This window comes from Azospirillum sp. RU38E (genome assembly GCF_900188385.1).
Classification (GTDB): Bacteria; Pseudomonadota; Alphaproteobacteria; order Azospirillales; family Azospirillaceae; genus Niveispirillum.
Genome location: NZ_FZOI01000001.1, coordinates 344,591 through 400,988, shown reverse-complemented (window position 1 = coordinate 400,988; position 56,398 = coordinate 344,591). Strand labels below are relative to the sequence as shown.

The window sequence follows — 56,398 nt, the reverse complement described above, 5'->3', positions numbered from 1 at the left end:
GGCACGGCGACCCAGTTCCGCATAATTGCCCAGCCGCGCGCGGGTTTCTTCATCCGCCCGGTTGGCGCCGGGGGCGGTGCGGTCCTTGGCACCGATGAACAGCACCGTGGGTGGGCGCAGCCGCACCAGCTCATGCACCACCGGCTGGGTGAAGATCATTTCCGATGTCTGCGCCTGGTTCCAGGCCACCTGCTGCTTGCCCGGCCCATTATAAAGCCCCGCTGCCATCTGTACCCAGCGGTCATAATCGGGCTTCCAGTTGCCATTATAATAGAAGCGCAGCTGATAGGCCTTGATGCTGTCGGCGCTGGTTTTCAGCTCATTTTCATAGAGGCTGTCGATACTGGCATAGGGTACCCCCTCGAACTGCCAGTCCTCCAGCCCGATCGGGTTGACCAGCAACAGCTTTTGTACGCTATCGGGGCCATCGGGGAAGGTCAGGGCATAGCGGATGGCCAGCATCCCGCCCATGGAATGGCCCATGATGATGGGCTTTGTCACCCCCAGGGAGCGCAGCAGATCGCGCGTGTTGGTCGCCAGTTGCGCCAGGGAGAACTGATAGCGCACCGGCTTGGAAGAGGTGCAGAACCCCACCTGATCGGGGGCAATGACGCGGTAACCCGCCCCGGTCAGCACGCCGATGGTGGCTTCCCAGGTGGCAGCACAGAAATTCTTGCCATGCAGCAGCACCACCACCTTGCCATTGGCCGGGCCGGTGGGGGCCACATCCATATAACCCATGGACAGATCCTGCCCCTGGCTGGCGAAGGTATAATGCTTCAACGGGTAAGGATAATCGAACCCTTCCAACTGCACGCCATAGACCGGGGCAGCGGACGATTGGCCCAGCGCCGCCGGGGCGGCAAAACCGGTCAGCAGGGCGGCGGTGAGGACGGGAATGGTCAGGCGGCGCATCTCTTCCCCCGATGGGATCAGGCCAGCAGGTCGTGATGGGTCGGGTGCCGGCGCATCCAGGCGAAGGCATAGCCGCAGATGGGGCGTATCTTCGCCCCTTCAAGCCGGGCCGCCTCCATGATTTCTTCCATCAGCTTGCCCGCCGCCCCGGTGCCGCGCAGGGCGGGCGGGGCCTCCACATGCAAAATCTCGATCAGATCGGGGCCGCGCCGGTAATTGGCAAAGGCCACCTGCCCGTCAACGGCCAGTTCAAACCGGGACGCATCGCGCTTGTCGGTGAAGCTCATGGGGGTTCTCCTTGTGATCAGAGGCGGAAAGCGGCGGTGAGATGTGCTTCGGCGGAAGAGGTTTCGGCCACCGTCCCCCCCGGTGCAGGCCCATCGGGGCTAACGTCTCCTCTTGGAATAAAGTGCCTTCCCCGCGAAAGCGGGGATCCAGGGGCCGCAAGAACCACACTTCGGTGCCCTTGGCCCTGGACCCCCGCTTTCGCGGGGGAGGCAGGGAGAGGGCAAGGGACGACGTTTGCCCCTTTGGGCCTTTCGCCGGGGTAACGGAAAAAGCAGTGGCCGGTCATACATCCCTAAACCGCCCCCAACACACCCAACGTCAGCGCCATCACCACACTATAACGCGCCAGCTTTCCCAAAGTGACCAGCATCACAAACAGGGGAAAACGCACGCCCAGGCTGCCGGCCGCGACCGTCAGCGGATCGCCGATGATGGGCGCCCAGGAAAACAGCAACGTCCAGGCACCATAGCGGCGGAACAGTTCCTCCCCCCGCGCCAGTTGGACGGCCGTGACGGGGAACCAGCGCCGCCCGACCAGATGGCGCATCCCCCGGCCCAGCCAGAAATTCACCACCGACCCCAGCACATTGCCCAGCGTCGCCACCGCCAGCAGCAGCCAGGGCGGATGCGCCCCCTGTACCGCCAGGGCGACCAGCGCCGCCTCTGACCCGCCGGGGAGCAGGGTCGCGGCGGTAAAGCAGAGGCCGAACAGGCCGATCAGGGCAGGATCAACCAAGATTTCCAACATCAAAGCCGGTTTGCCCCCTTCACGGCGGGCGCGGGCAGGCTACACTGGCGGCCGGCCGGAAGCCCGTTCAATTCCATTCCCAAGGACCGATCCATGCGCAAAACCGCCCTTCATGCATTCGCCCTGGCCGGCCTGCTGGCCCTGCCCCTGCTGGGTGCCGGCACGGCCGCCGCCCAGGTGGCAGCCCCCAGCGTTTCCGTCACCGATACAAAAGACCTGCCGCAGCCGCTGCCGCTCCCCTATGACGAGGAAGCCAATGCCGATGCGGAGGTGGCCGCCGCCTTTGCCCGCGCCAAGGCCAATGGCAAGCGGGTGATGCTGAATTTCGGCGGCGACTGGTGCCCGGATTGCCGCGTGCTGGCCGGCATCATGGAACTGCCGGAGGTGAAGAGCTTCCTGGCCGATCATTATGAGCTGGTGAAGGTGGATGTGGGCCGCATGAACAAGAACCTGCAGATCCCGGCAAAGTACGGGGTGGAGAAGCTGCGCGGCGTGCCCACGGTGATGATCATCACCGCCGATGACAAGGTGCTGAACGCCACCAACAGTGCCGAGCTGTCCAGCGCCCGCTCCATGACGCCGCAATCCATCGCCGACTGGCTGGCCAAATATGCCGCCCCGGTGAAAAAGGGCTGAGGCGATGGCCGTGGAACCGATGCTGTTTGCCGGCGGGCTGGTCTTTGACGGGCTGACCGCGCCACGGCCCGGTCTGGGCGTGCTGGTGGGCGATGGGCGCATCGCCGCCATCGCCCCGCTGGCGGAATTTGGCGGCTTTGCCGGCCCACGGGTGGATACAACCGGTGCCACCCTGATGCCGGGGCTGGTGGATGCCCATGTGCATCTGGGGCTGGAGGCGACGGGCGATGTCGTCACCACCCTGCGCCAGCGCAGCGTCGGCGACATGGCCCTGCGGCTGCTGGAAAATGCCCAGGCCACGCTGGCCGGCGGCATCACCGCCATCCGCGATCTGGGCGGGGTGGAATGGCTGGAAGTCTCGGTCCGCGATGCCATCCGCCAGGGCCGCCACCAGGGGCCGACCATCCGCTGCGCCGGCAAGGTGCTGACCATTACCGGCGGCCATGGTTCCTGGATCGGGCTGGAATGCGACGGGCCGACCGATTATATGCGCGGCGTGCGGCTGAATGTGAAGCACGGGGCCGACTGCATCAAGCTGATGGCCACGGGCGGGGTGCTGACCGGCGGGGTGGACCCGCTGGCGCCGCATCCCAGCACGGAAGAGTTGGCCGCCGCCACCCGCACCGCCCATGATTTCGGTCTGAAGGTGACGGCCCATGCCCAGGGTGCCCGTGGCATTGCCCGCGCGCTGGAAGCCGGGGTGGACAGTATCGAACATGGGTTTGAACTGACCGATGCCATCATCGCCACCATGCTGGAAAACGGCACCTATCTGGTGCCGACCCTGGCGGCGATGATGGCCTTGCTGGCGCTGAAGGACCGGCTGCCCGCCTTTGCGCGGGACAAGGCGGAACGGTTCAGCGGGATGCATTTCGCCAGCTTCAAGCGCTTCGTGGCGGCCGGCGGCAAGGTGGCGCTGGGAACAGATGCCGGCACCCCCGGCAACCAGCATGGGGAGAATGCGCAGGAACTGGCCCATATGGTGGCCCTGGGCATGGACCCGCTGGCGGCCCTGGTGGCCGGTACCAGCAACGCCGCCGACCTGCTGGACTTGCCCGACCATGGCCGCCTGATCAGCGGGGCGGTGGCCGACCTGCTGCTGGTGCCGGGCGACCCGGTGGCGGATATCAGTGCGGCCGCCAACCCGGCCCGGCATCTGGGCATCTGGAAAGGCGGGCTGCCGGTGGCACGGCGGGGCAAGGCGGTGGCTGCCTTCGATCCGGCACCGGCATCGGCGGCAGGGTTCTGATCATCGGGTGCGGGCGCGGTGCCGCCCGCACCCGGCATCACAGCACCCGCCCCAGCGCCTGGTTCACCAGTTCGCCCGCCGCACTGACGGGCTGATCAGCTTCCCGGCGTTCAGAATAGCGATCCACCAGCGTGGCCGCATGGGGGCGCAGCAGCACGGTGAAACGCACCAGCTCTTCCATCACATCGACGATGCGGTCGTAATAGGCGGATGGCTTCATCCGGCCATCGGCATCGAATTCCTGAAACGCCTTGGCGACGCTGGATTGGTTGGGGATGGTGAACATCCGCATCCAGCGACCCAGAAGGCGCAGGCTGTTCACCGCATTGAAGCTCTGCGAGCCGCCGGAAACCTGCATCACCGCCAGCGTGCGGCCCTGCGTCGGCCGAATGGACCCCATGGCCAGCGGCAGATGGTCGATCTGCGCCTTCATGATGCCGGTAATCTGGCCATGGCGTTCGGGGCTGCACCAGACCTGCCCGTCCGACCAGATGGCATGGGCGCGTAGCTCATGCACGGCCGGGTGGTCATCGCCCTTCACCTGATCGGGCAAAGGCAGATCGGACGGATCGAAAATGCGCGTCTCCGCCCCGAAATATTCCAGCAGCCGCGCCGCCTCCTCCACCGCCAGACGGGAGAAGGAGCGGTCACGTAAGGAACCGTACAGCAACAGGATGCGCGGCTTTGGGTCCAGCGGCCCCAACCCCAGGCCCGGCAGACGATGGGCATAGGCGGGATCAAGGGCCGGCAGGTGATCAGGATTGCTCAATTGACGCAGACGGGACATTAAGCCTGCTCCTTATAGCAAGTTGTGATGAGGCAAACTCATCACAACTTCGTACGGCGGCGACTGCCGCCGCGCGGCCCATGCCGCGTGAAGCCAAGCCAACGGATGTTGGCGCCGGCGATTGAGGGCCTTGATCAGAATGATCAAGGCAACGGCGTATTGGTCGGCGCTGTGAGGGGGAACCAGCGGCGGCCCAGCCACAGGGCCAGTTGCACCATCAAGATCAACACCGGCACCTCCACCAGCGGGCCGATGACGGCGGCGAAGGCCACAGGCGAAGCCAGACCGAAGGCGGCAATGGCCACGGCGATGGCCAGTTCGAAATTATTGCCCGCCGCCGTGAAGGCCACGGCGGTGGCACGCGGGTAATCCGCCTCGATCAGCTTGCCGGTGAAGAAGCTGACCAGGAACATGATGAAGAAATAGAGCGTCAGCGGCACGGCAATGGCCAGCGCGTCCAGCGGCAGCCGCACAATATCGGCCCCCTTCAGGCTGAACATGGCGACGATGGTGAATAACAGCGCCGCCAGCGTCAGCGGGGAGATACGCGGCAGGAAGCGGTTTTCATACCAATCTTCCCCCTTGGCGCGGACCAGCACCCGCCGGGTCAGGAAGCCGGCCAGGAAGGGAATGCCCAGATAGATCAGCACCGCCTTTGCAATGGTCTGGAACGACACGTCAATGACGCTGCCCTCCAGCCCCAGCAAGGGCGGCAGGAAGCCCAGAAAGAACCAGGCATAGGCGCTGAAAAACAGGATCTGGAAGATGGAATTGAAGGCCACCAGCCCCGCCACATATTGGTTGGAGCCACAGGCCAACTGGTTCCAGACCAGCACCATGGCGATACAGCGGGCCAGACCGATCAGGATCAGGCCCGTCATGTAATCCGGCCGGTCATGCAGGAAAATCACCGCCAGCGCGAACATCAGGCAGGGGCCGATGATCCAGTTCTGGATCAAGGACAGGGCCAGGATACGCTTGTCGGCGAAGACCTGGGGCAATTCCTCATACCGCACCTTGGCCAGCGGCGGATACATCATCAGCACCAGCCCGATGGCAATCGGGATGTTGGTGGTACCCACCGACAGCCGGTCGAGGGCGGCCGGCACCCCGTCGAACAGGCTGCCCAGCACCAGCCCCAGGGCCATGGCGGCAAAAATCCACACGGTCAGAAAACGGTCCAGAAAGGACAGGCGGCGGGTGGGCATAGCCATGATCAGGGCAGCCTTCGATGAGAAACGGGGGAAAGCGGATCAGCGCAGACGGTGACCGGCCGCATCCACCACGGCCTCCCCATCCTCCTTGGTGAAGGCGGCCTTCTGCGCGGCGGGCAGGATATCCAACACCTGTTCCGACGGGCGGCAGAGGCGCACGCCCAGCGGCGTCACCACGATGGGCCGGTTGATCAGGATGGGATGGGCCTGCATGGCATCCAGCAGGGCATCATCCGACAGGCTGGGATCATCCAGCCCCAGTTCAGCATAGGGCGTGCCCTTTTCCCGCAGCACCGCCCGCACCGGCACGCCCATGCGGGCGATCAGGTCGGCCAGCACCGCCCGGCTGGGCGGCGTCTTCAAATATTCAATCACCGCCGGTTCCACGCCGCTGTTACGGATCATGGCCAGCGTGTTGCGCGACGTGCCGCAGGCAGGGTTGTGATAGATGGTGATGTCGGTCATGACAGGGCTTCCTGCTGGGCCATTTCCACCAAACGCCGCTTCATCGCCAGCCGGTCGAGCGAGGCGAGCGGCAAGTTGACGAAAAGCTGCAGGCGCCGTTCGATCTGGCGGTAAATCTCCGCCGTGAAGGCCGCCTTTTCCGCATCGCTGCCACTGGCCGATGACGGATCGGCGAAGCCCCAATGGGCGGTCATCGGATGACCGGGCCAAATGGGGCAGACTTCCCCGGCGGCGCTGTCGCAGACGGTGAAGATGAAATCCATCTGCGGCGCATCGGCGCCGGCAAACTCGTCCCAGCTTTTCGACCGCAATGTCGAAACATCGTGCCCCAGATGGGCCAGCAGATCATGCACGAAGGGGTTGATGCGGCCCGATGGCTGGCTGCCGGCACTGAATGCCCGAAAGCGGCCCTTGCCAAGCCGGTTCAGAATGCATTCCGCCATCATGCTGCGGGCGGAGTTATGGGTACAGAGGAAGAGGACGTTATAGGGCTGATCACTCATCTCACGCTCCGACAGGGATGGGGTGGGGTGCGTCCGGGCTGCAAGCGGGTGTGCAGACGCCAACCGCCGCCAGCAGCCCTTCCCCGCACAGTTCCGGCCGGCCGCCGCAGCAATCCTGCACCAGGAAGGCCAGCAGGCGACGCGTGCCGTCGAAATCCGGCGCGTAATGGATATGACGCTGCACCCGCCAGGAACGCAGCAAACCCGCCCGTTCCAGCATGGCCAGGTGATGCGACAGGGTGGAAGGCGCGACGCCCAGGCGTTGCGCCACCTCCCCCGCCGTCAACCCATCCGGCCCCACCTGCACCAGCAGGCGGAAAATGCCCAGGCGGGTTTCCTGGGACAGGGCGGCGAAGGCGTCAGTGGCAGCTTTGATTTCCATATTTCAACAATCATCGAAATGAAATAGTGAGTCAAGCCCCGAATCAAAAAACCCCGGCGCCAACGGCACCGGGGTTTTGATCAACGCGGGGGGAAACCCAAGGGGCATGGCCCATGCCCCTTGGAGGCCGGCGACCGCCGGCCCGCCGCACGTGCGGCGTAAGCCAAGGCGGCGGATGCCGCCGCCCGGCGCCTGAGGGAAAATGCAACAATCAACCGGCCAGCGCGTCCTCGGCATCCAGCACGGAGGCGACGGCGTGGATGACGGAGGCAATGCGCACCACGTCCTGCACGTTCTCCTTCGAAGCGCCCTTCTGGATCACTTCGTGCTCGTGGGCGTCGATGCACATGCCGCAGCCATTGACGGCGCTGGCGGCCAGCGACCACAGCTCAAAATCCACCTTGGGCGCGCCGGGATTGGCGATGATGTTCATGCGCAGGCGGGCCGGCATCTTGGAATATTCCTTGTTGGCCGCCAGATGCACGAATCGATAGTAGATATTATTCATGCCCATGATGGCGCCGGCGGCCTTGGCGGCGGTCAGCGTGGTATCATCCAGGTGCTGCTTGGCATCGGCAACGATGGCCTTGGTCACTTCCGCGTTGCGGCTGGCAAAGGCGGCGGCCACGGCCGTGCCCCAGGCCTGCGAGGGCGACAGGGAAGAGGTGTTCAGCACCGAACCCAGGTTCAGCTTCAGATCCTTGGCGTATTCGGGCAGGCGCGACTTCAGCGCATCGATGGACATGATTGTCATCTCCTTGGGAAATGGTCACAACAATCCTGGTGCGGGCGCAATCGGGCGGCCGGGACACGGGGATCAGGCGATGTGATGATAACCGATAACAGGGGTGCCGCCACCAGACCCGGAAGGAAATCGACAGGTCGGGGCGCAACAGGATACCGGTCAAAGGGGGTGGATGGGCGCCATGGGCATGAGGGATGCCGGCGCCCATCCGTCGTCAGAAAATGGCCCTTAAATGGGGGATCAGGCCACCTTCAGAACGTCCTCGCCCTTCTGCCAGTTGCAGGGGCACAGCTCGTCGGTCTGCAGGGCGTCCAGGGTGCGCAGCACTTCCTGAACATTGCGGCCGACGGACAGGTCATGCACGGAGGCGAAGCGGATGATGCCTTCCGGATCGACGATGAAGGTGGCGCGCAGCGCAACGCCTTCGTTCTTGTCCAGCACGCCCAGATCGGCAGACAGCTCGCGCTTCACGTCGGCCAGCATCGGGAACGGCAGATCCTTCAGATCGGCATGGTTCTGGCGCCAGGCCAGGTGCACGAACTCGGTGTCGATGGAAGCGCCCAGCACCTGGGCGTCGCGGTCAGCGAACTCACCGTTCAGCTTGCCGAAAGCGGCGATCTCGGTCGGGCACACGAAGGTGAAGTCCTTCGGCCAGAAGAACACGACCAGCCACTTGCCCTTGTAGGTGTCGTTGTTGATGGTGGTGAAGGCGGACTTGATGTCGGTGGAAACAGTGGCCTTCAGGTCGAAAGCGGGAAACTTATCGCCAACGGTCAACATAATGAACAACTCCACTTTTGTGATTGAGCGGCCGGTGCGCCTGGGCGTCACCGCCAGCCCTTATATGGCCATCGGTGACGGGACGTATATGGGGGCAGTGCAGCAAAAAAAGCTAATCGCAAGTTCCGACTGCGGCCATAGGATGGGCCAATGAACCCGGTGAACATTACCCTGCGCCAATTGCGCTATCTGGTGGCCCTGGCCGACACGCTGCATTTCGGCCGTGCCGCCACCGCCTGCCATATCAGCCAGCCCTCGCTCTCCGCCCAGATTCAGCAGCTGGAGGATATGCTGGGCACGCCCCTGGTGGAACGCACCAAGCACCGTGTGCTGCTGACCCCGGCGGGGGAAGATGCGGTGGAACGGGCGCGGGTGATTCTGGGGCAGGTGGATGATCTGTCGCAGGCCATGCGCGCCTCGGGCCGGCCGCTGTCGGGCGCGCTGCGGCTGGGGGTCATCCCGACCAGCGGGCCCTATCTGCTGCCGCGCGTGCTGCCGCCGCTGCGCGGGGCCTATCCCGACCTGAAGCTGTATCTGCGCGAAGACCTGACGGAGCGGCTGCTGGACCGGCTGCGCGCCGGTGACCTGGATATGGCCCTGCTGGCCCTGCCGGTACTGGAACCGGGGGTGGAGGTGCTGCCGCTTTATGAGGAACCGTTCCTGGTGGCCCTGCCCCGTGGCCATCGGCTGGACAATGCCGATGCCGTCAGCGAAGGGGAACTGCAGGATGAAAGCCTGCTGCTGCTGGAAGACGGGCATTGTTTCCGCGATCAGGCGCTGGATGTCTGCGCCCTGTCCGGCGCTCAGGCCGGCGATGGATTCGCTGCCACCTCCCTGCCCACCTTGGTGGAAATGGTGGCGGGCGGGTTGGGTTTGACCCTGCTGCCGGCCCTGGCCGCCCCGGCATTGGCCAGCAATGGGCAGGTGAGCCTGCGCCCCTTCAAGGCCCCTGCCCCGCACCGCACCATGGCCCTGGTCTGGCGCCGGGGCAGCCCACGCGCCGCCGATATCCGCCGTCTGGCAGACCTGATCGCCCGCCACTTGCCTGAAGGGGCGACAGCGGTGCGTTAAGCAGACGCAACGCCCCATTGACGCCCCCTGCCCCAACCCCTACCGTCTCCGCCATGCACAATTGCAACGCCCCCTTTTCCAGCCGACGCCGCAGCACCTTTGCGCGGGGCTTTGTGCTGGCCAGGCTGGGAAGATAGGGCAGGACCGCCAAAGGGTCCGCAGGCTTCCTTCCCCACGGCACCACAACCAACCCCGCATACCCCCGGTATGCGGGGTTTTCTTTTGCCCTTTTGCAACGGACGAATAGCATGACAGTCAGCCTGCCCACCACAATCCGGACCGCCGGCCCCAACGATGCCGGCGCTATCACCACGCTGGTGCACGATGCCTACAGCAAATGGGTACCCGTCATCGGGCGGGAACCCTTGCCCATGCGGGTGGATTACAAGAGCGCCCTTGCGGAATACCGGTTCGACCTTCTGACAAGGGGCGATCAATTGCTGGGCATCATCGCCACTGTCACCCGTGCCGACCATCTATGGATCGAGAATATTGCTGTCGCCCCGCCGGAACAGGGCAAGGGCCATGGAAGCACTCTGCTGCGTCATGCGGAGGTTTTGGCACGTGCCGCCGGTAAGCCTTACATCCGGTTGCTGACCAATGGTGCCTTTGCCGACAATATCGCGCTGTACAAGCGGCACGGCTTTGTCGTCACGGCGACCGAACCCTTCATGGGGGGCAGCACCATCCACATGGCCCATACCATCGACCCAGCCGGCTGGGCCATGGCCCAACCCGTGGCCCGGCAACTGGATGCCTATAATGCTAAGGATATCGAGCGGTTCATGGAGCCCTGGGCGGTGGATTGCCGCTACTACGCCTTTCCCGACACGCTGCTGGCCAGCGGGGCGGCAGAAATCCGCGCCCGGCATGTGGAGCGGTTTCAGGAACCCGATCTGTTCGGCCGGCTGATCAGCCGGACCGTGGTCGGCAATCTGGTGGCTGACCATGAAACCGTCACCCGCAACTTCCCCGAAGGCAAGGGGGAGGTGGATGTACTGTGCCTTTACGAGGTGGCGGAGGGCAAGATCGTCAAAGCCTGGTTCAAGATGGGGGAAAAACGGATTCTGGCCCCCTGAACCCGGCAAGGGGAAGGCACAAAGCCGGCCATCATGGTGCAGCGCCAGGGGGATGTGTCACCGCAGCACCCTGGCACTGCCCAGCCAGGGCCCGGTCCTTGACCGGGTTTTGCCGCAATCGGGGGCCAGATTACGGTTCATACCTGAACCGGAGTTTGTGCCATGTCGGTCAATACGAAACCCCTTCTGCTCGCCGGACTTGCCGCCCTGCTGGGTGCCTGCGCCGGCCTGTGGGACATGACAGACGGCACCCTGGCCGGCACCCTGGCGATACTGACCATCTCGGCCTTCGCCCTGTCCATGCTGGGGCCGCGCTGGACCTGGATGGTGATATTGGGGCTGGCCGCCGGGGTGCTGGTGGCCAATCTGACCGGCTGGCCCCCCCCCGGCAGCCAGCTGCGGGAGATCGACCGCAGCCTGATCACCGCCGCCGTCGCCGCCCTGCCAGCCGCCCTGGGCGGGCTGCTGGGATTGGGCGCCGCCGGCATCGCGCGGCGACTGGCGGGAAGCTGACCGGCGAAGACGCACCCCGCGCATGGCACCTACGCCGATATGCAATTAATATTGACTCGCAATATGAGCACTCCCTAAACCACTGGCGAAGAGATTTCGCATAAAAGACAGTGGGAAGAGTGACATGCGAGCAGCCTTGCTGATGGCCGGCGCCGCCCTGGTGCCGGCCTTGACGTTTCTGGCCCCCGCCCAGGCGCAACAGGTGGCCGAAGCCAGCCCGGTGGAGGAAATCATCGTCACCGGCCGCGTGCAGCGGCTGTACCGGGTGGAAGAAACCAGCATCGGCAAGATGCCAGCCAATATCCTGGATATCCCTCAGGCCGTGCAGGTCATCAATGAGGAGATGATCCGCGATATGGGGGCCCGCAACGTCATCGACCTTTATCGCAATATCTCCGGCGTCAGCTATTTCACCTATGGCGGCGTCACCTTCCGCGGTTTCCGCCAGGAACAGAATTATTATGACGGGATGCGGGGCGACCCGTTCATCGGCTTCGCCGTGCCGCAGCTGTTCAATATCGAACGGGTGGAAGTGCTGAAGGGCCCGGCCGGGATGCTCTATGGCCCAGCCGCACCCGGTGGCACCATCAACTATGTCACCAAGGGGCCGACCGAGGAATTCCGAGGCGATGTGCGCCTGACAGCCGGCAATTATGGCCGCATCGGCGGGTCGGCGGAACTGTCCGGCCCGGCGGATGCAGCGGGGCGCTTCACCTACCGCGTGGGTGCCTTCTACGAGAAGATGGACAGTTTCCGCATCGGCGCCGGCAGCGACAGCAAGATCGGTGATGCCAGCCTGGGCATTAAACTGACGGATGATATCAAGCTGACCCTGCAGGCCATCCATTTCGATCAGGCCCTGCCGGCCAACCGGCTGCGCGGTATCCCGGTCAGCGATGCCGGCGTCTATCTGGGGCCGATCAGCTGGAACCATAATGAACCGACCGATTATTCCAAGCTGACCTCCAACGTGCTGCAGGCCAAGCTGGATGCGCGGATCACCGACACGATCCGCCTGGATGCCGGCATCCGCTGGTTCAAGGCGGAGGAGCTGCAGAATTACCACGAGCCGCGCGGCACCTATGACAGCAACCGCGATGGCATCCCCGACATGGTGCGGCGGGAATTCCGCGACCAGCGGCGCAAGGGCGATGGGCTGGCGTTGGCCGCCAACCTGATCGCCGATGCCGAAACCGGCAGCATTGGCCACAAGATCCTGTTTGGTGCTGACTGGTACCGGGAGGATTCGCTGCTGCTGAGCCGCATCGCCCCCACCCAGGCTTCACGCGGGCCGGTGCCCGATGCCAGCCTGACCAACCGTGTCTATGGCCTGACCTCTGGCGCCAGCTATGCCGCCTATTTCGCCAACCGCCCCTATACCCCGACCGATACCAGGGCGGAGCGGGAAGGCATCTACCTGCAGGATCAGATCAGCCTGACCGAGCAGTGGGATGTGATCGCCGGTGTGCGCTATGACCATTTCACCGATACCAACCGGGTGAACGGCACCGATTATGCCGACGGGGATTACTCCTGGCGCGCCGGCCTGATCTACAAGCCCGTGGATGATGTGTCGGTCTATGCCAGCTGGTCCACCAGCTTTGAACCGCAATCCGTGGCCAACCAGGACAGCAATGCCGGCGGCCCGTTCGACCCGATCACCGGCAAGCAGGTGGAAGCCGGCGTGAAGACGGCGCTGCTGGGGGGACGCATTCAGGCCAATGGTGCGGTTTACCGCATCGTGCGGGAAAACATGCTGCAGACCGACACGACCAAGCCGCCGGTCAATGGTGTCAACCCGCTTTCCCCCATCGGGGAGGTGACGTCCAAGGGCTTTGAGCTGGACCTGTCCACCGACATCACGCCGGATTGGGTGTTCACCGCCAATTACGGCTATAATGATACCAAGATCACCGGCACCGTGCCGGGGCAGAGCCTGACCAACGCCGTGGGCAACCGCTTTGCCAATGCGCCGCGCAACAAGGTTGGTTTCTGGACCCGGTATCAGGTGCAGGAAATCAACACCGCCTTTGCCTTTGGCGGCGAATATGTCTCCCAGCGGGTCAGCCTGGGGGGACAGACGGTGAAGCCCTATACGATCTTCGATGCCTCCATCATCACCGATCTGGGCTTTGCCGAGGCGATGTTCCGGGTGAAGAATATCTTCAACAAGGAATATGCCGCCTCTGGCTTCACCCTGCATAACGGCCACTTCCCCGGTGAACCGCGCACCTGGTTCATCGAACTGCGCAAGCAGTTCTGATGGGTTGGGGCGGTCCGGCAGCCGGGGGGGCATCCCACTGCCGGACCGCCTTGCAGCCCTGTCATTTGCTTTCAACGCCGCAATCGCCCATAACCGGTACCAATCCTGAACCATCCAAAGCAGCGAAGTACCACCCATGGGATTTAATTGCGGCATCGTCGGCCTGCCCAATGTCGGCAAGTCCACCCTGTTCAACGCGCTGACCAGCACGGCCGCGGCCGAGGCCGCGAATTACCCGTTCTGCACGATTGAGCCGAATGTCGGCCGCGTCGGTGTGCCCGACCCGCGCCTGGACAAGCTGGTGGAAATCGCCAAGTCGCAAAAGACGGTGCCCACCCAGCTGGAATTCGTCGATATTGCCGGCCTGGTGCGTGGCGCGTCGAAGGGTGAAGGGCTGGGCAACCAGTTCCTGGCCAATATCCGTGAAGTGGACGCCATCGTCCATGTGCTGCGCTGCTTTGAAGATGGCGACATCACCCATGTCGAAGGCTCCATCGACCCCGTCCGCGATGCGGAGACGGTGGAGACGGAGCTGATGCTGGCCGACATGGAAAGCCTGGAAAAGCGCCTGCCGCCGTTGCAGAAGAAGGCCAAGGGCGGCGACAAGGACGCCAAGGCCCTGTCCGACCTGATGGAACGCGTGCTGGCCGTGCTGCGGGAGGGCAAGCCCGCCCGCACGGTGGAGGTCTCCAACGAGGAGCGCGATGCCTTCAAGCAGATGGCGCTGCTGACCGGCAAGCCCGTGCTCTATGTCTGCAATGTGGAAGAGGAATCGGCCGGCAGCGGCAATTCACTGTCCGCCAAGGTGGCCGAAATGGCCGCCCGCCAGGGTGCCGGCAGCGTCGTGATCTCCGCCGCGATCGAGGCGGAACTGTCGCAGCTGGCCGAGGCGGACAAGCTGGATTATCTGCAATCGCTGGGGCTGGAAGAGCCGGGCCTGAACCGGCTGATCCGCGCCGGTTACAGCCTGCTGGGCCTGCTGACCTTCTTCACCGTCGGCCCGAAGGAAGCCCGCGCCTGGACCGTGCGCAAGGGTGCCAAGGCCCCGGAAGCCGCCGGCGTCATCCACACGGATTTCGAGCGCGGCTTCATCAAGGCGGAAACCATCGACTATAATTCCTATGTCACCCTGGGCGGCGAAGTCGGCTGTAAGGAAGCCGGCAAGATGCGCATGGAAGGTAAGGAATATCTGGTCCAGGATGGCGACATCTTCCATTTCCGCTTCAATGTCTGATACCGGCCGCTGACAGAGGCGGGATATACCGGCTGGTTGCAGAACCATTCTGCAACCAGCCGGTACAAGTACTTTGGCGATAAGACGATACGCGCTCTTGGTCGCATTGACCGGCGGGTGGGAACGGGGGATAAAATAGCGCTTCAATAAGAATGGAGCCTAATCCCTATGCGTACCCCCGCCCGCATGATGATCACTGCCTTGACCACCGCCCTGGCCCTGACCGCCGGCATCACCGCCGCCCAGGCCGCCGGTGACCCGGCCAAGGGTGAAAAGGTCTTCGCCCGCTGCAAGGTCTGCCACGCGGTGGAGGCCAACGCACCCAAGAAGGTTGGTCCGCCGCTGCACGGCCTGTTCGGCCGTCACACCGCCAGCATTGAAGGCTTTGCCTATTCCGACGCGCTGAAGAAGGCGGATTTTGTCTGGAGCCAGGACAAGCTGGACCAGTGGCTGACCAAGCCGCAGGCCTTCCTGCCCGGCAACAAGATGGCTTTCCCCGGCGTGCCCAACCCGGAAGACCGCGCCGACCTGATCGCCTATCTGGAACAGGCGACCAAGTAAAGGCCGCTTCCGGCAATCGCTTTTGCCCGCCGAAATGCGCGTATCATAATAGGTGGGGGCGGCCAGCCCCCACTTTTATCATTCGATTTGTTGCTTTGCTGCACGCTCCTCCCCATGCTGCCCGCGCCACACCAGCCGGGAGTTGTATGTTGCCCAGAATGAATATCAGGTTCCTTGCCCCCCTGCCCTTGATGGGCCTGTTGCTGGCCGGCTGCGGCGCGTCCGAACCATCGGAAGGGGATATACGCAAGGCGTTTGAACAGCAGGCCCAGGGCGTGAACGGCCTGTTGGGCGGGCTGACCGGCCAGAAGATGGAAATCCTGGATCTGACCAAGCATCAGTGCAAGGAGAGACCGGATTCGACGGCCATCATCTGTTCCTTCACCATCAAGATGAAAATCCCCGTGATCGGGGAAAGTGAACAGACGACGGAGCAGGCCTTCATCAAGGGGGATAAGGGCTGGCAGATCGTCAGCCGCTGATCCCCTGCCCGCAAGTCCCCAAACGCGGTTCCGGTCTCCCAAGCGTTCAGCAGGAAGACGGGAACCGCGATCAGGCCGACCGAGGATCAGCTCAGCTTCACCGCCGTGCCGTTGATGGACACCATCAACATGCCATTTTCCCGGCCCAGCACCTCGTAATCCATATCCACGCCCACCACGGCATCGGCCCCCAGGCGCTGGGCGGCGTCGATCAGGTCGGCCAGCGCATGTTCACGGGCATCGCGCAGCGCTGACTGATAGGCACCGGAACGGCCACCGACAATATCGGTAATGCCGGCAAAGAAATCCTTGAAGACATTGACACCCAGGATCGCCTCACCCGTTACCAGGCCCAGATATTGGCGAACCGGATGGCCCTCGATCTGATCGGTGGTCACAACCAGCATGGTATTTCCCCCCAATGCAACACGCCGGATCGGCGCTCCCTGCACATGGGAAGCGGCCTTTGTGGCCGCAAGGTATCAGGTAACGGAAATCATTCGGAAAACCCACACCTTCCGTTACGTCACCCCCTTCCCTGCGGCACCGAAGCTGCGTAGCGTTGAACTGTCACAAACGGGCGCACCCAAGCAGCCCGGCGCTGGGAGGATATATTGATGAATACCCGTCTGCTGGGCGGCACCGCTCTGGCTGCCCTTCTGTCTTGCGCCATGACGGCCCCCGCATTGGCGCAATCGCTGGATTATTCCTCGCTGCTGGTCTTTGGCGACAGCCTCAGCGATACCGACAATCTGAAGAATCTCAGCCCGGCCTCGCGTCCGGGCGCGCCTTACGTCAATGGCCGCTTCAGCAATGGCCCCGTCTGGGCGGAAACCTATGCCGCCAATACCGGCACCACGCTGAACAGCCGCGCCTATGGCGGTGCCCGCGCCACCCGCACCAGCCCCATCGACCTGACGGCGCAGGTCTCAGCCTATCTGGCGACAAACAGCGCCATCCCGTCGGACCGGCTGGTCGGCATCTGGATCGGCGGCAATGATTACATCGCCGTGCTGACCGAACCGCAGGCCAACCCCAGTGCCGCCGCACAGGCGGCTGTCACCGCCACAGCCACGGCGGTCGCCACCCAGGCCGGACGGTTGCAGGCAGCCGGGGCGAAGAATTTCGTGCTGATGAACCTGCCCCCGCTGGGCAGCATCCCGCTGACCAGCGGCCTGTCGGCCGCCGACAAGGCCTCGGCCAATACCGTTTCCGACCTGCACGCCGCCGCCATTTCCAGTGTCGCGGCCAATTTGCGGGCGCAGGGCGCCAACGCTGCCATTGTCGATGTCAACAGCCTGTTCCGTGACATGCTGGCCCGGCCGGCCGCCTATGGCTTCGCCAATACCACCATCCCCTGCTATGCCCCGGTCGGGGCGAACGGGGCGCTGGTGGCCACGGGCGCCTGCGCCACCAGTGCCGGGACCGCCGGGACCGTCTTCTTCGACGCCCTGCACCCGACCCAGGCGGCCCATGCCGTGGTGGCGCAGTTCGTCGAAGGCACCCTGTCCGCCAATTACGAGGCGCCGGCCGCCAATAATGTCGCCACCGAGCTGGCGCAGCGCCTGTTTGATCTGGCCAACCAGGGCGTCGGCTCCCGCATGGCCGGCGTCCGCACCGGCCAGGGCTCCGTCAATATGACCAGCGCCCAGGCCGGCACTGATGGCCGCTATGGGCTCTATACGTTCGGCGCCTATCTGGATGGTGAGCGCAAGGGCTCCACGGGGCGCTATGGCTATGATTATGATGGGTTCAATGTTGGCATCGGTGCCGATTATCAGGTCGATGATCACGTGGTGGCCGGCCTCGCCTTCTCCTATGGCAAGGCCGACCTGACCACGGATGAGGATTTGGCCCGCATCAATGGCAAGGCCTACAACATCACCACCTATGTGACGGCGGCGGCCGATGCGCTGTGGCTGGATGGCTATATGTCCTTCAGCTTTGACCGCTATGACCTGGACCGGGTGACCAAGTTCAGCCCTTACCCCGTGGCCGGTGGTGATACCAAGGGCACCACTTTCGGCGGCGGCGGCACCGTCGGCTATGCCCCCAATCTGGGTGGCTTCACCGCCGGCCCCTTCCTGGGGCTGCGCTATGCCAAGACCCGGATCGAAGGCTATGCCGAAAATGGCGGCGGCCCGCTGGCCCTGGCCTGGGATGATTGGAATGCCGAAAGCCTGGTCAGCAGCCTGGGCGTACAGCTGAGTGCGGCTGGCCATGCCATCGTGCCGCAACTGCGCATAGCCTATGAACATGAATTCGCCAATGACGGGCGCCTGATCACCGGCCGCTTCGCCAACCGGGAGCTGGTGACGGGTGAGGCCGGGGCCGGCAAGCGCGACCGGCTGGCCGTGGGCCTGCAGGCTGCCGGCATGGCGGCGGATAATGTGATGGTGTCGATTGGCTATGATGGCCGGGTGGAGGGGGGGCGGGCCACCGACCATGCCTTCACGGCGCGGGTGAAGGTTGGATTTTAAGGATTACAACCCCAGGGGCCGCGAGGCCCCTGGACCCCGGACATGAAAAGGGGCCGCGACAGGTGAACGTCGCGGCCCTTTTTCTTTCAGTGCACGGCGAAGGTGCGTTTGGAGGCGCGGCGTACTTCCGCTTCGAACAGTTTCGGGAACAGGCGGTACAGCAGGGCCGCCACGGCGGGCAGCAGCACCACCGCCCCGATCATGTTGGCCAGGAAGATGAAGGTGAGCAACACGCCCATATCCGCCTGGAACTTCAGGTCAGAGAAGGTCCAGGTGGCCGTGCCCACCGCCAGCGTCAGGCCGGTGAACAGAACCGAACTGCCGGTTTCCTGCAAGGTACGGTAATAGGCTTCGGCAAAACTCAAGCCATGCTTCAGATAGCTTTGCAGTCGGTTGAAGATATAAAGCCCATAATCCACGCCGATGCCCACGCCCAGCGCCGCCGCCGGCAGGGTGGAAATCTTCAAGCCGATACCCAGCCAGGTCATCATGGCGTTGCACAGGATCGACACCACGATCAGCGGCAGCACCGTGGCCAGCGAGCCGACCAGAGACCGGAAAGTGATGACGCAGAACAGCACCACGGTGGCGTAAACCAGCAGCAGCATCGGCTTTTCCGCCGACATCACCGCCTCATTCGTGGCGGCCATCACGCCGACATTGCCGGTGGCCAGCTTGAACTGAACGCTGTCGGACGGGTTGGCCTTGTTATAGGCCTCCACCGCATCGACAATGCCCTGGATGGTCGCCGCCTTGTGATCCTTGGTGAACACCATCACCGGCATGACGGAGCAGTTGGAGTTCAGCAACCCGGTGGAGGTTTCAATCGGCGTCACCGTGCGCACCAGCACCTGGCTGTTGCGCGGCAGCACCCGCCAGTTCAGATTGCCTTCGTTCCAGCCGGCATTCACCGTCTTCATGGCGGTGGCCATGGACATGGTTGACTGCACGCCCGGCACATTGGTCATGGCCCAGGTGAAATCATCCACCTGTTTGATGACATTATAGTCGATACAGCCATTCTCATGCGTTTCGGCGATGATCTGGATGATATCCACGCCGATGGCGAACCGGTCGACGATCAACTGAGCATCGCGGTTATAACGGCTGTCGGGCCAGAGTTCCGGCACACCGGCCTCCGTATCGCCGACAATCATGTTTTCCTGCGCCCGCCAGGAAATACCCAGCACCACCAGCCCGATCACCACCATGACAATGGCACCCTTGGGCCGGGCGAACACGGCGAACCAAGCCCATACCTTGTCGAACCGCCCCACCTGACCGGAGACGCGGGCGCGGTACTTGTCGCCCAGCGGCAGGAAGGACAGCACCACCGGCAACACCCAGAGATGGGTGATGATGATGATCAACATGCCGACCGAGGCCGACACCGCCAGTTCCTGGATCATGCGGATCTGGATGATGGCGATGGTGACGAAGGCCAGCGCATCGGTCACCAGGGCCGAGGCGCCGGGGATCAGCAACCGTTCAAAGCTGATGCGTGCCGCCGTGGCGGCATCCGCCCCCTTGCCGATTTCCTGGGTGATGGTGCCGACATTCTGCACCCCGTGCGAAATGGCAATCGCAAACACCAGGAACGGCACCAGAATGGACAGCGGATCAATGCCATAGCCCAGAATCACCAGCAGGCCGAACTGCCAGATCACCGTGCAGAGCGAGATGCCCAGCATGGCAAAGGTCATCATCCAGCTTTTGCCATAGCCATAGACCAGCACAGCCGTGATGACGAAGGCGATGGCGAAGAACATCACCACGCTTTTCGCCCCATCGGCAATATCGCCCATCGCCTTGGCAAAGCCGATAATATGCACCTGGATCTTGCCATCTTCATACTTGGCGCGGATCTCTTCCAGCTGCTTGGCCACCGCCATGTAATCCAGCTTGGCACCGGTGCGCGGGTCGGTTTCCACCAACTGCACGCTGACCAGGGCGGCGGTGAAATCTTCCGCCACCAGCCGGCCGACCTGGCCGGATTTCAGCACATTCTCCCGGACAATCGGCAGCCATTCGGCATTGGGCTGGAATTCCGCCGGGATGACATTGCCGCCGGCAAAGCCATCCTCGACAATTTCGATGAAGCGGACATTGGGGGTGAACAGGCTGGTGACGCTGGCCCGGTCCACGCCGGGCACGAAGAACACGGCATCCGTCACCTGCTTCAGCCGGGTCATGAATTCCGGCGTATAGATATCGCCTTCCTTCACCGACAGGGCCACCAGCACGCGGTTGGCGCCACCGAACTCCTTCATATGCTTGGAAAAAGTTTGCATGTAAGGATGTTCGAGCGGCAAGGTCTTCTCAAACCCCGCATCAACGCGCAGCTTTGCCCCCTGCCAGCCCATGAACAGGGTCAGAAGGGCGAAGATCACCAGCACCAGCCCGCGATGGCGGAAGGTCCAATATTCAAGCCGGGAGGCGAAGGAGGGCGACTGCGACATGGGTGCGGGCCTTCATACGGAATATCGGGTCGGGCGGCCCGGCAAGGGGGCCGCACACAGGATCAGGGGGCGGCCGGCAACGGCCCCGCCTCCCCGAGAAGAATGACACGGCCATCGGCGGCCTGAACGATATCGGCGAGCGCCACACGGTCGGCGCGTTTGGTGGTGGCGAAGCTGCGGCCGCCATCGCGGCTGGTCAACACCGCCCCCTGCACCCCCACCAGCACGATGCTGCCATCGGCCAGCAGCGCCCCGCCCATCAACCCGGCCGTGGTGCCGCTTTCCACCTTCACCCAACTGGCACCACCATCATCCGTGCGGAAGATGTTGCCCTGCAGCCCATAGATCAGGAAGTTCTGCGGCCCCAGGACAAGGGCATCAAAGAAGGAACCATCATAGGGGCTTTCCAGCCGGCGCCAATTCGCCCCGCCATCGGCGGAAAAGAACAGCGTCCCCGCCTCCCCCACCAGCAGGCGGGTTTCCGGGGTCGGCGCCAGGATGGCGTTGAAGTGGAAATCATCCGGGCTGATCTGCCGGGGGGTCCAGCTTTTGCCGCCATCGGCGGTTTCCAGGTAAAGCCCATAGGCACCGACGGCGATACCATGCTGGGCATCGGTGAACAGCACATCCAGCAGGGGCTGTTCCAGCGCCGGGTCGGCCTGCTGCAGGGTCCAGCTTTCACCGCCATCGGCCGTATGCAGGATCACCGCATCATGGCCCACGGCCCAGCCCTGCTTGGCGTCAATGAAGCTCACCCCGGTCAGGGCGGCATTCACCGGCACCGGCACCTGGCGCCAGTTGGCCCCCTGATCATCAGACAGCAGGATGTGGCCGCGTTCCCCCACCGCGACCAGCCTGTCGCCGGCGCGGGTCGCACCCAGCATCAACGAATGGACAGCGAGCGGGGCGATGACGGCCGGCTTCAGCCCGGCCGGCAGGGTTTCCGCAGCAGCAGCCGGCCCGGCAAGGGGAAACAGCAGCAGTGCTGCAAGGGCGACGGAGGAGATGAACCTCATGATTTCCTGTTCGGCAGCAGCAAGAACGGTCGGGTGAGGTCGGGGGCGCCAATCAACGGGAACATGAACGGTTCAGATCACTATCGAACCAATATAGACCCCAGGCACCAGTGACGCCAAAGCCGGCCGGGGGATGGCCCCCGGCCGGCCTTCGTCACGGGACGGCCCTTAGCGGACGCCGGCGCGACGCAGGCTGTCGGGCGAGAAGTCAGTGTCGCTGAACTTGGCGTCGAACTTGTAGGGCGCTTCCTGATTGTCCAGGCCGATGGCCGTGTAGCGACCGGACTGGAGATCATAGAGCGCATCCAGCGTGGACCAGTAGGTCGGCACCGAATAATAGTTGATGCCATGGCTTTCCGCCACGCGCCACATCTGGCCGCGCGCATCCAGATGATCGGCCACCACGATCTGCCAGCTATCCTCGTCGATGTAGAAGCGGCGCTTGGCATAGATGTGGCTGGTCCCGGCCTTCAGCGTAGCTTCCACCACCCAGACGCGGTGCAACTCATACCGGGCCAGATCCTGGTTGATATGGTTCGGCTTGACGATATCGTCGTATTTCACATCCTTGGAATGCAGCTTGTAGGCATTGTACGGCACATACATTTCCTTGCGTCCGACCAGCTTCCAGTCATAGCGGTCGGGCGCGCCGGAGAAGATGTCGAAATTGTCGGTGGTGCGCAGCCCGTCCGACGCCGTGCCGGGATTGTCATAGGCGACATTGGGGGCGCGACGCACACGGCGCTGACCGGGATTGTAAGTCCAGGCCGAGCGCGGTTCCTTCACCTGATTGATGGTTTCATGCACCAGCAGGATTTCGCCGGCCAGACGGGCCGGGCTGGTGACTTCCTGCAGGAAATAGAGCGAGTTGTTGCTGGTGGTGCCGCCGGGGGCGGAATAGAGATATTTCACCTGTTCATGCAGCATGATCAGGGTATAGGAACCGTCGGTCTGCGGGTTCACCTGCCCGACCATGCGTTCCGTCCCTTCCCCGCGATAGCGCAGCAGGTGGTTCCACACCGCCTCCACACCTTCCTTCGGAATGGGGAAGGGCACGCCCTCCTTGGCGCCTTCCACACCATTGCCGCCATCCACCAGCTTGGCGCGGGTAGCGTTGGCAATGGTTTCATCATAGATGCGCTTGGGGTAAGACGCGCTGCGGCGCGTCGGATAGACGTTCATCTTGTAGGAGGGATATTGCTTCAGCAGGGCCTTCAGCCCGTCCGGCAGCTTATCCTCATACTGCGCCATATTGGCGGCCGTGATGGTGAACTTCACCTTGTCATCGGCGTAAGGATCGATCTCGATCGTGCCCGGGGTCCAGCCAGCCGGCGGCTTGGTGATGCCGCCGGTCCATTCCGGGATGGAGCCATCGGCGTTGGCGGCCTTGATGGCCCCCAACGGCGTCAGGGTCTTGCCCAGATCACTGGCGGACTGGGCCAGCACCGGCATCGCCAGCGCCACGGCCATCACACCACCCAGAAGAGCTGTCTTGATAGAGAACATGCGTTTCCTCCTCGATCGCTTTTATCGTTGTCAGACGTCAGAACGAATATTTCACGCTGAAGGACACGAAATCGCGATCGTTGATCAGGTTATAGGCCCCCGCCCCGAAGAAGTTGGAATAGCTGAGATCCAGGGTGATCTGTTCGCGCACCACGGCGCGCAGACCCAGGCTGACCGCCTTGCGATCTTCCACGAAATTGCTGAGCGGTGACGGCGTGGTGCCATTCACATCATGCTGCCAGGAGATGCTGGGATAGAGGTTCACACCGGGGAACGCGTTCAGGTAATCGAAACGCGCCGCAATGCGATAGCCCCAGGAGAAGGGATCAGCGAAACCATCGGTCGCCAGATCGGCCATGCCGCCACGACCCAGGAAGGCGGGGTTGCCGCCGACGAAGGTGCCCGGCCCCTCATAGCGCATCACGCTCTTGGACGGCATGTCCTTGATCCAGGTGCCGCCCACTTCACCGACCAGCACCCACTGGTCGGCCCCGAAGGCGCGTTCGAACGCCTTGGTGGCGGTCATCTGGGCCTGGACGACATCATGTTCCTTCCAGCCCTGGAGACGACGACCGAACCAGTTGGACTGCAGATCCTGGGTGATGGCGGCGGCAGTGCTGCCTTTGATGCCGCCCAGATCCTTCACGACCTGATTGGTATTGAACAGGCCGGCCCCCTGCAGGGCCGCACTGTTGGCGCCGGCCGTCTGGAAGGCGGCACGCGTGCCACCGGGAGAGCCGGCAGCCGCAGCGATGCCGGAGCTGATGGCACCCGCCACCGCCGGGCTGGCCGCCTGAATCTGCTCAAACGTGCGGCCGGTAAAGGCGGCCAGCGCTGGGTTGGAAGCAACCGCCCGCGCCACCGCCGCATCGAAGGAAGCGCTGCCCGCCGTCTGACCCTGGCTGATCAGGCCGATGATGGTGGGGGCGGCCAGGGTGGCCTGCAACAGTTCCACATCATCCAGCGCCAGCGGCTGGTCCTTGCGCAGGCTCACCTCGCCCTGAAGGGAAATGCCGAACAGGTTGGTGTTGAAGCTGCCACCAAACAGCTTGATATCTTCAGGATATTCAGCGCGGTAGCCGCTGAACTCGGTAAAGCGGCTGGTATTGCTGACAAACTGGGTATAGGGCGAGACAAAGCCGCTCAGCACCGGCAGACGGCTGTGATAATTGATGAAATAGGCACCGAATTCCGTGTTGTTCAGCCCTTCGGAGAAGACACGCGCCGCCAGACCATATTGGCCGCTGTCGCTGGGCTCGTCATCATCCAGACGCGGCACCACGGTGCCGAACGGGGTCAGTGACTGTGCGGGCGGACTGCGGAAGCCATTCAGCTTGGGATCGGGATAGAGATTGGTCGGGAAGACGTTGCCACCGGCCACTGCACCCTGGGTCGGGCTATCCTTGAACAGGTAATTGCCGAAGCCGATGAACAGATGATCGCCACCGGGCGAGGCGAAATCATTGGTGGAGAAGAAGGAGCCGGCGGCTTCCGGCTCCGTATTGTCCCATTTGAACTGGTAGAAAGCTTCCACCGAGAAATTCTCATTGAAGGAGAAGTTCACGTCGGCGATCGGCACCGGCAGGAAGCCTTCCTTCAACTCCGTCCCCGGCACGCGCAGGGCCGAGACATTGATCGGGTTGATGGTGTTGATACCGTTCTGGATGAAGGTGCTTTCACCCCAGCTCAGCACCTGGTTGCCCAGGCGGATATCCAGATTGCTGCTCTCCCCCACGGCGAAATTGCCATAGACGAAAGCATCCAGCAGGTCAAAGTCGCGGCCCACCCGCTCCTGCGCCTGGGAAGAGAGATCAAAGCGGCCGGTGCGGCCGAAGCTGCTGCCCGACTTCTTGGCGTTCACCACGTCATAGAAATAGGTGCCGCGCACGAAGGCACCCAGATTGCCGTAATTCAGCTTCAATTCATGGGTGACACGGCCGGCCAGTGACACCAGCCCCTTGCCGTAATTCAGATTGCCATTATCGCCATTAATGGAATGGGCGCGCCCGCCATTGGCCACACCGATCAGATCAGGATCACGATCCTGGACACGGAACAGGGCGCCCAGGGTCAAAGTGGTGTCGAAACTGCCGCTGAGATCGCCCCGGTTGAACGAGACCGCACCGGCACTCCCCACCATCAGCAGCGGGGCCAGCAGGGCCGCCGCACTGGCGCCCGCCAGCATCCGACGATCAAGACGCGCCTTGGGCTTGGATTTCCGTGCCATGATACCTCCTCCCACATATTTTTTCCCCGCCGCTCTGGGCAGGCTCGCCGACACTTCCGGTCGACTGGGGATTTCAGATTCGACTGTTATGGGTGCTATGTGGTGGCGTCAAGGCTTCTATGCAGCCTTTCGGCAAGCCTGATGCGTTTGATCCGGACTTTGGCAAAAAGGACACAAATTTCCAGCCATTTCCAAGGGTTTGCGCAACGATTGAGCAATGAATTCAAACGGACGTTTATTTTGCGGCGGCGAAGAAAACACGCATAAACCTACGCAAGCGCAGCATTGCTGCGCTGCAAATCATTGTGACGTCTTCGTCAAGATTTTACCTATAGGGAAACCTGCGCGGCCGCCGATTCGCGCGAATCGGCGGGTGGAAGGGGCGGGCCGAGAGGGACCGGGATCGGCAGGGGGAAGGCCGTTGGCCCCACCCCGCTCAATGCTGATCAGGCCAGAAACCGGCATCCATGATCAGGTCAAAGGACCAGGGACATTCAGCCGGGAACGTCTTCTCCAGCAGGCCGGTTTCCGCCGCCGCCTGGATCAGGGCGTTGCCATAGGCCTGTTCAATAACGTCCCCCACTTTGGCCTTAAGGCTGGGGTTGTCCTGCAGATGAACAGCAAGGTCACGCCGCTGCACCCGGATTGTCGCCTCCCAGGAAGCGCTTCGCCGCAGGGGCTGGAACTGCCATTTCAGCAGATGCAGGAGCAGGACGACGAGACGGTTTGCCAGCTCGCGCTTCTCGGTCTTCCCCATGCTCTCGATTTCCTCGGCGATATGCTCGATGTCGGCCGCCGCCAGCTTGCCAGCCCGCAGCAAAGCCGCCTGTTCATTGGCCCATGCATAGAAATCCGTCTCATAGAGATTTCCGGTCATGTTGCACCTCCACATATCGAACCCAGGCGGATCATAGCACACCCTCTCAGGCCGTTTTTCCAGCACCATATGGGGTGGGTTATGAGAGGCCGATTCCGGTTCAGCCGGCGGGTGCCGGTTCCACCGCAGTGCGCAGGAAGCGGCTTTCCAGGTCGCCCGGTGGCAACGGGCGGGAGAAGAAATAGCCCTGCATTTCGTCGCAATGGTGGCGGCGCAGGAAATCCAGCTGCTCTTCCGTCTCGATCCCCTCTGCCACCACTTTCAGGCCCAGCTGGCGGCCCATGGCGATGATGGTGGCGGCGATGGCGCCGGTATCGGCGTTGGTCGGCGCCTCATTCACGAAGGAGCGGTCCACCTTCAGCGTGGTGATGGGCAGGCGCCGCAGATAGGAGAGCGAGGAATAGCCGGTGCCGAAATCATCAATGGCGATACGGATGCCGCGGTCGCGCACCTCCGTCAGCGTATCGGCAATATAGGCGAGATTGGACATCATCGCCGTCTCGGTAATCTCAATCTCCAGCAAGGCCGGCGGCACGCCATATTCCTGGCAGAGCGCCATTACCCGTTCACCGAATTGCGGCGTGGCGATCTGGCGGACGGAGACATTCACCGCCACCGGGATGGGGGCAAAGCCCCGGCTCTGCCAGTCGCGGATCTGCGCCAGGGCGGCGCGCATCACCCAATCGCCGATGGGCACGATCAGGCCGGTTTCCTCCGCCACGGGGATGAACTTGCCGGGTGGGATCATGCCGATTTCCGGGTGCTGCCAGCGCAACAGCGCTTCCACGCCCACGGCCTGCATGGTCCCCATATCGATCTTGGGCTGGTAATGCAGGAAGAACTGGCCCTGGTCCAACGCCTCGCGCAGGGAATGTTCCAACGACAGGCGGGCCACCGCCGCCTCGTTCATTTCCGGCGTAAAGAAGCGATAGCCATTGCCGCCCGCTGCCTTGGAGGTGTGCATCGCCGTATCGGCATCGCGCATCAGGGCATGGAAATCCTGCCCGTCACCGGGGAACAGGCTGATACCGATGGAGGTGGTGATGAAAAGCTGCTGGCCATCAATGCCGAACGGGCGCGACAGGCTGACCAGGATGGTTTCCGCCACACGGGCCGCCATCTGCGGATCGGACAGATCCTCCGCCACCACCAGGAATTCGTCGGCGCCGAGGCGCCCCACCGTATCGGTGGCGCGCACGCAGGCGCCCAGCCGCTGGGCCAGGGCACGCAGCAGCTTGTCGCCCGCCTGATGACCCAGACTGTCATTAACCAGCTTGAACCGATCAATATCCAGCAGCAGCACGGCCACCGTGGTGCCCTTGCGCCCGGCATGGGCCAGCGCGTGCTGCAACCGGTCCTGTACCAGGGTGCGGTTGGGCAGACCGGTCAGCGGGTCATGGGTGCTGACATACATCAGCTGTTCTTCAAACCGCTTGCGGTCGCTGACATCGGTCATGGTGCCGGTGAAGCGCAGCGGCTTGCCGGCCTCGTCACGGATGGCCTGGCCGCGCGCCTCAATCCAGACCCAGCTGCCATCGCGGTGGCGCAGCCGATACATGGACAGGTAATCGCCGACATCGCCGCTCAGATAGCGGTCGATATGGGCCTGGGCATTTTCCTTATCGTCGGGATGCAGCAGCCCATCGAACAGCTTATTGGCATAAAGCGCGTCCACCGCGTCATAGCCCAGCATCTCGATGAATTCCGGGCTCCACCAGAAGCTGCCCTTGGCATAGTTATTATCAAACACGCCCGACCGTGTGGCGCGCACGGCCAATTTCAGCCGCTCCTCGCTCTCCCGCAGGGCCTGCTCGGCGCGCTTGCGCTGGGTAATGTCCTGCACCACACAGATGGCGGTGCGGCGGTCACCCAGCCGCATCTGGCTGACGCCGAACGCCATGGCGAAGACCTCGCCACCCTTGCGACGGCCCTGGATTTCGGCCCGGTTGTCGGGCCGCTGTTCCTCATCCCCCCGCCGCAGACAGGCCACCAGGGCCACGGCCACCCGTGTCCAGTCCCGCTCCTCGATCAGGGTGACGAAGGGCTGGCCCAGCGCCTCCTTCTGGGGATAGTCAAACAGGGCCTGCGCGGCGGCATTCATCGTCTCGATCCGCAGATCCTCGTCCAGGGTGATGATGCCGTCGGCCACATTGTCCATGATGCCGGACAGGCGGGCTTCCCGCTCCTTCAGCGCCTGCACGGCGCGGCCCCGTTCCACCAACGACTGGTCGAACTGCGTCAACAGCTCATTCGTCGTCTTGGCCAGCAGGCCCAGCTCATCATCATCATGCCGCGCCGGCACCGTCAGCAGCCGGCCGGCCGGCCGCGCCGGATCGATGGCAGCGATGGCCGACGACATGCGCAGGAACGGCTTGGTGATGGTGGAATAGAACATTACCACCAGAATCAGCGCCAGCGTCACGGTCCAGATGATGCCGGTGCCCAGCACCACGCCGGAGCGGCGGAAAAATTCCTGCGCGATCAGCAGCCGGTCGATGCTGACGCGCAATTCGCCGACATTCTGGTTATGCCGTTCGATGACCAGCGGAATGGAGAAGGTCTTCTCCATCGGCAACAACATCTCTGCCAGCCATTTCAGGTTGCCTTCCGCCTGCGGGCGTTCCATGGCGGCCAGCTGGTTGCCGAAATCTTCATAAATCACCGCGCGATAGACGGGGCGATATTCGAACAGGCCGGTCACCACCCGGTCGGCCAGGGCCTGATCGAAGGAATAGGCGGCCTCCGCCGCCGGTTCGCGCAGGGTGGACAGCACCTGCTGCACCAGCTGGTCGGACTGTTTTTCCATATCCAGCAGGTCGATGCCGATCTGCACCGTGCTCAACACCATGCCCAGCACCAGGGTCAGCAGGGCGGTGTTACGCGCCTGCTTGAAGGACAGGCGCTTGCGCAGGGGGACCCTGGCCGATGCCGTCAAGGCGCTGCCCACCGCATCCAGCGGCGCACGAACGTCAGGTTTGGCAGGCGGTACAGTCGCGGTCATCCAGAACCTTGCATACGTCGTCCCATGGCCCGACACCAGCGATCCGGCGGATCGGCGGCACCCTTGCCATGCGGTAGCCCCATCACGCGAAAGCCGGTCAGGCCCACACGTTTTCGCACGGACGATAATCTGCCTTTGTCGACATAGGTATTACAATCTCTTTGAAAGCCTTGCCGCACCATTTGCGACAGGAAAACGTTAACAATGCGCCCGAAGATGCCATATCTGAGGGGGAGAGCGGCAATGGCGCCAAGGATCGGCAAGGAGTGATCGCCCGTGGCGGACTGGCTGACAAGGATTGAAGAGGGCAGCGCCCGGGTGGTGGATGGGGCGGCACAGGTGGCGGCCCGGCTGGCCGGCGGTACGCTGCGCCTGGGTGTGACCGGGCTGCGCCGGGCCGGCAAAACGGTCTTCATCACCTCAACCTTGAACAACCTGCTGCTGGCCGGGCGGCTGCCCTTTCTGGATGTGCTGGCCCAGGGCCGTTATATCGGCGCCCAGCTGCGGCCGCAGCCCGATGGCGCCATACCCCGCTTTGATTATGAAAACCATCTGGCCGCCTTGACCGGCCCCGCCCCTGCCTGGCCCCAGGCCACCCGCGCCGTCTCCGAAATCCGCATTGCCCTGCGCTATCGGCCGGCTGGGCTGGTGCGCCGCCGGCTGGGCGGGGTGGCAACGCTGAACCTGGACATTATCGATTATCCGGGTGAATGGCTGCTGGACCTGCCGATGCTGCGGCAGGAATTCGGCGACTGGTCGGTCCAGACGCTGGAACTGGCCAGCACCCGGCCCCGGCATGATCTGGCCCGCCCCTGGCTGGAGGCGCTGGATACGATCGACCCGGCCATGGCGGCCGACGAAGCAACCGCCCGCCAGCTGGCCAGCCTTTACACCCAGTTCCTGCGGCAATGCCGGGCCAGCCGCATCGGCCTGTCGCTGTTGCAGCCGGGCCGCTTTCTGGAGCCGGGGGAGATGGAGGGTGCGCCCATCCTGACCTTCTGCCCCCTGCCCCCGGCCCCAGATGGGCGCTGGCGCAACGGCTCCCTGGGGGCGCTGATGCAGGACCGGTTCGAGGGCTATAAGGACAAGGTGATCCGCCGTTTCTTCCGCGACCATTTCGCCCGCATCGACCGGCAGATCGTGCTGGTGGATCTGCTGTCGGCCATCAATGCCGGGGAACCAGGGATGGAGGATTTGCGCCGATCACTGTCGGCCACGCTGGAAAGCTTCCGCCATGGTACGGGCGGCTGGCTGGACTGGCTGGGCGGGGCAAGGGTGGACCGGGTGCTGTTCGCCGCCACCAAGGCCGACCATGTGGCCGCCCCGCAGCACGCCACCCTGACGGGGCTGCTGGAAACGCTGATGGCTGACCGGCTGCGCCATATCCGCTTTGAAGGGGCGGCGGTGAAATCGCTCTCGCTTGCCGCGGTCAAATGCACCGACAATGTGCTGACGGAGCATGAGGGGCGGCAGCTGGCCTGCATCCAGGGCTTCCCGCTGGGCCGGACGGAACCGTTGGTGCTGTTCCCCGGCGAACTGCCGGACAGCCATCTGGGCCTTGGGGATGCGGTGGCGGACCGGTTCCGTTTCACCGATTTCCAGCCACCGCCCGGCCTGGGCCGCGATGGGCGCGGCCTGCCCAATATCCGCTTGGATCAAGCCCTGGAATTCCTGATCGGGGATCGGCTGGCATGAGCAGAACTGAAGATAAGGCCCCACCCGCCTGGGTGCCGCCGATGGAATTCGACCCGGCCAGCGCCCGCCCCCTGCCGGCCGAGCTGGAGCCCGATGCCCCAACATCCCTGGCCGGCGACATCCTGCCCCCGCCCCGTCGCGGCAAGGGGGCGGCCCGGCTGCTGCTGCTGTCGCTGGCGGCCTTGCTGCTGGCAGCACTGGGCTTCGACACGGCCGACCTGATCAACCGGGCGTTCAACTGGTCCCCCTGGGCGGGGAGCGCGCTGGCCGGCCTGCTGGGGCTGGCCGTGGCCAGCCTGGGCTGGCTGACCGGGCGGGAGGCACTGGCCTGGCGGCGGTTGCGCCGGGTGGATGATCTGCGCCAGCGCGCCGCCGCCCTGCTGGCCGGCGGGGCGACGGGGAAGGAAGCCGCTGTTCTGCGCGACGCGGTGGCCGATCTCTATGCCGGCCGCCGCGATCTGGCCCCCGCGCGTCACGCCCTGGCCAGCGCGGTCACCGATGCGCATGATGGGCGGGAGATGCTGGCCCTGACCGACCGCATCCTGCTGACCCCGCTGGACAGTGCCGCCTATCGGCTGGTACTGGCGGCGTCGCGTGATGTGGCGGTCGGCACGGCGCTCAGCCCGGCCGCCCTGCTGGATGTCGCCCTGGTTTTGTGGCGCAACATGAAGCTGGTACGGGAAATCGCCGCCCTCTACGCCGCCCGGCCCGGCCTGTTCGGCTCCGCCCGGCTGGTGCGACGCATGGCGGAAAATGTCGGCGTGGCCGGGATGGTGGAAGGCGGTGACGGGCTGCTGGTGGATGCGCTGGGCGGCACGGTGGCAGCCGCCATCTCTGCCCGGCTTGGCCAAGGGATGGTCAACGGCCTGCTGACAGCGCGCATCGGGCTGGCCGCCATGCATCTCTGTCGCCCCCTGCCCTTTGCCGCCGACCGGCAGCCGGGGCTGAACGATATCCGCAAGGAATTGCTGCGGTTGCCACAGAAGATACTATGATCCTGGTGGCGGGTTTCGGAGGAAAGTGAATGCGTATCCTGTTCCTGGGGGCCGGCGGGGTCGGCGGTTATTTCGGTGGGCGGCTGATGGAGGCGGGGGCCAATGTCAGCTTTCTGGTGCGCCCGCGCCGGCAGGCCCAGCTGATGGAAAACCTGCTGCGGGTGGAAAGCCCGCACGGCAATATCCGCCTGCCGGCCCAGACCATCACCAAGGCGCGCAAGCCCTATGATCTGGTGGTGCTGGCCTGCAAAGCGTTTGATCTGGACGGTGCGATGGAAACCATCCAGCCCGCCATCGGGCCGGAAACGCTGATCCTGCCGCTGCTGAACGGCTTGAACCATATTGATCGGCTGGACGCCACCTTTGGCGCGGAACGGGTGATGGGCGGGCTCTGCCATATCCCCATCACCATGGAGCCGGACGGCACCATCCGCCATCTCTCCAATATCCACCGGCTGATCTTCGGCGCCCGCTCCCCCAACCAGCAGACCATGGTGGACCGGCTGGCGGCCTGCTTTGCCGGCACCTCGGTGGAATGGAGCCAGAGCGACAGCATCATGCTGGATATGTGGGAGAAATTCTTCTTCCTGGCCACGCTGGCCGCCTCCACCTGCCTGATGCGCGGCAGTGTCGGCGATGTGAACAGCCTGCCCGGCGGCACAAGCTTCATGAATGCCATGCTGGACGAGGCCGCCGCCGTCGCTGCCGCCGCCGGCTATGCCCCGCGCGGATCGGTGCTGGAGCGCTATCGCGGGGAACTGACGGATGCCGCCAGCACGATGAATGCCTCCATGGCGCGCGACGTGGCGCGCGGCAACCGGACGGAGGCCGAACATATTATCGGCGATATCGTGCGCCGGGGGCATGCGCACGATATCGCCACCCCGCTGCTGGGCCTGGGGCTGCTGCATCTGCGGGTTTATGAGCGGCAACTGGCCGCCAGGAACGCCCAGTAAGAATCAGGCAATCTTCTGCAAGGCGTCGCGCACGCTGAAGACCGTGCGATTGGCCACCTGGGTGCTGTGGGCGATTTCATCCACACTGTGATGAATCTGCTCCACAGCCCCCGAGGCGCCGCGCATGTTGCTGTTCATCAGCCGCGCCACGGCGCTCTGTTCCTCAACAGCGCTGCTGGTGCCCATGACATAGCCGCGCACCGCCTCAATGGCGCCGCGGATCGCATCCAGCTTGTCGGCCACGTCATCGGCCACGCTTTGCAGGTTGGTGATCTCCGTGCCGATGCGCTGGGTGGCATCACTGGCCTGCCGGGCCAGGCTCTTCACTTCGGCCGCCACAACGGCAAAGCCCCGGCCCGCTTCCCCGGCCCGGGCACTTTCAATGGAGGCATTCAGGGCCAGCATGTTGATCTGACCGGCAATGCCGCTGATCAGCTTAACGATATCATCCATCGATTGGGTGGTGGACAGCAGCCGGCGTGTCGCTTCATCCACCACGGCAGCCTCGGTGAAGGCCTTCTCCGTCGCATCCTTGGACCGGCTCATGCTCTGGGCGATTTCCCGGATGGAGAGGTCCAGCTGCTGCGACCCGGCAGCCACCGCCGCCACGCTGGCAGAGGTCTGCTGCGAAGCGCTGGCGGCGGTGACGGCCTGCTGGTTGGATTGCTCCACCGCCGTCACGATATCGCCCAGATATTTCTGCACGGCGTTCAGCGTCTCTTCCTTGCGCTGGCGCGCTTCCACCTGATCGGTGATGTCGGTGGCGAATTTCACCACCTTCAGCACCCGCCCCTCCCCATCAAGCACGGGATTATAAGTGGCCTGGATATAGACGGTGCGCTTACCCTTCGCCACCCGGCGGAATTCTGCCTGCGCATATTGGCCGGCGCGCAACTGTTCCCAGAATTGCTTATAGGCAGGTAAGGATATCTCTTCCGCTGCCACGAACATGCTGTGATGGCGGCCCTTAACCTCCTCCAGCCGATAGCCCATCGTTTTCAGGAAATTCTCGTTGGCCTCCAGGATGGTCCCGTCGGGGGCAAAGGAGATCACGGCCTGGGAGCGGTGCAGGGCAGTCAACTGCCCCTGCTGGTCCAGGGAACGGTTGCGCACCTCCGTCATGTCGGAGGCCACCTTGACCACGCGGGTCACTTTGCCATGGCGATCCATGACCGGGTTATAGGAACCGTGAATCCAGATTTCGCGGCCGCCCTTGGCGATCCGCTTGATCAGTTCAGCCTCCCGCTTCTGTCCCTTTGCCATCGCCTGCCAGAAGTCACGATAGGTTTCACTGCCGCGCGTCTGTTCATCAACAAGCAGGCTGTGATGCTTACCCTTGATTTCAGCAAGCGTGTAGCCGACCACGGCCAGGAATTTGGGATTGGCATTCAGGATGACGCCTTGCGGCGTGAATTCGATGATCCCCAGCGTTTCACCCACTGCCGCCAACACTGCTGATGCCTCATTTCCCGCCGCGAAGAGCATTGCCGCCCCCTGTTTGTCTAACCCACGGGAAGTGATCAATAGTTTGTCAGGTGAACTTTTAAACTTATGCAAAAGGATATTGACGGTATTTCTGGCAGCGCATTTCCAATAAGGAATTGAACACTATGCATCCATTCGATCAGGGCAAGCGCGATTCAGTTGCCGATAAAGGCTGTAATGTCCTGAAAACAAAAGATTCCTAAAATTTCTTTTCGGAACGCAACGACAGGGGAATTCGCTCCCTATGCTTGAGGGCGCAATTGTATCCGATCAGACACCAATAAAGTTGCCTTTTTGTATCACGGCAGAATAACAGCGTTGCAGCGATCAGCAGGCTGACACCCGCAGCAATGCAGAAACACAAAGGCTGGAAATAATTGAAAAGGTGGCTGGGGGACTAGGATTCGAACCTAGACTGGCGGAGTCAGAGTCCGCTGTCCTACCGTTAGACGATCCCCCATCCGGGGTGTCGGCCTGCGCCGCACCGGATGTAACATCTTCCGTCGCAGGAAGATGGCTGGGGGACTAGGATTCGAACCTAGACTGGCGGAGTCAGAGTCCGCTGTCCTACCGTTAGACGATCCCCCATCCGACCAACGAACCACCATAAATGGCCGCCGTCAGGGTGGGCGGGCTTATAGCACCTGCCGACAAGCCTGGGAAGCCCCTTCGCATCACAGGAACGCATAACAACGATGTTGGTTATGCATCTGTTATATGTACATATACCATCGGTGAGGATGCGGCGGATTTGTTGCAATGGCGGTTTGCGGCCGGGACGTCATCGGTTACGATGAACGGTGTGTAAATCGGCCGCGATGGGCGTGCGGGACGGTCGCATCAGACCGGACGTTGAGAAAAGGACCAGGGTGGCAAGCGTGGAGGCGGGTTTAGCGAGCATGTCTGTCCAACAGACACCGGCGTCGGGAACGGGGGTTACGTCCCCCGCTTCGACGACGACGGCCGCCGCTCATGCCCATCGTGAGGATACGGCCCTCCCTTTTGATGCCGGGCTGGAAAGCCGGCCCCCGGTTCTGGCCGCCCTGGACCTGGGCACCAATAATTGCCGCCTGCTGATCGCCCGCCCGGCGCGGGACGGGTTTCGCGTCATCGATGCCTTTTCCCGCATCGTCCGCCTGGGCGAAGGGCTGACCCGCAGCGACCGGCTGTGCGACGATGCCATGGCCCGCACGGTGCAGGCGCTGAAGGTCTGCCGGTCCAAGATGGAACGGCGCGGCGTCAGCCTGGTGCGCGCTGTGGGCACGGAGGCCTGCCGCCGCGCCGATAATTGTGAGGAGTTCCTGGGCCGGGTAGCCACGGAAACCGGCCTGCGGATCGAGATCATCAGCCCGAAGGAAGAGGCGCGGCTGGCCCTGGCCGGCTGCGCCCCCCTGCTGGACAGCACGCTGCCCCATGCGCTGGTTTTTGATATTGGCGGCGGCTCCACAGAGTTGCTGTGGATCAGGCTGTCGCGCGGCCGGCCGGTGGTGCTGGACCAGATTTCCGTGCCGCTGGGCGTGGTGAACCTGACGGAGACCTATGGCGGGGACCGGGTCTGCCCGCATGATTACCGCCGCATGATGGACCGGGTTGGCTCGGCCTTGAGCGATTTTGACAGCCGCAACAATATTGCCGCTGCCGTGGCCACCCGTCGGGTGCAGATGCTGGGCGCATCCGGCACGGTGACGACGCTGGCCGGCATCCAGATGGGGCTGGCCCGTTACGACCGGTCGCGCGTGGATGGTGCCTGGCTGGACCGGGACAAGGCGCGCAGCATCTCTGAAACCCTGCTGGGGCTGGATTATCTGGGCCGGTCCAGCCAACCCTGTGTCGGCCGTGACCGGGCCGATCTGGTGGTGGCCGGCTGCGCCATCCTGGATGCGATCTGGCGGCAATGGCCGGTGCCGCAACTGCGCATCGCCGACCGGGGCGTGCGGGAAGGCATCTTGTTCGAACTGGCCGCCCACGCCCGCCGCCACCGCTGATCCGGCTGCCGCCGCACCCTGCTAGGCTGGGTTGCGAAGCGCCCCCTTGCCTGCCGGCGCGATCCGGCCGATATGGAACGCTTGTTTTTCGACCGTCCGTTCCCAGGTGTGCGCTGTCATGACCAAGTCCTCCGGCAATATCCCCACCGGCCGTAATCAGGCCGTGCGCGTGAAGACGGCCAAGCGGCGCAGCGTCTCCTCTGCCCGCTGGCTGGAACGGCAGTTGAACGACCCCTATGTGGTGGAAGCCAAGAAGCGCGGCTTCCGCAGCCGCGCCGCCTTCAAGCTGTTGCAGCTGGATGAGAAGTTCGGCCTGCTGAAGCGGGGCCAGCGCATCGTCGATCTGGGCGCCGCCCCCGGCGGCTGGACCCAGGTGGCGGTGGAAAAATCCAAGTCCGACAAGGGCGGCAGCGGCCAGGTGGTGGGGCTTGACCTGCTGGAGATGGAGGCTGTGCCCGGCGCCACCACCTTCCAGATGGATTTCACCAGCCATGAGGCACCGCTGCGCCTGAAGGCGCTGTTGCAGGGGCCGGCCGATGTGGTGATGTCGGACATGGCCGCCAACACCACCGGCCACACCCAGACCGACCATCTGCGCATCATGGGGCTGGCCGAAATGGCCTATCAGTTCGCCACAGAGGTGCTGGCACCGGGCGGGCATTTCGTCTGCAAACTGTTCCAGGGCGGGGCGGAGCGGGAATTGCTGGCGCAGATGAAAAAGGATTTCACCACCGTCCGCCACGCCAAACCGGCCGCCAGCCGGCAGGACAGCAGCGAGACCTATATTGTCGCCATGGGCTTCCGGGGTGGCGAAGCCGCGGCAGAGGAAGACGAGGCGGGCAGGGTCTGACCCCGCTGTACTCTTAAGGATAGATTTACCCTGATTCGGCAGCCGAAAGGTTGCGGAGCCCGCAGGGGATGCTACGTTTATTGCATCCAACCATGATGCGGAACGGACGTTACTGCGACAGCAGGGGCGTTCCCCCCGCCAGCGGACCCCTGCCGATGCCGATGCACCTGAGTGGCGTCAGCCAACCCCAGCTTTCCAGCGACCAGATGATTCAGGCGCGTGTCGTCATTGTCGATGACATGCAGCTGTCGGTCGATCTTCTCACCGCCATCCTGCGCAAGGCGGGGCTGACGCAAATCCGCGCCAGCACCGATCCGCTGGAAGGGCTGGCCATGTGTTGCAGCAACCCGCCCGATCTGGTGCTGCTGGATTATTGTATGCCGGGCCTGGACGGGCCCGGCTTCATCGAAAAAATGCGCGACCATTTGGGGCAAGAAACACCCCCCGTGCTGATCATCACGGCAGAAAATAACGAGGCCTTCCGCCGCCGCGCGCTGGAGACGGGCGCTATCGACTTCCTGCCCAAGCCCTATACCAGCTGGGAACTGCTGGTGCGGGCGCGCAACCTGCTGATCATGCATCTGCTTTACCGCAGCCAGCGCGATCAGGCCCGCGCCCTGGAAACTATGGTGCAGGAACGCACGGCGGAGCTGGAGCGGACGCGGGCGGAAATCATCCACCGCCTGTGCAGCGCCGGGGAATTCCGGGACGAGGATACCGGCCATCATGTCGCCCGCATCGGGCGGATGGCCGGCGCGCTGGCCCGGCTGGCCGACCTGCCGGCCCGGCAGGTGGAAATGATCGCCGCCGCCGCCCCGTTGCATGATATCGGCAAGCTGGGCATCCCGGACCGGGTGCTGTTGAAGCCAGGCCGGCTGGACAGTGATGAATGGGGGGTGATGCGCAGCCATTGCCGCATCGGTGCCCAGATTCTTCACGGCAGCGGGATGGAGTTGCTGGACCTCGCCTCTGAAATCGCCCTGACCCATCATGAAAAATGGGATGGCAGCGGCTATCCCCAGGGGCTGGCGGGGGAGGATATCCCCATTGCCGGCCGGATCGTCGCCATCTGCGATGTGTTCGACGCCCTGCTCTCCCGCCGCCCCTATAAGGAGCCCTGGACGCTGGAAAGGGCGCTGGACTTTGTCGAACGGTCCGCCGGCAGCCATCTGGACCCGGCCCTGGCCCATCTGTTCGTCTCCCAGGCCGCCGAAATGCTGGCCGTCCGGGAGGACGGGTAATACCAATCCGCCGAGGGTTTGACCCTTGGCGGATTGGAGGCCAGCGACCGCTGGCCCGCGCCACGTGGCGCGCAAGCCAAGGGCGCGGATGCGCCCGCCCGGCGCCTGAGGGAACAAAAAATCTCCCTGGATCGGTCACGATCAAGGGAGATTGGTATAAGTTTTTCAGGAATCAGGAAAGCCCAGGGACGGCTCCATCCGTTCGAAGGTCGCATCCATCGCATAGGGGCCCAGCATCGGCAGGCCGACATGGCCGTACAGCACGGAAAGCTGTCCCTCCGCCGCTTCCTCCCCCTGCCCGGCCACGGCCGCCAGATAGAGGGCGGAGGCCAGCCCCGTCCGGTCGGCGCCGGCCTGACAATGGATCAGCACCGGCTTCGGCACCGACCGCAGCAGGGCGATCAATTGCGCGGCGCGGGCATCATCCAGCGGGCGTTTCGCCGACATGGCGAAATCCACATGCTGGATGCCCAGAAGCTGCGCGGTCGTCCGCTCCGCCTCGTACCAGTCTCGGCCGGGATTGGCCCCCCGCAGGTTGACGATGCTGCGAATGCCATAGGCGGCGGCATACGCAGTGATCTGCGCCGGGGAGGGCTGGGCGGAACGGTAAAGTTCCTGCGGGATGACGGTGTGAAAATTGCCCGTCACCTGCAGCCCGCCCAGATAGACCCCCAGGCCCAGCAGCGACGCTACGCCCAGCAGCCCCAGCCGTGCCGGCCAGCCCCGCCGCCGCCAGAGCACCCGATGGCAAGCCTGTGCCCAGCGCATGATGCCGCCTCCGCCCCTTCAGGGGAACCGGGGCCACAATGGCCCTGCCCATAGAGATGACGTCACCCTTGCCCCCACACCAGACCTATCCAAAAGGATAGGGTGGATGAAAAATGATCGTCAGGTCTGATCCTCCGACCCGTCCCCCTGCTGGCGGGAAAACCGGATGGAGGCCACCTCGTCAAACATCTGGGTTTCGCGGTAACGCCGGGCCTGCTTGGCGGCCAGATCGCGCTGTTCCTGCACCTGCTCGAACTTCTTCAGTTCGCGGAAGGCGTCGGCCACCATCTCCTCCGCCTTGGCGATTTCCTGGCGCATCATCGCCTGTGCGTGCTGGAATTGCTCCCGCCGCTGCTTGGCATGGGTCAGGAAGGCGGGCAGCGCGCGGGCCAGGTTCAGGTCGGTGGCAGCCACCGCCCTTTCCTGTTCCACCTGCGCCTCAAAGGCGGCGATATCGGCCAGCAGCCGTTCTTCTGCTCGCTGCAATTCACCCAGATGGCGGCGGCGTTCATCGACGGAGCGCTGGTTCAGCCGGATGATCGGCTTCAGATCCTTCATCCGGCACCGCCCAGGATAGCGGCAAGTTCAGCATAGCCCTGGTCCAGCGTGCTGCGCTCCCCCTTGCTCTGGCGAAGGAAGGCTTCCAGGGCGGGGTTGAAATGGATCGCCTCATCCACCTGCGGGTCGCTGCCTTTGCGATAGGCACCCAGGCGAATCATCTCCTCCATGTCGGAATAAACCGACATCAACCGGCGGGCCCGGCCGACCAGGGCATTCTGTTCGGGCGTGTTGCAGCCCGGCATGGTGCGGCTGACCGAGCGCAGGATATTGATGGCCGGATAGCGCCCGCGCTCACCGATGCGGCGTTCCATGACGATATGGCCATCCAGAATACCGCGCACGGCGTCGGCAATGGGTTCTTCCATGTCGCCACCTTCCACCAGCACGGTGAACAGGCCGCTGATCGTGCCATCGCCCGTACCGGGGCCGGCGCGTTCCAGCAGGCGCGGCAGTTCGGCGAACACGGTGGGCGGATAGCCCTTGGTGGTCGGCGGTTCCCCCGCCGACAGGCCGATTTCACGCTGGGCCATTGCAAAGCGGGTGACGCTGTCCATCAGGCACAGCACATCCTGGCCCAGATCGCGGAAATATTCCGACACGGCGAAGGTCATATAGGCGGCCTGCCGGCGCATCAGCGGCGGCTCGTCACTGGTGGCGACGATGACGACGGAGCGGGCCAGACCATCTTCGCCCAGATCATGTTCCAGGAATTCCTGCACCTCGCGCCCGCGTTCGCCGATCAGGCCGATGACGCTGATATTGGCCTCGGTATATTTGGCCAGCATCGACATCAGCACCGACTTGCCGACGCCGGAGCCGGCAAAGATACCCATGCGCTGCCCCCGGCAGCAGGACAGGAAGGTGTTGATCGCCTTCACGCCCAGATCCATCTTGCCGCCGACACGGCGGCGCGCATGGGCGGGCGGCGGGCTGGCCTTGATCATCACCGGCACATCGCCCTGCGGCAGCGGCCCCTTGCCATCAATCGGCTGGCCCAGCGCATTGATCACCCGGCCCAGCCAGGCCGGCGTCGGATAGATCGCCGCCTGGCCTTCCGCCACCTCTGCCCTGCATCCCAGGCCGATATCATCCAGCGTGCCATAGGGCATCAGCAGGGCGCGGCCATTGCGGAAGCCCACCACCTCGCACGGCACGGGCCGCCCGCCCCGGCTGAAGACGCGGCAGCGCCCGCCGATGGACAGGCGCCGTTCCACGCCCCCCACCTCCACCATCATGCCCAGCACGGAGGTGACGCGCCCGAACATGCGGTAGGGCGGCAGGGCGTTGATCTCCTGCAGCATCTGGTCGGCATCAATCATCACGGGACGAATACCCTTTCATGCGGGGGAAGCAGGCAGAGGATACACCACATACTAATGCACCAGCATGGTTAAGGTCAGATTGCCGCCCGGCACGTAGCATATGCGCCGAAGCTCTGTTAACCTAACTCTTGTCGGTTGAAAGGCCCTGGTGGCGCCGCAGGCTGGTTGCATAAAAGAGTTCTCAGCACAACCGGTCACAGAAGGGGTAACCCTGAACCCATCGCCGAGGGAAGAAACATGCGAGTCCTGCTGGTTGAAGATGATCCCGCGATGCAGAAAAGCGTCAAGCTGATGCTGGCAGCGGATGGCGGCTATATTGTCGATGCCACCAGTCTGGGTGAAGACGGGCTGGAAATCGGCAAGCTGTATGATTACGACATCATCATCCTGGACCTGATGCTGCCCGATATTGATGGGTATGAGGTGTTGCGCCGTCTGCGCGCCGCCCGGGTGACCACCCCCATCCTGATCCTGTCCGGCCTGTCCGATCTGGATAACAAGATCAAGGGGCTAGGCTTCGGGGCCGATGATTACATCACCAAGCCGTTCGACAAGCGCGAGCTGATCGCGCGCGTTCAGGCCATCATTCGCCGCAGCAAGGGCCATTCGGAAAGCGTCATCCGCACCGGCCGGCTGGCCGTGAACCTGGATGCCAAGACGGTGGCCGTGGATGGCCAGCCCCTGCATCTGACGGGGAAGGAATATGGCATCCTGGAACTGCTGTCGCTGCGCAAGGGCACGACGCTGACCAAGGAAATGTTCCTCAACCATCTCTATGGCGGGATGGATGAGCCGGAATTGAAGATCATCGACGTGTTTGTCTGCAAGCTGCGCAAGAAGCTGGTGACGGCCACCGATGGCGACAATTACATCGAAACGGTCTGGGGCCGCGGCTATGTGCTGCGCGACCCGCCGGAGGCTGAGGCAACGGCGGTGAAGGCTGTGGGTTGAGCCGTATCCTGCTGCTGGGCGGCGGGCACGCCCGGCCGCCATTGCTGCACCGTCTGGCCCGGCTGAAACGGGCGGGCCATGATCTGGGCCTTGTTACCCCTGCGCCGCAATTCTGGGCAGAGGCCATTCCCCCCATCCTGGCCGGGCGGGTTGACCCGGCGGCGGCAAGCCTGGATGCCGCCGCGATGGCCACGCGGCACGGTCTCTATTTCTTCGATGATGATATAACGCGCATCGATCCGGCGGCGGGGCAGGTGCATCGCCGCCAGGGGGAGCCGCTGGGTTTCGACCTGCTCTCCATCGCGCCGACGGCGCTGACCCGGCCCTTGCCCGGTACCGGGGATCACCCCCGCTGTTTCAGCACCCGCCCCCTGCCCCGGCTGCTGGCCCTGCACAAGGCGCTGGTGGAACGGTTCCGCCAGCATCCCGGCCGGGCGGTGGCCCTGACCATTGCCGGTGGCGGCATCACGGCCTGTGGGCTGGCGCTTGCCATGATCGCGCTGGCCGCACGGGAGGGCGGGCATATCGCCATCACCATCCTGACCCGTGGCCGCCTGCTGACCCGCCTGCCGGAACCGGCCGGCGTGCGGTTGATTGAGGCACTGGCCGCGCATGGCACCATCCTGCAGGAAATGGCCCCCGTGCTGCGGGTGGAAGGGAACGAGGCGGTGCTGGAGGGGGGCGACCGCATCGCCTTTGACCTGTTCCTGAACGCCACCGGCGCCGCCGGCCCCGGCTGGCTGCGCGACAGCGGCCTGGCCGTGGATGCGGATGGCCGGTTGCTGACCGATGCCGCCCTTGGCGTGTCCGGCTTTGCGCGGATGATTGCAGGGGGAGAGGCGGTGCGCCCGGCAGAGGGACGCCATCCGGGCTGGTCCGCCCTGACCAGCAACCTGATCGCCCTGGCCGGCAGCCGCCCGCCCCACCCCGCCCCGCAACAGCCCCCGCCCTGCCTGATCGATATCGGCGACGGCACCGCGCTTGCCGCCTGGGGGCGTTGGTGGACACTGGGGGGCCCGGCATTGTGGGCACTGCGCTGGCTGGAGGGCCGCTGGCTGCTTTGACAGCAAGAAGCGGAGCGCCGGCGAGCCGGCCAGTCGGCATCATGGGGCCATCCTGTACAACCGTGATGGAGATTTCCCCATGACCTACCGTGTCAGCGGCCTGTCATCTGATCTGTTCACCCCGCTTTTCAGCCTGGATGATGCGACATTGGCCGCACAGGGCATCCGCCGCGTGGTGACACCCAGCGAGGGGCTGATCCCCTGCCGGATCACCCTGGCCGATGCGCCGGCAGGAACGACGGTGCTGCTTTTGTCATTCCGCCATCAACCTGCCAATAGCCCCTATCGGGCGGAAGGCCCGATCTTCGTGACGCAGGGACCGGCCCCCACCTGTGTGGTGGATGATGAGCTGCCGCCGATGATGGCGAAGCGTCTGCTATCTGTCCGCGCTTACAACAGCGATGATCTGATCGTGAAAGCGGATGTCGTCGATGGAAAAGAGGCCGATGGCCTGCTGCGACACTATCTTGCCCAGTCGGATATCGCCTATCTGCATGTGCATTTCGCAAAGCACGGCTGTTACGCCGGCCGGGTAGACCGGACATAACCCCTACCCCGCCACCCGCCGCCCCTCTGCCGCTGGCAAGTCCAGCGTGCGGGCGATGGGGAAGCGGATGGCAATGCTGGTACCCTGGCCGCGTGCCGTCTGGATGACCAGGGTTCCGTCATGCAGCCGCACCAGGGCATTGACCAGCGACAGGCCCAGGCCGGAGCCGCCATGCCCCTTGGCCAGCCCGCCTTCCAGCTGGGTGAAGGGTTCCAGTGCCTTGGGCACCGATTGCGGGTCCATGCCGATGCCCGTATCAGCAACAGAGAGGCAAAGCCGGCGGTCGGGTTCCAGCATGGCGCCGATCCGCACCCGCCCGCCGGCCGGGGTGAATTTCACCGCATTGCCGACCAGATTGATCAAGATCTGCCGCACCGCCCGTTCATCGGCCAGCATGGAGGGCAGCCCCTCCGGCACCTCCAGCCGCAGATCAAGGCTGCTGCTTTCGGCGAGCGGCAGCATCAGCCGGTGGACGCCATACAACACGCGCCGCAAATCCAGCGGCTGTTCGTTCAGTTGGAACTTGCCGGCCTCCAGCCTTGAGAAATCCAGCACATCATTGACCAGCGCCAGCAGATGCTTGCCGCCATCATTGATATCGCGCGCATGTTCGACATAACGCCCGTCAATCGGCCCATAGGCCTGATCGGCGATCAGGTGGGAAAAACCGATGACGGCATTCAGCGGCGTGCGCAGCTCATGGCTCATGGTGGCCAGGAACTGCGACTTGGCCAGGTTGGAATTCTCCGCCTCCACCTTGGCGCGGCCCAACTCATCCAGCAGCAGTTCGTGGCGCTGAATCTCCGACGTCACCCGGTCGATCACCCGGTTATATTGCGCGGCGATCAGTTCCACATCCGATTGCGGCTCCACATGCACGGGCCGGTCGAACTTGCCTTCCAGCCGGTGGCGCTCCATCTCGGCGGCCAGATCCATCATGGGCGAGGTGGCGCCATGTTCGGCGATATTCAGGCCCAGCCGTTCCGATTCGGCATCGATGCGCAGCGGGAAAATCCGGTTGAACAGGTACAACAACCCATAGCCGCTGCCGAAGGCAAAGCCGGCGCAGGCCAGCACGCCGATGGCCTGCGCCTGCAATTGCTGCCAGCGGTCCAGCCCGGTGCCGAACAGGCTGACATCCCCGAACAGGGCCACGCACAAGGTACCCCAGACGCCGGCGAACAGATGCACGGGCACGGCCCCCACCGCATCATCGATGCGGAAATGGTCCAGCATCTTCTGCCCGATCAGCACCATCACCCCGCCGGTCGCCCCCACCAGCGCCGCCGACGCCGTGCCCAGCACCAGGGCGCCGGCCGTGACGGCCACCAGCCCACCCAGAATACCATTGAGGAAATGTTCCACCGTGGCGCGGCGCAGCGTGGCCAGGGCGATGAAATGGCCGGCCAGCCCGCCGGCACAGCCGGCCACCATGGTATTCAACATCACGCCGGGCGCCTTGGACACCTCCCCCAGCACACTGCCGCCATTGAAGCCCAGCCAGCCGAACCACAGCACCAGCACGCCCGCCGCCGCCATGGTCAGGCTGTTGCCGCCCATGGCGCGCACGCCGGGATCAAAGCGCCCGGTACGCGGGCCGATCACCAGCACCGCCGCCAGTGCCAGCCAGCCACCCACGGAATGCACCACGGTGGAGCCGGCAAAATCAATGAAGCCCAGCGCCGACAGCCAGCCCTGGCTGTCCGACCCGGCCATGCCGCCCCAGGCCCAATGGCCGAAAACCGGATAGATCAGGGCCGATAGCAGGGCCGAAACCAGGATGTAGGAGCTGTAGCCCATGCGTTCGGCCACCGCGCCGGAAACGATGGTGGTGGCCGTGCCGCAGAACATCATCTGAAACAGCAGAAAGACCAGCATATCCGGCCGGCCGGTATGTTCCGGCATCAGCGGCCCCAGCCCAATCAGCCCGCCCAGGCTGGGGCCGAACATCAGGGCATAGCCGAACAGCCAGAACAAGAAGCCGGCAATGCAGAAATCCATCACATTCTTGATGGCGACATTGATGCTGTTCTTGGCCCGGACAAACCCGACCTCCAGCAGGCAGAAACCCAGCTGCATCATGAAGACCAGCCCGGCCGCTACCAAAATCCATACCTGTGCAATCGGGTCGCTGGTCATGCCCGTTTCCTGCCGGATATGTCCGGCCTTAACTTATTTAGTTACCCGTTTTGGTTGGGCACCATGCCAGCATGAAAAATACTGCAATGCAATGGGGCAATGATTGTTCCAGCCTGCCGACCCTGGCCATATCTGCCATGCCAGGGCTGGGCAGCAGGCCGGGCAGCGCCTATCTTTGCCGGCATCGTTCCCCCGCAATGGACTGGAAACCATGAAATATCTTCACACCATGGTCCGCGTGACCGACCTGGAACAGTCGCTGGATTTTTATTGCAACAAGCTGGGGCTGAAGGAAACCCGGCGGATGGAAAACCAGGCCGGGCGCTTCACCCTGGTCTATCTGGGGGCGGACGAGAACCCGGAGGCCGAGGTTGAGCTGACCTATAACTGGGACCCGGAGGTCTATACCGGCGGGCGCAATTTCGGCCATCTGGCCTTCCAGGTGGAGGATATCTATGCCACCTGTCAGGCACTGCTGGACAAGGGCGTCACCATCAACCGCCCGCCGCGTGACGGCTACATGGCCTTCATCCGCTCCCCCGACAATATTTCCATTGAGCTGCTGCAGAAGGGCAAGGCCCTGCCCAAACAGGAACCCTGGGCCAGCATGGCGAATATTGGCGTGTGGTAATACCAACGGTCAAAATTCTTGACCGTTGGTTCGGCGGCGACTGCCGCCGCGCGGCCCGTGCCGCGTAGCCAAGGGCGCGGAGGCGCCCGCCGGCGATTGAGGAGCACGAAAGCTTGACCATCGGTCATGATTTCGCGCCGCTGGTATAAGCAAGGAAGAATGGCCCCCGGCGCCTTCCGAGGCGATGGGGGCTAGGCTTTCCGTTAGCCATAGAGATTTTCCCGCAAGGCCCGCTGATAATCGGCGTCAATCATCTCCGCCGTCACTTCGGCCACATCCGACATCGCCTTCATCATGGTGCCGACGGAGGGCAGTTCAGGCTTCTGCCATTTTGTCGGCTGCCAGATATGGGAGCGACGGAGCGCCTTGCCACAATGGAAATAGGCTTCCTGAACCGCCAGCAGGATGGCCAGTTTCGGCACCCGGCCCCCTTCCGTCATGCTTTCCAGCAGATCCGCCCGGCGTGACAGCACAGCCTTGCCGTTGATGCGCAGGAACGTATCGGCGTAGGGCACAACAAAAACCAGGCCACAGCGACCATCAGAGGACAGGATGTTGGTCATGCTTTCCAGCTTGTTATTGCCGGGCCAGTCGGGAATGGCGACATGATCCTGATCCACCACGCGCACAAAGCCGGGGGCCCCGCCCCGTGGTGAATTATCCAGCCCGTCCGGGCCCGCCGTGGCGATAAATACTAGCGGGCTGGCGGCAATGAAGCCGGTCATGAAGCTGTCCAGCCGGGGAAACTTCATCCGCAGGATACGCTCATGGGGCAGTTCGTACAGGGTGCGCAGTTGCTCCAGGCTTTCCACGCGGTCATTTCCGGCATCCATGATGTTCCTCCATCCCATAATCTAACGTCGTTAGATTGACCTAACATTGTTAGAGTGGCAAGCGTTAACAAGGGGGCTCTTGGTGAGAATCACGCGGGAACAGGTGACAGAGGCAGCGCTGTCGCTGTTGGATACGGTGGGGCTGGAAGGGTTGACGATGCGGCGGCTGGCGCAGGCATTGAACATCCAGGCACCATCGCTTTACTGGCATTTCAAGAACAAGGAGGCCCTGATCGACCATCTGGCCGATCGGCTGCTGGACCGGGTCTGTATCGATATCGACCCCGCTGCCCCGTGGCGGACGCAGGTGGAACAGATCGCCCACCAGTTGCGCCAGGGCCTGTTGTCTCGGCGCGACGGGGGGCGGCTTTATGCCGGCACCTATATCGTTACCCCTAACATTATGCGGGTGAATGACGGGGTGATGGGTGCGCTTCTCAGTGCCGGTTTTTCCGCCAAGGTCGCCGCCTGGGCCAACGGCTCCCTGTTCTTTTACGTGATCGGCTTCACGATTGAAGAACAGGGCCTGGTGGATGCAACGGGCGCTTTGGTTGTCGATCTTGCGGCACTGAAATCCCGCTTTGCCGAGGCGGCAGGCACCAGCCACCCAAGGCTGCTGGGCCTGATGGAGCCGATTTTCGATACTGATATGGAAGCACGATTCCAGTTCGGGCTGGATATGTTGCTGGATGGGCTGGCCTGCCAGAGGGCGCGCGGATAACCGCGATCAAGCCACCGGCATATTATCCAGCAGCCGCACGCCGCCAATCCGGGCGGTGCAGATGATGCGGGCAGGCGAGCTGCCCAGCACGGCCAGCGGTTCCAGCGTGGCCGCATCCACCATTGCCAGGTAATCCACCGCCGCAAACCCCGCCGCCAGCAGGGCCGCCGCCGCCTGCTGGCAGGCGGTCTCCACCGTATCCGGGCGGGCCGCGACGGCGGCGATGGTCTCCCGCAAAACCCGGTTCAACTGCCCCGCCACCTGCCGCTGTTCGGCCGACAGATAGGCGTTGCGGGAGGAAAGCGCCAAGCCATCCGCCTCCCGCACTGTCGGCACGCCTTCAATCACCACCGGCAAATCCAGGTCGCGCACCAACTGGCGGATGACGGCCAGTTGCTGGAAATCCTTTTCGCCAAAGCAGGCAATATCGGCCTGCGCCTGGGACAGCAGCTTGGTGACAACCGTCGCCACGCCCTGGAAATGGCCGGGGCGGAAGGCCCCTTCCCAGCGGGTGGCGATGGGGCCGACATCGATGCTGGTGGCAAAACCACTCGGATACATCACATCCACCGTCGGCGCGAACAGCAGGTCACAGCCAGCACTGGCCAGCTTGGCGGCATCGCCCGCCTCATCGCGTGGATAGCGGGCGAAATCCTCATTCGGGCCGAACTGGGTGGGGTTGACGAAGACACTGGCCACCACCCGGTCGGCCAGTTCCCGCCCCCGGCGCACCAGCGTCAGATGCCCATCATGCAGGGCGCCCATGGTGGGCACCATCGCCACGCGCAGCCCCTCGCGGTGCCATTGCGCCACCTGGGCACGCAGGTCGGCAACGGTACGGACGATGGCGATGCTCATGGCTGTTTCCCCGCTTGGATGGCCGGTATCTCCTGCGCCAGCGGGTTACGGCAGGAACCCGCTTCCCGCAAGCCCTAATCGGCCATGCGGGCCTTGATCTGGCGCAGCACCCAGCCCAGCACGGGCAGCCGCTCATAGAATTGTTCGGCGGCATCCCAATGGTCGATATGGGAGGTCACCTGCCCCGCCATGTCGAACTTCACCTCCGACATGCCCTCAATCGTGGTCGGCCGGGGGGTGCTGGGGGTGCGGAAGCTGAAACCCCAGCGCAGATAGGTCATCTGCTGGGAAATCGCATGGTCGCGGATGATGAAGCGCGGCTGCTCCAGCTTGTGGAACATGCTGGTGAAAACCTGCTTCATCCGGTCGCGGGAGCGGAAATCATTGAACGGGTCTTTGAAATGCACATCCGGCACCGCCAGCCGGTCCAGCCGCGACACGGTTTCCGGGCGCAGTTCCTGATAGAAGCGCAGATAGGCGTTAAGCGCCTGTTCCACCGGAACCCTGCCATTCATGGCTGCTGCAACCCATTCCACCCTTGATCAGGCCCAACGCCCGTTTGACAATTATCTTAGCGCAAGGTGCGCCGGGCCAACAGGAAATACAGCGCATCAGGCAGCCGGCGCAACAGCAGCAGGCCCCAGGTGAAACGCCGGGGAAAGGTGATCTGGAACCCATCCCCCTTCAGCGCCGCCACCAGCCGCGCCGCCGCCTTTTCCACCGGCATCAGGAAGGGCATGGGGAAATCATTCTTGTCGGTCAGCGGGGTTTTGATGAATCCGGGGCAAACCAGTTGGGTTTTCAGCCCATAGCGTTCCACATCCATCTTCAGGCTTTCCGCCATATTGATCAGCGCCGCCTTGGTGGCGCCATAGGAGAGCGAACGCGGCAACCCGCGATAGCCCGCGACGGAGGAGACAATGACGATATGCCCCTTCCCCCGCCCGATCATGCCGGGCAGCAGGGCATCCAGGCAATTGACCGTGCCCATCAGGTTGATATCAACCGTGCGGGCAAAATCCCCGGCATCCAGCCCCCTGGCCCCGTCGGGCTTGTAGGTGCCGGCATTCAGGATGGCCAGCGCCATCGGCCCATGGGTGGCCACGGCCCCGGCCACCGCCGCCCGCACGCCCTGTAGGTCGGTCACATCCAGCGGCAGCGGAATGATCCGCCCCGGCCCGCTGGCCTTTGCTGCGACATCCTGCAAGGCATCCACCCGCCGCGCCGATGCCAGCACCGTCCACCCCTCCGCCGCCAGCGCCAGCGCCACATATTCTCCGATCCCGCTGGAGGCACCGGTGACCCAGGCAAAGCCATCGGCGGGCGTGGGGGTGTGCATCGGCTGGCTCCATCTTTTCCGGGGATACACAGGAAACTAGGGCGAGCGGGGTCGGGGAAAAGGGCCATGCCGGGGCCGATGGATCACCCCGGCCGTGGCATGACCGTTTTGCGCAACGCCGAACGCCGTGCTAAATTTCCCGCCATGCCGTCAGCCGCCGTACCGCCTCATCCAGCGTTGCCGGCTTCTTGCAGAAACAAAAGCGAATCAGGTGGCGGGGGGCGTCAACCTCATAAAAGGCGCTGATCGGGATGGCGGCGACACCGGCTTCCACGGTCAGCCGCTGGCAGAATTCTGTGTCCAGCGCCTTAAAGCCGCTGGCCCGCAGATCGACGGTGAGGAAATAGGTGCCGGCGGCCGGCAGCACGGTAAAGCCTGCCGCCAGCAGGCCCGCCGCCAGCCGGTCGCGCCCCGCCTGCATCCCGCTGGCCAGCCCCTGGAAATAGGCATCATCCTTACTTAAGCCCAGCGCCACCGCGTGCTGCAGGTTGGGCGGGGTGGTGAAGGTCAGGAACTGGTGCGCCTTCACCACCGGCGGCAGCAAATCGGCCGGCCCGGTGACATAGCCCACCTTCCAGCCGGTCAGCGAAAAGCTTTTCCCGGCAGAGCCGATGCGCAAGGTGCGCTCAGCCATGCCGGGCAGCGCCATCAGCGGCAGATGCCGGGCGCCATCAAACACCAGATGTTCATAAACCTCATCACAGAGCGCGATGGCATCATGCGCCTGCACCAGCTCGGCCAGCAGGGCCAGTTCGTCGGCCTGCCAGACCTTGCCGATGGGGTTCTGCGGATTGTTCAGCAGCACCAGCTTGGTACGCGGCCCGAAGGCGGCGCGCAGTTCCGCCGGATCGACATCCCAGCCGGGGGCGCGCAGGCTGACAAAGCGCGGCACGGCCCCGGCCCGGCGGATGATGGGGACATAGCTGTCATAAAGCGGCTGGAACAGCACCACCTCATCCCCCGGCTCCAGCAGGCCGAACAGACAGGCGGCCAGTGCCTCCGTCGCCCCGCTGGTCACCAGGGTCTGGCGGGCCCAATCCACATCCAGCCCATAGAAACGCTGGTTATGCGCCGCCACCGCCTGGCGCAGCACGGCCAAGCCCGGCATGGGCGGATATTGGTTCCAGCCTTCGGCCAGATATGTGGCAGCGGCGGCCACCAGATCGGCCGGGCCATTGCCATCGGGGAAGCCCTGGCCCAGATTCACCGCCTTATGCTGGTCGGCCAGCCGCGACATCACCTCAAAAATCGTGGTGCCATAGCCCGACAGCACCGCATTGCCGCTTTTCATGCCCGCCCTATCCCTTATCCGCCCTGGTTTCCCGCCTTCCATGCCGTGGCATGAAGCGCGAACCATTGATCCTTGACCACCGTGACCGTGGCAAAGCCAGCCTTGATCAGTGCCTGATGCAGGCTGTCGGGGGTAAAGCCGGTACGGTGCGCCATATAATGGTTTCCGGCAGCCACAGCGGAACGCAGGCCATACAGCATATCCAGCGGCGCAATCGGTCCGGCTGGCGAAACATAGGCCGGGCTTTCCAACCCGCCATTCAACAGCTGCAGCGCCACCTGTTCCAGGTCCGGGGTGGCGATATTCACAAATCCACCGGGCTTCAGCACCCGGAAGAATTCCGCCAGCGCCAGCGGCACCTCATGCGGGTAAAGATGTTCAAGATTATGGGAGGAATAGACCGCATCCATGGTCCCCCCCGCCACCATTCCCATATCGGTGATGGAGCCGATGATATCGGGCTGTACCGCAGGATCAATATCAAGGCGGACTTCCCGCCAATCACCGCCAAGAGATTGGAAAATGGAAGAGAGTGCGCCGATCTTCGGCCCACACCCCACATGCAACATCGTCTTTACAGCATTCATTCAATAATCACCGTTCGGGCATCGGTTGTTCATGCAGCCCATAGCGGGCAAGGATGGCAAGAAACCGCCCCTCCGCCCGCAGCCGCCGCGTTCCATCCTCCAGCAAACGGGCAAGCAGCGGGGCGCGGGCATCGCTACGGGACAGGCCGACAAAAAGATCGGCATCATCTTTCAGCGAAACGACCCGCATTTGATCATCCAGGGCAAGGCGGCGGAGCTGCCAGCGCAGCACATTATAATCATCCAACAGCAAATCCAGCCCACCGCCCTGAATTTGCCGCAACCCCTGCACCAGCTGCGAATAGCCAAAACCGCTGAGCACCCGCACCCTGGCCGGATTGGCATGATGTTGGTCGATATAGCGCTGCACATCGCCGCCATAGGCATAATCCTTGATGACGCCAACGCGGTATGGGCCGAAATCATCCGGCTTGCTGTAGGTGAAATCCTTTTCCCGCTGCAAGGCCACCGCATTGGCGGAATTGCCCTGTGCCAGGGCGGGCAACAGCAGGGCGCCCCCCATATCTGTGGCCGCCCCCGGCACCGCCGTGGCGCTGCCATCATGCAGCATCCGCTTCAGCATGGCGAAATTCACCACGCGATATTCCACGCGATAGCCGGCCGCCTGAAAAATCTCCCGCGCCAGTTCCACCATATAACCTTCGCGCCCATCCGTGGCCGGGTCGCAGGCATAGGGACACCAGGGGTCAGACGCGATGATGATCGGACGCGCGGCATCCGCAGCAGGCGCCATATCCTGCGCCGCCACGCGCGCCGGGCCCACGGACAGGGCCATCAGCAACCCAACCAGCGCGAACAGGCGGATGCGCAAGGGAAGGCGTATCATCAAGGCGGGAATACCGTCCGGGCTTTGATCCTGAAGCGGCTGAGCATATGCCCAAGTATGGCCCAGGGTCAAAGCCATCCGGTGGCCGGCTCAGGACGGGACAGCCGGTATCGCTCCCCGCAACGGGAATGGAAACTCCATCCTCCTGGCTGGACAGCAAAAAGGGGGCGGTATCCGGTCTGGACACCGCCCCCCTTCAGCATTTCCCCGCACAAGGCAGGTAAGGATTACTCTGCCGCCTGCGCCACACCCACCGGAGCGGACGCGGGAACCGCCGGCTTCACCCAACGCAGAACCGGCTTGCGGGCGGCCTGGGTTTCGTCCAGGCGCTTGCGCGGGGTCAGGCGCGGGCTGGCCTGGAAATGGGCCAGATCGCCCGCCTTCGCCTTTTCCGCCAGATGGCGCATGGTGGCGATGAAACGGTCCAGCGTCTGCTTGCTTTCCGTTTCCGTCGGCTCGATCAGCAAAGCCCCATGCACGACCAGCGGGAAATACATGGTCATGGGGTGATAGCCCTCATCGATCATCGCCTTGGCGAAGTCCAGCGGCGTCACGCCGGTGCCCTTCAGGAAGCGATCATCGAATAAAGCCTCATGCATACAGGGGCCGTCGAACGATGCCGACATGACATCCTTCAGGCTGGCCAGCACGTAATTGGCATTCAGCACCGCATCGGATGCCACCTGCCGCAGCCCATCCGCCCCGTGGGAGAGGATATAGGCCAGCGCGCGCACGAACATGCCCATCTGGCCATGGAAGCCCTTCAGGCGGCCAAAGGGCTTGGCGCCCTTGGCATCGGCCGCCTGTTCCACCAGATCGAAGCCGTTCTTGCCATGCACCACGAAGGGCAGCGGGGCATAAGGCGCCAGCGCGTCGGACAGGACCACCGGGCCGGAACCCGGACCGCCACCGCCATGCGGGGTGGAGAAGGTCTTGTGCAGGTTGATATGCATGGCGTCCACGCCCAGATCGGCGGGGCGAACCCGGCCGACGATGGCGTTGTAATTGGCGCCGTCGCAATAGAAATAGCCACCCGCCGCGTGAACGGCATCGGCGATTTCCCGGATCTGCGGTTCGAACAGGCCGCAGGTATTGGGGTTGGTCAGCATGATGCAGGCGACATCATCGCCCAGCTTGGCCTTCACGGCCTCCACACTGACGCGGCCATTTTCTTCTGCCGGGATCGTATCCACGGTGAAGCCGCAGAAAGCCGCGGTAGCCGGGTTGGTGCCATGGGCCGATTCCGGCACCAGCACGCGGCGGCGATGGCTTTCGCCGCGCGCATCCAGTGCGGCATGAATCGACATCAGGCCGCACAGCTCGCCATGGGCACCGGCACCCGGCGACATGGCGATGGCGGGCATCCCCGTCAGCGTCTTCAGCCAATGGGCCAACTGGTCGATCAGTTCCAGCGCCCCCTGCACGGTTTCCACCGGCTGGAGCGGGTGAATGTCGCTGAAGCCCGGCAGCCGCGCCATCTTTTCATTCAGGCGCGGGTTATGCTTCATCGTGCACGAACCCAGCGGATACATGGTCGTGTCGATGGCAAAATTCTTCTGGGACAGGCGCGTGTAATGGCGCACCACATCCGGCTCAGCCAGGGACGGCAGGCCGACGCTGGCGCGGGTCTTCACCCCACCCAGACGGGTCTTGGTGGTGACCGGTGCCTCCAGATCCACGCCGACAGCACCTGGATTATCCAGCTCGAAAATCAGCGCTTCTTCCTGCTGCAACGCCTTGTTGCCGGTGAAGGTGACAAACTCGCCGTCGACAGTCACGGCATGAGGGGTGCTGTCGCGACCCTGATTATTCATGGCCATCAGAGAACCTCCTCCAGGCCGCGCACCAGCGCGTCCATGTCTTCCAGGCTGTTGACCTCGGTGCTGGCGACCAGCAGCAGGTCTTCCAGACCGTCCATCTCCGGGTAGAAGCGGCTGACCGGCACGCCGGCCAGGATGCCGCGTTCGGCCAGCTTGGACAACACCTTGGCTGCCTTCTTGGGCAGCTTTACGGTGAATTCGTTGAAGAACCCGTCATTGACGATCTTCACGCCCTTCACCGCTTCCAGCTTGTCGGCCAGGGTCACGGCATTGGCATGGTTGACCCGGGCCAGCTTGGTCAGCCCCTGTTCGCCCAGCAGCGACAGGTGGATGGTGAAGGCCAGCGCGCACAGGCCGGAATTGGTGCAGATGTTCGATGTGGCCTTCTCGCGGCGGATATGCTGCTCGCGGGTCGACAGCGTCAGCACGAAGCCGCGCTTGCCATCGGCGTCCACCGTCTGGCCGCAGAGGCGGCCCGGCATCTGGCGCACATATTTGTCGCGGGTGGCGAACAAGCCGACATAGGGGCCGCCGAAATTCAGCCCATTGCCGATGCTTTGCCCTTCGCAGACGACGATATCGGCACCCATCTCACCCGGCGGGGTCAACAGGCCCAGCGACACCACCTCCGTCACCACCACGATGACCAAGGTGCCCTTGGCGTGGGCGGCGTCACACAAAGCGGTGAAGTCACGCAGATGGCCGAACAGCGACGGCGTCTGCACCACGATGCAGGCGGTCTCGCCATCGATCAGGGCCGTCAAATCCTCGGCATTCTTCCAGTCCGGGGCCTGGGCGCGGATATCCATGCCCATCACGCCGCAGGTGGTTTCCACCACTTCGCGGTAATGCGGGTGCAGCCCGCCGGACAGGATGACCTTGTTGCGCTTGTTGATGCGGGCGGCCATCAGCACGGCTTCCGCCGTGCCGGTCGCCCCGTCATACATGGAGGCGTTGGCCACATCCATGCCGGTCAGCAGCGCCACCTGGGTCTGGAATTCAAACAGGTACTGCAACGTGCCCTGGGTGACTTCCGGCTGATACGGCGTATAGCTGGTCAGGAACTCCCCGCGCAGCAGCGTCTGGTCAACCGAGGCCGGGACATGATGCTTGTACGCACCGCCGCCGATGAAGAACGGCACGGATGAGGCCGTGACGTTCTTGGCGGCCAGCCGGGACAAATGGCGTTCCACCGCCAACTCGCCCATATGGTTGGACAGGCCAGCAATGGGGCCCTTCAGGCGGGCCTGTTCGGGCACGTCGCGGAACAGGGCATCCACGCTGTCCACCCCGATGGTGGCCAGCATGGCGCTGCGGTCGGTTTCGGTCAGCGGCAGGTAACGCATCACAGCCCCGCGATGAAGGACTTGTAGGCGGCTTCGTCCAGCAGGGCCTCGAAATGGGCCATGTCCTTGATCTTCATCTTGAAGA

Annotated in this window: 53 protein-coding genes and 2 tRNA genes (2 of these 55 cut by a window edge); 21 read left to right on the top strand and 34 right to left on the bottom strand. The window is 63.8% G+C overall.

The window, feature by feature from the left end; translation table 11 throughout:
* From CHB97_RS01720 to CHB97_RS01710, 3 genes are all read right to left on the bottom strand, one after another.
* A protein-coding gene (locus tag CHB97_RS01720; RefSeq protein WP_089286203.1) for an alpha/beta fold hydrolase crosses the window boundary here: on the bottom strand, window positions 1-915 show its 5' portion. It extends 114 nt beyond the left edge of the window; 915 of the gene's 1,029 nt are visible here — the first part of the coding sequence; its start codon is at window positions 913-915; the stop codon falls past the left edge of the window.
* 17 nt (window positions 916-932) lie between these two features.
* Window positions 933-1,202, bottom strand: a complete 270-nt coding sequence (locus CHB97_RS01715; RefSeq protein WP_089286202.1) for a GNAT family N-acetyltransferase — start codon at window positions 1,200-1,202, stop codon at window positions 933-935.
* Window positions 1,203-1,495: 293 nt separating this feature from the next.
* Window positions 1,496-1,939: a YqaA family protein gene (locus CHB97_RS01710; protein WP_244559342.1), complete on the bottom strand. Its 444-nt coding sequence runs from the start codon at window positions 1,937-1,939 to the stop codon at window positions 1,496-1,498.
* 105 nt (window positions 1,940-2,044) lie between these two features.
* On the opposite strand from CHB97_RS01710, the gene CHB97_RS01705 reads away from it, so the two are divergent.
* Both CHB97_RS01705 and CHB97_RS01700 read left to right on the top strand, forming a co-directional pair.
* Window positions 2,045-2,587, top strand: a complete 543-nt coding sequence (locus CHB97_RS01705) for a co-chaperone YbbN (RefSeq protein ID WP_089286200.1) — start codon at window positions 2,045-2,047, stop codon at window positions 2,585-2,587.
* Window positions 2,588-2,591: 4 nt separating this feature from the next.
* Window positions 2,592-3,836: an amidohydrolase family protein gene (locus CHB97_RS01700; RefSeq protein WP_089286199.1), complete on the top strand. Its 1,245-nt coding sequence runs from the start codon at window positions 2,592-2,594 to the stop codon at window positions 3,834-3,836.
* A gap of 37 nt (window positions 3,837-3,873) precedes the next feature.
* Here CHB97_RS01700 and arsH read toward each other — a convergent pair whose 3' ends face one another.
* The 7 genes from arsH to CHB97_RS01665 form a co-directional block, all read right to left on the bottom strand.
* Entirely contained in the window at window positions 3,874-4,623 is a 750-nt protein-coding gene (gene arsH / locus CHB97_RS01695; protein ID WP_089286198.1) for an arsenical resistance protein ArsH, read from the bottom strand.
* A gap of 143 nt (window positions 4,624-4,766) precedes the next feature.
* Window positions 4,767-5,831 (bottom strand): ACR3 family arsenite efflux transporter, encoded by a 1,065-nt coding sequence (arsB, locus tag CHB97_RS01690; RefSeq protein WP_200819807.1) that lies wholly within the window; start codon window positions 5,829-5,831, stop codon window positions 4,767-4,769.
* Between the two features lie 45 nt (window positions 5,832-5,876).
* Entirely contained in the window at window positions 5,877-6,302 is a 426-nt protein-coding gene (gene arsC, locus CHB97_RS01685) for an arsenate reductase (glutaredoxin) (RefSeq protein WP_089286196.1), read from the bottom strand.
* Window positions 6,299-6,805, bottom strand: coding sequence for an arsenate reductase ArsC (locus CHB97_RS01680; protein ID WP_089286195.1), 507 nt, complete (start codon window positions 6,803-6,805; stop codon window positions 6,299-6,301). Before CHB97_RS01680 ends, arsC begins: the two co-directional genes overlap by 4 nt.
* Before the next feature lies 1 nt (window position 6,806).
* The gene (locus tag CHB97_RS01675) at window positions 6,807-7,187 is read right to left on the bottom strand and encodes a helix-turn-helix transcriptional regulator (RefSeq protein WP_089286194.1); all 381 of its coding nucleotides are present in this window, start codon (window positions 7,185-7,187) and stop codon (window positions 6,807-6,809) included.
* A gap of 211 nt (window positions 7,188-7,398) precedes the next feature.
* Window positions 7,399-7,932, bottom strand: a complete 534-nt coding sequence (locus CHB97_RS01670; RefSeq protein ID WP_089286193.1) for a carboxymuconolactone decarboxylase family protein — start codon at window positions 7,930-7,932, stop codon at window positions 7,399-7,401.
* Between the two features lie 240 nt (window positions 7,933-8,172).
* Window positions 8,173-8,712, bottom strand: coding sequence for a peroxiredoxin (locus CHB97_RS01665; protein WP_089286192.1), 540 nt, complete (start codon window positions 8,710-8,712; stop codon window positions 8,173-8,175).
* A 150-nt stretch (window positions 8,713-8,862) separates the two neighbouring features.
* On the opposite strand from CHB97_RS01665, the gene CHB97_RS01660 reads away from it, so the two are divergent.
* The 7 genes from CHB97_RS01660 to CHB97_RS01630 all read left to right on the top strand — a co-directional run bounded on the left by CHB97_RS01660 (window position 8,863) and on the right by CHB97_RS01630 (window position 15,915).
* Window positions 8,863-9,783, top strand: a complete 921-nt coding sequence (locus tag CHB97_RS01660; RefSeq protein WP_089286191.1) for a LysR substrate-binding domain-containing protein — start codon at window positions 8,863-8,865, stop codon at window positions 9,781-9,783.
* 248 nt (window positions 9,784-10,031) lie between these two features.
* On the top strand, window positions 10,032-10,862 hold the full coding sequence (locus CHB97_RS01655; protein ID WP_089286190.1) for a GNAT family N-acetyltransferase: 831 nt from the start codon (window positions 10,032-10,034) through the stop codon (window positions 10,860-10,862).
* A 162-nt stretch (window positions 10,863-11,024) separates the two neighbouring features.
* On the top strand, window positions 11,025-11,375 hold the full coding sequence (locus CHB97_RS01650) for a hypothetical protein (protein ID WP_089286189.1): 351 nt from the start codon (window positions 11,025-11,027) through the stop codon (window positions 11,373-11,375).
* Window positions 11,376-11,499: 124 nt separating this feature from the next.
* A complete protein-coding gene (locus tag CHB97_RS01645) occupies window positions 11,500-13,638 on the top strand; it encodes a TonB-dependent siderophore receptor (protein ID WP_089286188.1) in 2,139 nt (712 codons plus the stop codon).
* Window positions 13,639-13,774: 136 nt separating this feature from the next.
* On the top strand, window positions 13,775-14,872 hold the full coding sequence (gene ychF / locus CHB97_RS01640) for a redox-regulated ATPase YchF (RefSeq protein ID WP_089286187.1): 1,098 nt from the start codon (window positions 13,775-13,777) through the stop codon (window positions 14,870-14,872).
* Between the two features lie 168 nt (window positions 14,873-15,040).
* Window positions 15,041-15,433, top strand: a complete 393-nt coding sequence (locus CHB97_RS01635; protein ID WP_244559341.1) for a cytochrome c family protein — start codon at window positions 15,041-15,043, stop codon at window positions 15,431-15,433.
* Between the two features lie 158 nt (window positions 15,434-15,591).
* The gene (locus tag CHB97_RS01630) at window positions 15,592-15,915 is read left to right on the top strand and encodes a hypothetical protein (RefSeq protein ID WP_089286186.1); all 324 of its coding nucleotides are present in this window, start codon (window positions 15,592-15,594) and stop codon (window positions 15,913-15,915) included.
* An 86-nt stretch (window positions 15,916-16,001) separates the two neighbouring features.
* Here the strand turns inward: CHB97_RS01630 and CHB97_RS01625 are convergent, their stop codons facing one another.
* Window positions 16,002-16,322 carry a heavy metal-binding domain-containing protein gene (locus tag CHB97_RS01625; protein WP_089286185.1) on the bottom strand — a complete coding sequence of 107 codons (321 nt, stop codon included), beginning with the start codon at window positions 16,320-16,322 and terminating at the stop codon, window positions 16,002-16,004.
* Between the two features lie 210 nt (window positions 16,323-16,532).
* On the opposite strand from CHB97_RS01625, the gene CHB97_RS01620 reads away from it, so the two are divergent.
* Window positions 16,533-18,395, top strand: coding sequence for an autotransporter domain-containing protein (locus tag CHB97_RS01620; protein WP_089286184.1), 1,863 nt, complete (start codon window positions 16,533-16,535; stop codon window positions 18,393-18,395).
* Between the two features lie 86 nt (window positions 18,396-18,481).
* On the opposite strand, the gene CHB97_RS01615 is transcribed toward CHB97_RS01620, so the two are convergent.
* The 6 genes from CHB97_RS01615 to CHB97_RS01590 all read right to left on the bottom strand — a co-directional run bounded on the left by CHB97_RS01615 (window position 18,482) and on the right by CHB97_RS01590 (window position 29,481).
* On the bottom strand, window positions 18,482-20,854 hold the full coding sequence (locus CHB97_RS01615) for an RND family transporter (RefSeq protein ID WP_089286183.1): 2,373 nt from the start codon (window positions 20,852-20,854) through the stop codon (window positions 18,482-18,484).
* 62 nt (window positions 20,855-20,916) lie between these two features.
* Window positions 20,917-21,870 (bottom strand): YCF48-related protein, encoded by a 954-nt coding sequence (locus CHB97_RS01610; RefSeq protein WP_089286182.1) that lies wholly within the window; start codon window positions 21,868-21,870, stop codon window positions 20,917-20,919.
* A gap of 168 nt (window positions 21,871-22,038) precedes the next feature.
* Window positions 22,039-23,376, bottom strand: coding sequence for a DUF1329 domain-containing protein (locus CHB97_RS01605; RefSeq protein WP_089286181.1), 1,338 nt, complete (start codon window positions 23,374-23,376; stop codon window positions 22,039-22,041).
* A gap of 37 nt (window positions 23,377-23,413) precedes the next feature.
* The gene (locus CHB97_RS01600) at window positions 23,414-25,603 is read right to left on the bottom strand and encodes a DUF1302 domain-containing protein (protein WP_089286180.1); all 2,190 of its coding nucleotides are present in this window, start codon (window positions 25,601-25,603) and stop codon (window positions 23,414-23,416) included.
* Between the two features lie 436 nt (window positions 25,604-26,039).
* Window positions 26,040-26,480 (bottom strand): DUF29 domain-containing protein, encoded by a 441-nt coding sequence (locus CHB97_RS01595; RefSeq protein WP_089286179.1) that lies wholly within the window; start codon window positions 26,478-26,480, stop codon window positions 26,040-26,042.
* Between the two features lie 100 nt (window positions 26,481-26,580).
* Window positions 26,581-29,481 (bottom strand): EAL domain-containing protein, encoded by a 2,901-nt coding sequence (locus tag CHB97_RS01590; RefSeq protein ID WP_089286178.1) that lies wholly within the window; start codon window positions 29,479-29,481, stop codon window positions 26,581-26,583.
* 276 nt (window positions 29,482-29,757) lie between these two features.
* Here CHB97_RS01590 and CHB97_RS01585 point away from each other — a divergent pair, with 276 nt between their 5' ends.
* The 3 genes from CHB97_RS01585 to CHB97_RS01575 are packed head-to-tail and all read left to right on the top strand — an operon-like array spanning window position 29,758 to window position 33,127.
* A complete protein-coding gene (locus CHB97_RS01585) occupies window positions 29,758-31,176 on the top strand; it encodes a YcjX family protein (protein ID WP_089286177.1) in 1,419 nt (472 codons plus the stop codon).
* Window positions 31,173-32,171: a TIGR01620 family protein gene (locus tag CHB97_RS01580; RefSeq protein ID WP_089286176.1), complete on the top strand. Its 999-nt coding sequence runs from the start codon at window positions 31,173-31,175 to the stop codon at window positions 32,169-32,171. The genes CHB97_RS01585 and CHB97_RS01580 overlap by 4 nt, the downstream gene beginning before the upstream one ends.
* Before the next feature lie 29 nt (window positions 32,172-32,200).
* Entirely contained in the window at window positions 32,201-33,127 is a 927-nt protein-coding gene (locus tag CHB97_RS01575) for a ketopantoate reductase family protein (RefSeq protein ID WP_089286175.1), read from the top strand.
* Window positions 33,128-33,130: 3 nt separating this feature from the next.
* Here the strand turns inward: CHB97_RS01575 and CHB97_RS01570 are convergent, their stop codons facing one another.
* The 3 genes from CHB97_RS01570 to CHB97_RS01560 form a co-directional block, all read right to left on the bottom strand.
* The gene (locus tag CHB97_RS01570; RefSeq protein WP_160105473.1) at window positions 33,131-34,579 is read right to left on the bottom strand and encodes a PAS domain-containing methyl-accepting chemotaxis protein; all 1,449 of its coding nucleotides are present in this window, start codon (window positions 34,577-34,579) and stop codon (window positions 33,131-33,133) included.
* A 419-nt stretch (window positions 34,580-34,998) separates the two neighbouring features.
* Window positions 34,999-35,072, bottom strand: a tRNA-Gln gene (locus CHB97_RS01565).
* A 54-nt stretch (window positions 35,073-35,126) separates the two neighbouring features.
* Window positions 35,127-35,200: transfer RNA gene (locus CHB97_RS01560), tRNA-Gln, on the bottom strand.
* 311 nt (window positions 35,201-35,511) lie between these two features.
* Between CHB97_RS01560 and CHB97_RS01555 the strand changes: the two genes are divergently transcribed.
* From CHB97_RS01555 to CHB97_RS01545, 3 genes are all read left to right on the top strand, one after another.
* Window positions 35,512-36,597 carry a Ppx/GppA phosphatase family protein gene (locus CHB97_RS01555; protein WP_089286173.1) on the top strand — a complete coding sequence of 362 codons (1,086 nt, stop codon included), beginning with the start codon at window positions 35,512-35,514 and terminating at the stop codon, window positions 36,595-36,597.
* Window positions 36,598-36,715: 118 nt separating this feature from the next.
* Window positions 36,716-37,447 (top strand): RlmE family RNA methyltransferase, encoded by a 732-nt coding sequence (locus CHB97_RS01550; protein WP_089286172.1) that lies wholly within the window; start codon window positions 36,716-36,718, stop codon window positions 37,445-37,447.
* A gap of 155 nt (window positions 37,448-37,602) precedes the next feature.
* A complete protein-coding gene (locus CHB97_RS01545; protein ID WP_160105471.1) occupies window positions 37,603-38,688 on the top strand; it encodes an HD domain-containing phosphohydrolase in 1,086 nt (361 codons plus the stop codon).
* 165 nt (window positions 38,689-38,853) lie between these two features.
* Here the strand turns inward: CHB97_RS01545 and CHB97_RS01540 are convergent, their stop codons facing one another.
* The 3 genes from CHB97_RS01540 to fliI form a co-directional block, all read right to left on the bottom strand.
* Window positions 38,854-39,456 carry a dual specificity protein phosphatase family protein gene (locus tag CHB97_RS01540; RefSeq protein WP_089286170.1) on the bottom strand — a complete coding sequence of 201 codons (603 nt, stop codon included), beginning with the start codon at window positions 39,454-39,456 and terminating at the stop codon, window positions 38,854-38,856.
* 120 nt (window positions 39,457-39,576) lie between these two features.
* Complete coding sequence (locus tag CHB97_RS01535; protein WP_089286169.1) at window positions 39,577-40,014, bottom strand: flagellar FliJ family protein; 438 nt, start codon at window positions 40,012-40,014, stop codon at window positions 39,577-39,579.
* On the bottom strand, window positions 40,011-41,336 hold the full coding sequence (fliI, locus tag CHB97_RS01530; RefSeq protein WP_200819804.1) for a flagellar protein export ATPase FliI: 1,326 nt from the start codon (window positions 41,334-41,336) through the stop codon (window positions 40,011-40,013). The genes CHB97_RS01535 and fliI overlap by 4 nt, the downstream gene beginning before the upstream one ends.
* A 240-nt stretch (window positions 41,337-41,576) precedes the next feature.
* On the opposite strand from fliI, the gene ctrA reads away from it, so the two are divergent.
* From ctrA to CHB97_RS01515, 3 genes are all read left to right on the top strand, one after another.
* Window positions 41,577-42,290 carry a response regulator transcription factor CtrA gene (gene ctrA, locus CHB97_RS01525; protein ID WP_089286167.1) on the top strand — a complete coding sequence of 238 codons (714 nt, stop codon included), beginning with the start codon at window positions 41,577-41,579 and terminating at the stop codon, window positions 42,288-42,290.
* Window positions 42,287-43,354 carry an NAD(P)/FAD-dependent oxidoreductase gene (locus CHB97_RS01520; protein WP_089286166.1) on the top strand — a complete coding sequence of 356 codons (1,068 nt, stop codon included), beginning with the start codon at window positions 42,287-42,289 and terminating at the stop codon, window positions 43,352-43,354. Before ctrA ends, CHB97_RS01520 begins: the two co-directional genes overlap by 4 nt.
* A 79-nt stretch (window positions 43,355-43,433) precedes the next feature.
* Window positions 43,434-43,901, top strand: coding sequence for a DUF1203 domain-containing protein (locus tag CHB97_RS01515; protein ID WP_089286165.1), 468 nt, complete (start codon window positions 43,434-43,436; stop codon window positions 43,899-43,901).
* Between the two features lie 3 nt (window positions 43,902-43,904).
* Here the strand turns inward: CHB97_RS01515 and amt are convergent, their stop codons facing one another.
* Window positions 43,905-46,040, bottom strand: coding sequence for an ammonium transporter (gene amt, locus CHB97_RS01510; RefSeq protein WP_089286164.1), 2,136 nt, complete (start codon window positions 46,038-46,040; stop codon window positions 43,905-43,907).
* Window positions 46,041-46,251: 211 nt separating this feature from the next.
* Here amt and CHB97_RS01505 point away from each other — a divergent pair, with 211 nt between their 5' ends.
* Window positions 46,252-46,671, top strand: a complete 420-nt coding sequence (locus CHB97_RS01505) for a VOC family protein (protein WP_089286849.1) — start codon at window positions 46,252-46,254, stop codon at window positions 46,669-46,671.
* 203 nt (window positions 46,672-46,874) lie between these two features.
* On the opposite strand, the gene CHB97_RS01500 is transcribed toward CHB97_RS01505, so the two are convergent.
* On the bottom strand, window positions 46,875-47,504 hold the full coding sequence (locus CHB97_RS01500) for an MSMEG_1061 family FMN-dependent PPOX-type flavoprotein (protein WP_160105469.1): 630 nt from the start codon (window positions 47,502-47,504) through the stop codon (window positions 46,875-46,877).
* A gap of 82 nt (window positions 47,505-47,586) precedes the next feature.
* Here CHB97_RS01500 and CHB97_RS01495 point away from each other — a divergent pair, with 82 nt between their 5' ends.
* Complete coding sequence (locus CHB97_RS01495; RefSeq protein WP_089286162.1) at window positions 47,587-48,225, top strand: TetR/AcrR family transcriptional regulator C-terminal domain-containing protein; 639 nt, start codon at window positions 47,587-47,589, stop codon at window positions 48,223-48,225.
* Window positions 48,226-48,231: 6 nt separating this feature from the next.
* Here CHB97_RS01495 and panC read toward each other — a convergent pair whose 3' ends face one another.
* The 9 genes from panC to gcvH all read right to left on the bottom strand — a co-directional run.
* Window positions 48,232-49,083 (bottom strand): pantoate--beta-alanine ligase, encoded by an 852-nt coding sequence (gene panC, locus CHB97_RS01490; RefSeq protein WP_089286161.1) that lies wholly within the window; start codon window positions 49,081-49,083, stop codon window positions 48,232-48,234.
* Window positions 49,084-49,157: 74 nt separating this feature from the next.
* Window positions 49,158-49,598 carry a nuclear transport factor 2 family protein gene (locus CHB97_RS01485; protein WP_089286160.1) on the bottom strand — a complete coding sequence of 147 codons (441 nt, stop codon included), beginning with the start codon at window positions 49,596-49,598 and terminating at the stop codon, window positions 49,158-49,160.
* 56 nt (window positions 49,599-49,654) lie between these two features.
* Window positions 49,655-50,422 carry an SDR family NAD(P)-dependent oxidoreductase gene (locus CHB97_RS01480; RefSeq protein WP_089286159.1) on the bottom strand — a complete coding sequence of 256 codons (768 nt, stop codon included), beginning with the start codon at window positions 50,420-50,422 and terminating at the stop codon, window positions 49,655-49,657.
* 130 nt (window positions 50,423-50,552) lie between these two features.
* Window positions 50,553-51,713 carry an aminotransferase gene (locus CHB97_RS01475; RefSeq protein WP_089286158.1) on the bottom strand — a complete coding sequence of 387 codons (1,161 nt, stop codon included), beginning with the start codon at window positions 51,711-51,713 and terminating at the stop codon, window positions 50,553-50,555.
* Between the two features lie 14 nt (window positions 51,714-51,727).
* On the bottom strand, window positions 51,728-52,300 hold the full coding sequence (locus CHB97_RS01470) for a methyltransferase domain-containing protein (RefSeq protein ID WP_089286157.1): 573 nt from the start codon (window positions 52,298-52,300) through the stop codon (window positions 51,728-51,730).
* A gap of 7 nt (window positions 52,301-52,307) precedes the next feature.
* Window positions 52,308-53,150, bottom strand: a complete 843-nt coding sequence (locus CHB97_RS01465) for a transporter substrate-binding domain-containing protein (protein ID WP_160105466.1) — start codon at window positions 53,148-53,150, stop codon at window positions 52,308-52,310.
* Between the two features lie 224 nt (window positions 53,151-53,374).
* Complete coding sequence (gene gcvPB, locus CHB97_RS01460) at window positions 53,375-54,967, bottom strand: aminomethyl-transferring glycine dehydrogenase subunit GcvPB (protein WP_089286155.1); 1,593 nt, start codon at window positions 54,965-54,967, stop codon at window positions 53,375-53,377.
* Complete coding sequence (gcvPA, locus tag CHB97_RS01455; protein ID WP_089286154.1) at window positions 54,967-56,313, bottom strand: aminomethyl-transferring glycine dehydrogenase subunit GcvPA; 1,347 nt, start codon at window positions 56,311-56,313, stop codon at window positions 54,967-54,969. Before gcvPA ends, gcvPB begins: the two co-directional genes overlap by 1 nt.
* Window positions 56,313-56,398, bottom strand: the 3' portion of a protein-coding gene (gene gcvH / locus CHB97_RS01450) for a glycine cleavage system protein GcvH (protein ID WP_089286153.1). It continues 286 nt past the right edge of the window; 86 of the gene's 372 nt are visible here — the last part of the coding sequence; the start codon falls outside the window, past its right edge — the gene reads right to left on this strand; the stop codon is at window positions 56,313-56,315. Before gcvH ends, gcvPA begins: the two co-directional genes overlap by 1 nt.

Coding starts and splice junctions, on each gene's coding strand:
- CHB97_RS01630 (WP_089286186.1), top strand. CDS start 15,592: ATGAATATCAGGTTCCTTGCCCCCCTGCCCTTGATGGGCCTGTTGCTG.
- CHB97_RS01535 (WP_089286169.1), bottom strand. CDS start 40,014: ATGAAGGATCTGAAGCCGATCATCCGGCTGAACCAGCGCTCCGTCGAT.
- CHB97_RS01590 (WP_089286178.1), bottom strand. CDS start 29,481: ATGACCGCGACTGTACCGCCTGCCAAACCTGACGTTCGTGCGCCGCTG.
- CHB97_RS01595 (WP_089286179.1), bottom strand. CDS start 26,480: ATGACCGGAAATCTCTATGAGACGGATTTCTATGCATGGGCCAATGAA.
- CHB97_RS01605 (WP_089286181.1), bottom strand. CDS start 23,376: ATGTTCTCTATCAAGACAGCTCTTCTGGGTGGTGTGATGGCCGTGGCG.
- CHB97_RS01645 (WP_089286188.1), top strand. CDS start 11,500: ATGCGAGCAGCCTTGCTGATGGCCGGCGCCGCCCTGGTGCCGGCCTTG.
- arsH (WP_089286198.1), bottom strand. CDS start 4,623: ATGTCCCGTCTGCGTCAATTGAGCAATCCTGATCACCTGCCGGCCCTT.
- CHB97_RS01655 (WP_089286190.1), top strand. CDS start 10,032: ATGACAGTCAGCCTGCCCACCACAATCCGGACCGCCGGCCCCAACGAT.
- CHB97_RS01500 (WP_160105469.1), bottom strand. CDS start 47,504: ATGGATGCCGGAAATGACCGCGTGGAAAGCCTGGAGCAACTGCGCACC.
- CHB97_RS01545 (WP_160105471.1), top strand. CDS start 37,603: ATGCCGATGCACCTGAGTGGCGTCAGCCAACCCCAGCTTTCCAGCGAC.
- ychF (WP_089286187.1), top strand. CDS start 13,775: ATGGGATTTAATTGCGGCATCGTCGGCCTGCCCAATGTCGGCAAGTCC.
- CHB97_RS01580 (WP_089286176.1), top strand. CDS start 31,173: ATGAGCAGAACTGAAGATAAGGCCCCACCCGCCTGGGTGCCGCCGATG.
- CHB97_RS01480 (WP_089286159.1), bottom strand. CDS start 50,422: ATGCACACCCCCACGCCCGCCGATGGCTTTGCCTGGGTCACCGGTGCC.
- CHB97_RS01715 (WP_089286202.1), bottom strand. CDS start 1,202: ATGAGCTTCACCGACAAGCGCGATGCGTCCCGGTTTGAACTGGCCGTT.
- CHB97_RS01660 (WP_089286191.1), top strand. CDS start 8,863: ATGAACCCGGTGAACATTACCCTGCGCCAATTGCGCTATCTGGTGGCC.
- CHB97_RS01625 (WP_089286185.1), bottom strand. CDS start 16,322: ATGCTGGTTGTGACCACCGATCAGATCGAGGGCCATCCGGTTCGCCAA.
- CHB97_RS01680 (WP_089286195.1), bottom strand. CDS start 6,805: ATGAGTGATCAGCCCTATAACGTCCTCTTCCTCTGTACCCATAACTCC.
- CHB97_RS01615 (WP_089286183.1), bottom strand. CDS start 20,854: ATGTCGCAGTCGCCCTCCTTCGCCTCCCGGCTTGAATATTGGACCTTC.
- CHB97_RS01650 (WP_089286189.1), top strand. CDS start 11,025: ATGTCGGTCAATACGAAACCCCTTCTGCTCGCCGGACTTGCCGCCCTG.
- CHB97_RS01610 (WP_089286182.1), bottom strand. CDS start 21,870: ATGAGGTTCATCTCCTCCGTCGCCCTTGCAGCACTGCTGCTGTTTCCC.
- CHB97_RS01675 (WP_089286194.1), bottom strand. CDS start 7,187: ATGGAAATCAAAGCTGCCACTGACGCCTTCGCCGCCCTGTCCCAGGAA.
- arsB (WP_200819807.1), bottom strand. CDS start 5,831: ATGCCCACCCGCCGCCTGTCCTTTCTGGACCGTTTTCTGACCGTGTGG.
- CHB97_RS01635 (WP_244559341.1), top strand. CDS start 15,041: ATGCGTACCCCCGCCCGCATGATGATCACTGCCTTGACCACCGCCCTG.
- CHB97_RS01475 (WP_089286158.1), bottom strand. CDS start 51,713: ATGAAAAGCGGCAATGCGGTGCTGTCGGGCTATGGCACCACGATTTTT.
- CHB97_RS01515 (WP_089286165.1), top strand. CDS start 43,434: ATGACCTACCGTGTCAGCGGCCTGTCATCTGATCTGTTCACCCCGCTT.
- CHB97_RS01700 (WP_089286199.1), top strand. CDS start 2,592: ATGGCCGTGGAACCGATGCTGTTTGCCGGCGGGCTGGTCTTTGACGGG.
- CHB97_RS01670 (WP_089286193.1), bottom strand. CDS start 7,932: ATGTCCATCGATGCGCTGAAGTCGCGCCTGCCCGAATACGCCAAGGAT.
- CHB97_RS01470 (WP_089286157.1), bottom strand. CDS start 52,300: ATGAATGCTGTAAAGACGATGTTGCATGTGGGGTGTGGGCCGAAGATC.
- panC (WP_089286161.1), bottom strand. CDS start 49,083: ATGAGCATCGCCATCGTCCGTACCGTTGCCGACCTGCGTGCCCAGGTG.
- CHB97_RS01540 (WP_089286170.1), bottom strand. CDS start 39,456: ATGCGCTGGGCACAGGCTTGCCATCGGGTGCTCTGGCGGCGGCGGGGC.
- arsC (WP_089286196.1), bottom strand. CDS start 6,302: ATGACCGACATCACCATCTATCACAACCCTGCCTGCGGCACGTCGCGC.
- CHB97_RS01575 (WP_089286175.1), top strand. CDS start 32,201: ATGCGTATCCTGTTCCTGGGGGCCGGCGGGGTCGGCGGTTATTTCGGT.
- CHB97_RS01600 (WP_089286180.1), bottom strand. CDS start 25,603: ATGGCACGGAAATCCAAGCCCAAGGCGCGTCTTGATCGTCGGATGCTG.
- CHB97_RS01665 (WP_089286192.1), bottom strand. CDS start 8,712: ATGTTGACCGTTGGCGATAAGTTTCCCGCTTTCGACCTGAAGGCCACT.
- CHB97_RS01485 (WP_089286160.1), bottom strand. CDS start 49,598: ATGAATGGCAGGGTTCCGGTGGAACAGGCGCTTAACGCCTATCTGCGC.
- CHB97_RS01550 (WP_089286172.1), top strand. CDS start 36,716: ATGACCAAGTCCTCCGGCAATATCCCCACCGGCCGTAATCAGGCCGTG.
- gcvPA (WP_089286154.1), bottom strand. CDS start 56,313: ATGCGTTACCTGCCGCTGACCGAAACCGACCGCAGCGCCATGCTGGCC.
- ctrA (WP_089286167.1), top strand. CDS start 41,577: ATGCGAGTCCTGCTGGTTGAAGATGATCCCGCGATGCAGAAAAGCGTC.
- CHB97_RS01555 (WP_089286173.1), top strand. CDS start 35,512: ATGTCTGTCCAACAGACACCGGCGTCGGGAACGGGGGTTACGTCCCCC.
- CHB97_RS01620 (WP_089286184.1), top strand. CDS start 16,533: ATGAATACCCGTCTGCTGGGCGGCACCGCTCTGGCTGCCCTTCTGTCT.
- amt (WP_089286164.1), bottom strand. CDS start 46,040: ATGACCAGCGACCCGATTGCACAGGTATGGATTTTGGTAGCGGCCGGG.
- CHB97_RS01505 (WP_089286849.1), top strand. CDS start 46,252: ATGAAATATCTTCACACCATGGTCCGCGTGACCGACCTGGAACAGTCG.
- fliI (WP_200819804.1), bottom strand. CDS start 41,336: ATGATTGATGCCGACCAGATGCTGCAGGAGATCAACGCCCTGCCGCCC.
- CHB97_RS01705 (WP_089286200.1), top strand. CDS start 2,045: ATGCGCAAAACCGCCCTTCATGCATTCGCCCTGGCCGGCCTGCTGGCC.
- gcvPB (WP_089286155.1), bottom strand. CDS start 54,967: ATGGCCATGAATAATCAGGGTCGCGACAGCACCCCTCATGCCGTGACT.